This is a genomic window from Nocardia stercoris (assembly GCF_003696265.1).
Classification (GTDB): Bacteria; Actinomycetota; Actinomycetes; order Mycobacteriales; family Mycobacteriaceae; genus Nocardia; species Nocardia stercoris.
Window position 1 is genome coordinate 1 of sequence record NZ_RFFH01000011.1, and the last position, 57,190, is coordinate 57,190.

Below are 57,190 nucleotides of genomic sequence, written 5' to 3' on the forward strand. Positions count from 1 at the left end.
GCAAGATCGGTGACCGGCTCATCGCCTACCTCGACCCCGACGGCACACTCTCCAGCGACACCGACCGCAACCGCCGACGCGGCATCACCATCGGCAAACAAGGCACCGACGGACTCTCCCCGATCTCGGGCCTGATCACCCCGCAACTGCGGGCATTCCTGGATCCGTTGCTGGGCAAATACTCCCGGCCCGGCGTCGCCAACCCCGACGACGCCGCCTCATCATTCACCGACCCCGACACGGTCGACCCCGAAACCTTGCGTGCCGCAGCCGAACGCGACGACCGCACCGCACCCCAGCGCACCCACGACGCCATCCGGGCCCTGCTGGAATGGGGAATCGTCACCGACCGGCTCGGCTCACACCGCGGCCTGCCCGTCACCTGCATCCTCACCATCAACGTCGAGGACGTGGAGAACGAGACCGGAGTCGCGACCACCGCCACCGGCGGGACCGTCCCGATCAAAGACGCACTGGCACTAGCCGAGCGATCCCGCCCGTTCCTCGCGGTCTTCGACCATAGCGGCCTCCCACTGCATATGGGACGCACCAAACGCCTCGCCTCACCCGCACAACGCTTGGCGTTGACCGCATCCCTACGCGGCTGCACCCGCCCGGGCTGCGACGCGCCCGCCAGCATGTGCGCGGTCCACCACGTGAGCGAGTGGGCCGACGGCGGCTCGACCGACATCGAGAACCTGGTACTCGCCTGCGATCACTGCCACGCCCGAGTCGATGGCACCGAACAGGGATGGCGGACAGTCACTCTCGGCCCCGAAACTCGCTACCCGGGCCGGGTCGGCTGGATCGCTCCGCCGGCGTGGGATCCCGCCCAGACTCCGAGAGTTAACCACCGCCACCACCCCGACCGACTACTCGCCGAAATCCTGTGCCGCCAAAGGAGTCCGGTCGGCTCGCTCCGTCTCCGGACCCCGGCGGACGGTGGTGCGCCGACTCCATCGATCGCCCCTCCCCCGCGGCCACAGCCGGCGAGGGCACTTCACCGACACCTGTTCTGCGCCACTCGCTCCGCGACGCCCCGCGGAATGTTGTACCGGGGTGGGGATGACGCGCGAGAGTTCTGTAGCGCCCACAGGTAGCGATGCGGCCGAGGTCGCGGAGCAGTCACACGAGGTTGGACACCAGCCGCGTGAAGGTGGTGCCGTCGCCGAGGCGGGGGCCGCGGTTTCGCCGGGCGAGTCGGGTGCGGGTCCGGTGTGGATGCGGCGGCAATGGGTTTGGGTGGCGCTCGGTGTCGTTGCGCTGCCGGGTATTTCCGCCGCCACCGGGTGGTGGGTCTTCGCGCATCGTAAGTCGCCCGAGCAGGCGGCTCGCGAGCAGTTGCAGCGTGCGCAGCTGGCGCTGGTCAATGCGCCCGGTGAGCACTACATCGGCCGTGTCGCCGGGCCGGACGGGAAGAACGCGAATATCGACGTGCGGGTGACCGCGGCCGGTGACCTGTCGGGAACCATGGATGTCGGTGGGGGAACACGATTTCTCTGCTGGAGATCGGCGGCAAGGCCTTCGAGCGTGGGAGCCAGGAAGCCTGGATGGCCGGTGGCGCATCGCCGAATTACGCGGCGCGCCAGGCGAACCGGCAGGTCAGCGAGCCGAGATTCACGATGGCGGACGCGCTGAATCCGGCGACGCTCGCCCGGAGCCTGGACCCTGAGGCCGACGGTCGCCGGCCGGTTCGGGTCGGGGAGACCGTCATGTCGACGATCACCGGTCCGCGGCGGTCGTCAGCGGGGCGGTGACGACATATGTCAGCGGAAACCGGGTCGATCGGGTCGCCGAGGCGGACTTCGATGTTCGGCTCTCCCCGATGAGCGGCGACGAGGTGGCGGCGTTCTATCGAGACCTGCGGCCGGTGGTCGGTGCGCTCGACGACGCCACCGACTCCGAGATCGAGGTCGACAGCACCTTCAGCCAGCGGCCCGCGGTGTGCTCGTCGGCGTGCGATGCGATCACGACGGTGAAGGTCACGCCGCACCCGTTCGTGACGATCACGCTCCCGCCGGGAGCCGTGCCGGTGCAGCCGGACGCCTTCGTCTCGTACACGCAGGACGGCCTGGCCGAGCCCGTGCACGAGTGTTCCGGTGTGGCGCAGTCGGCGGTGCCGGCAGCACGGATGTGGATTGCCGGTTCGTCACCGGACCGGGTCCGGATCTGCGTGTTCGGACGAATCTGCGGCCGGTGCTGGGCCGGGCCCGCGCGGATGTGTTGGTGGCGGCCGTCGACTCCGGTCTCGCCCGGAGCGGCGCTGCGCTCAGGTGCCCGGTGCGGTGGGTCGACGGGTCTGCGGTCGGGATCGGGCACGGCTGTTGAGCTGGCGAGTCCCATTGAGCTGGCCAGTCCCACTGATCGGGCGAATGACCAGCTAATTGTCCGTTCCGGCCGCACCGGCCCATCGGCGACGGTATTCATGTTCGGTGAGCTGCTGAGCTGATCGGAGATTCGGATAATGGAACGCGCTGCCGTGACGAACCGGCGGACTGTCCTGGGCGGGATGCTGGCGGCCGGGCTGGCCGGGGTGACCGGAATGCCCGACGGGATGGCGGAGGCCCTGCGACAGCCTCGGGAGCAGGGCAGCCTCTCCCAGGTCGAGCATGTGGTCGTGCTGATGCAGGAGAACCGCTCGTTCGACCACTACTACGGCACCATGGCCGGAGTGCGCGGTTTCGGGGACCGGCGCGCGCTGCGGCTGCCGCCGGGCGGATCGAACGCGGTGTTGCAGGCGGTCACCGACGGTATGAGCACCGGAGGCGTCGGCGCCGACCTGGGCAGCGGATCCGCGGGGACCGGTTCGGCCGGTGGCAGCGCCACCGGATCGGGCACGGGCAGCGCCGGCAGTTCGGCGACCGGCAGCGGGGCCGGCGGGCCGAGCCGGAATGTGTTCCATCAGCCGGACGCGTTCAGCAGCACCGGTTTCCTGCTGCCCTGGCACGTGGACACCCTGCAGGTCGACGGCCAGGACCTGGGCGATCTGCCACACGACTGGAACACCACCCACGTCGCCTGGAACGGTGGCGCCTACAACTCCTGGCTCGCCGCCAAATCCAAGATGTCGATGGGCTATCTGACGGCGACCGACATCCCGTTCCATCGGGCGCTGGCCTCCGCGTTCACCGTGTGCGACCACTACTTCAGTTCCATCCAGGGCCCGACCACACCGAACCGGCTCTACCACTGGACCGGAACCATCGACCCGGCCGGCGCCGCGGGCGGCCCGGCGACCAGCAACCCGGCCGACTACAAGCCCGTCTACAACTGGACCACCTACCCGGAACGCCTGCAGCAGGCCGGCGTCAGCTGGCAGGTGTACTCGAACAACCAGAGCGGCGGCGACTTCCTCGGCGACTACGGCGACAACCCGCTGTGGCTGTTCCAGGCCTATCACGACGCGTTCAATTCCACGGATCCGGCGGTGAAGCAGCTGGCCGACCGCGCCAACCTCACCGGCACCGGGATGACACCGGCCCCGGCGGGAGTGACCGGCACCGACGTCGACTACGTGCTGGCCCAGTTCATCGGCGACTGCGCCGCGAACACGCTGCCGCAGGTGTCGTGGGTGGTCGCGCCCTACGGCTACTCCGAGCATCCGGCGGCACGGCCCGCCGACGGCGCCGCCTATGTGCAGCGAGTACTGAAAGCGTTGTGGGACAACCCGAAACTGTGGGCGTCGACGATCCTGCTGATCAACTACGACGAGAACGACGGCTTCTTCGACCACCTGGTGCCGCCCACCGCGCCGCCGGGCACACCGGGCGAGATCCTCAACGGCTCGGCCCTGGCCGGGATGCTCAATTCCGGTTCGAGCGCGACGGGTTCGGCCGCGGCGGCGTCGCTGGTGGACGCGGCGGGTCAGCTGCTGTCCGGGCCGATGCCGATCGGGCTGGGCCCCCGCGTGCCGATGACGGTGATCTCGCCGTGGAGCCGCGGCGGGTGGGTCAATTCCCAAGTGTTCGACCATACTTCGGTGCTGCGGTTCCTCGAACAGTGGACCGGGGTGGCGGAGCCGAATATCTCGCCGTGGCGACGCGCGGTGTGCGGCGACCTGACCAGCTGCTTCGACTTCGGATCGAGCGACACCACCATTCCGCTGCTCCCGGACGCGAATTCGCTGCGCGCCCAAGCGGCCGGGGACGCGGCCAAGCCGAAGCCGGCGCCGCCCGCGCCCGGCACCCAGCAGCCCCCGGTGCAGGAACCCGGCACCGCCAAGGCCCGCCCGCTGCCGTACCAGCCCACGGCCTGGGTCGAGACCGCGACCGGTTCCACGACAGTGCGTTTCGGCAATCAGGGCAACGCCGCGATGTCGTTCCAGACCTACGCCTACCACGCGAACGAGATCCGCCAGACGCTGGTGCTGCCGGGCGCGACCGGGCAGGAGCAGTTCAGCGCGGGCGGGCCCTACGATGTCGCGGTGCACGGGCCCAACGGCTTCCTCGTCGAGGCGGCCGGTGCGGCCGGCGAGGGGCCGGCGGTATCGGCGGCCGTCACCGGGACGACGCAGCCGGCGTTCGTGGTCACCGTGCAGGGTTCGGTCCCGGTGACGGTGTCGGGTGGGACGGCGGGTCCGGTCTCGGGCAACCAACAGCAGATCACCGCCACCGCCGACAACGGCTGGTACGACCTGACACTCACGCTGCCCGGCAGCGCGGGGTGGATCCGGCACTTCGCCGGGCACCTGGAGAACGGGCTGCCGAGCGTCACCGGCTGAGGGTCGGGCGGCTCGGGTAGGCGCTACCCGAGCCGCCGGCGTCATCCGTGCAGTGGTCCCGGCTCCGGATCCGATGGCATCGGCACGATCTGGGCTTCGTGGTGCAACCGCAGGGTCGGGCACCGGGCGGGCCCGACCAGCCGCCACATGCCGTAGCCGAGGTAGTGCCGGTTCAGGCCGGGCAGGAAGGCCCGATCGACGACGTCGTAGTCGCCCTCGATCACGATCTCGGGCGGAAACGGGCCGCCCGGCTCGAACGGCTCGGGGTAGGTCGAGCGATATCCCTCGGTGGGCTGGTCGCCCGAGGGCAGCGCGCGGCCCAGCACCGCACCGCCGGTGCGCGGCCGGAACATCACCGCGACCGGATGCCGCAGCAGCGGGCCGTGGTGTTCGAGCCGGCGGCGCAGGATCTGGATTCGTTGCGGGACATAGAGAAAATCGGTCCACTCGACCTGGTCCCCCGACCCGGGCACACGCCATTCGGTGTACGGGTCGATGCGGTGGTCGAGGTAGTGCGTCACCAGGGCCGCGATCCGCGCCGCCGAATCGAGCAGTCCGGGTAGCTGTTCGGCCACCACACGCACCCCGGCGCCGATATCGACGTGAGTTTCCTTGTGCGCGAAGCCTTCCGGCGTGTGATCAGCCGAATCGCCCCGCACGAGAATCGCGTCCGCCGCCTGCTGCAGCGCCCGAACGCGCTCGTCCACGTCGAACAGGCACTCCGGCCGATGATCGTGCTTCTGCTTGCGCCGGAAGTGCGCCCGGTGCACGCCCTGGGTCTCGGTGCGATACGACGGCACCGCCACCACGGGTATGTCGCAGTACCGGCAGATCAGCTCGTTCCGGGGCCACCGCTCGTGCGCCTCGTCGATGTCCTCGGCCCGGACGACGACCGGCGGGTCGTAGTCGAGGCGGGCCTCCAGCATCGACACCGCCGAACGGTGTTCCGTCACCTCTCCCACACGCCAACTATGCCCGCCGCGATCGGCGCGGGGAGCCCGATCGACCGGATCAATCAGACAATTCGGTACGGCCGCAACGATTTCCAGCCGTTCCGGTCACACTCGCTGGAGCAGGCGCAGCGAACCGGTGACCGACAGTTCGCGGAAGTCGCCGGAATCCAGTGCACGACAATAGATGTGGTAGGGAGCCTGACCACCGTCGGCGGGGTCGGGAAAGACGTCGTGGATGGCGAGGATGCCACCCGATTCGACCCAGTGCGCCCAGTTGTCGTAGTCGCGCTGGGCGGCCAGCTCGGTGTGGCCGCCGTCGATGAACAGCAGTCGCAGTGGCGTACGCCAGATCCGGGCTACGGTGGCGGAGGCGCCGACGATCCCGACGACGGTGTCGGCGAGGCCGGCGCGCACGATATTGCGACGGAAGGTGGTCACAGTGTCGAAGGCGCCGGTCACCGGGTCGACCAGGGACGTGTCGTGGTACTCCCAGCCGGGCTGGTGCTCCTCCGAGCCGCTGTGGTGGTCGACGGTGAACACCGTGGCACCGGTCTCGCGGGCGGCGGCACCGAGGTAGATGGCGGATTTGCCACAGTAGGTGCCGATTTCGAGCACGGTTCCCGCACCGGCGTGGGCGCGGACGGCCTCGTAGAGGGCACGACCTTCCTCGGGCGGCATGAAGCCGGTGACCTGCTCGGCCAGCGCGAGCAGATCCGCACCGGACGCGTCGCCGGCCGGACGCAGGCCGACGGCGTTGTCCCGGTTCGGCTGTGCCGTCTTGTCGTCTACCCGCTCCATGCGGCCACGCTAACACACGGTTTGGAATACAGTCCGGACAACTGTCCGGGCTACACTATTTGCCGGGCAGCGTGTTCTGCAGCCCACCCACGTCGGTGATCTTCCAGCCCGAATTGCGGTCGATCGTCAGCGAATACGTCACCGTGGTGCGGGCGCCGTCCGGGGTCTGGGCGCTCGTCGAGGTGACGTCGAGATAGGCATTCACCTTGTAGACGCCGGCGGACTCCGAGGTGACCGTGGCCGACAGCGGGGACGCCTTGGACGTCCACTGCAATGGCACCAGGATCTGCTCCAGCTGCGGGCCGGTGGCGTCGAACTTCGCCGACAGCTGCGGAGTCGTACCGGCCTTCAACCGCTCGGACCAGGACTTCACGTCGTGGTAGTCGATGGTCGAGGCGCCCAGCGCGTAGTCGGTGGCGACCCGCTCGGCGTGCCGATCGTCGGCCGCACGCGAATCACGGTCGGACAGTTCGGATTCGGCCGCGAAGTACAGCCACGCGAACACGGCCGCCACGACCAGCAGGATCGCCACGGCGGCGGCGGTGAGCACGGTGGACAGGCGGATCTGGATACTGCGGGGCTGCGGATCGCGTACACCACGAGCGGGCCGGGCAGTAGGGGCATCGGCGCGGGATTCTCGTTCCACCGCACCCTGATCGGACGCGGCTTGCTCGGCATCCGCGACGGGATCGGACTCACTCTCGTTGCGCGGCAAGCCCTCCGGCTCGGCGGGGCTACCGCCTTCCGTAGCGGGCTCGGTCTCGACGCCTTCCGCGTCCGACTCGGTGCCGCTGATACCTGGTGTCGCTATGGTTCCCATCTTCTGTCCTACCTACTTCAGGGCGATGTGGACATGCACGGTGCCGTCCGGGTCGACGGTCTGCAGTGCCTGCTTGAGCAGAGTGCCGATATCGAGAGCGGGCGCCGAATGCTCGGCGTCGGCGATCGCGGGTGCGATCGCGGGAGTCACCGGGACGGCGTCGGGTCCCAGCTGCCGCACCAGGTCGGTGAGTTTCGTCAGGAACGGGACCAGGCCGTCACCGGTGAAATAGCCCTCCACCGGCCGGCTCTCGACGAGCGTCGCACCGCCCTCGACGATCTGACTGAGGGTGGCGCCGAAGTAACCGAAGGGCGGGCCGGCGGTGGTGAGCGCGGGGCCCAGCCAGTCCATGTTCGCGCCCATTGCCTGCAGGTCGGCGAACAATCGGCGGAGCTCGGGGGTCCGGCTCAGCAGGGTGGCGGCCAGCAGCGAGGTCGAGCGCTGCAGGGTCTGCACCGCCGCGTCGGTGCCGGAGAGCGCGTGATCGAAGGTGCTCACCAGCGCGGCGACCGTCTCTGGGTGGACCTGTTCCAGCAGTTCGACCACCTTCGCGGACAGCGCCGTGATCGTCATCGGCATTCGGATCCGGTTCGTCGAAATCGTCTGTCCGTCACGGAGGTACGGCCCGTCGGCGGATTCCGGCGCGAATTCCACGTACGGTTCCCCGAGCGCCGACAGCTGCTCGACCCGCACCGCGCTCGACAGCGGAATGTGGTACCGGTCGTCGATCCGCAGCCGGACCAGGGCGCCGGACGCCTGCTTGCTGACCGATTCGATCCGCCCGACCTGTACCCCGACCAACAGCACCGGCGAATTCACGGCCAGCCCGCCCGAATTGTCCAGGCGCATATCGGCGGTGAGGTACGAGCGCCGCGGATCCAGGTGCAGCACACCGACCGACATGTAGCCGATCCCCACCACCAATACCGTCGCGATCGCCGAAAGAGACACGGCCCCACGCAGATTCATCGCACTGCTCCGATCATGCGCAGGGTGTCCACGATGCGACCGGTCTGCTCCTCGGCCGACACCGCGGAGGTTCCGGCGGGCGGATCGACCGTGATACCACGCAGATTCACCTTCGGCGCCTGCGCGAACGGGATGATCCGATGCTGCAGCAGATCGACGAGCTTGTTCAGGTTCGACGGCGAGCCGGTGTCGAAAACGCTGCTGCCGAACAACATCGGCACCACCGCCCGGGTCGCGTCGTCCAGCGACTGCACCAGGGGCGCCAGCCACCGGGTAGCGGGGGCGACCGGGCCGAGCGCGGTGAGCACGAAGACGACCCCGATCTCCGCGTTCACCACGTCGGTGGTGTGCTGTACGCCGTAGGGCGTCAGCAGTTCGTCCAAGAACGAGGTGTTGGCCCGCAGGCCGTCGTCCACGGTGGCCTGCAGGCCATCGAGCAGGTGGTCGACCGAATCCAGGTGGTCGCCCAGGTCGGTGAGATCTGAGCCGACCAGCCCGGACAGGTGCGCGGTGTCGCGCGGATCGGCGGGCAGGACGCCGTTCACGTCGCGCACGATGTGCTGCATATCGGTGATCGCCCCACTGCCCACGAAGGTCGACAGCCCGGCGAGGACGTCCTCGATCGGGGGTGACTTGCTGGTGTCGGCCAGTGGGATGGTCGCGTCGGGCGGCAGGTCGGGTGCGGTCGCGCCCACCGGCGGGGTCAGCGCGATGTGCACGTCGCCCAGCGGTGTCTCCTGCCGCAGTGCGGCGGTGGTGCCGACCGGCAGGTGGACCGAGCTGCGGATCGCCACGTCGGCGACGACGTACCCGCTGTGCGCCCGGTCGGCGCCTGGCGCCTGGTCGACGACGGTCATCCCGGTGAGGCGGCCGATCCGCACCCCGTTGGAGATCACGGTCGCGCCTTGCGGCAGGTTGAGGACGTCGGCGAATTCGACCCGCAGGTGGTAGCTCGGACCGCTCGTCGTGGTGCCGGGCAGCGGCAGGCCACCGGAGCCGAGATCGCAACCGGCGGTCAGGACGGCGAGCGCCGTGACGGCGAACGCTTTTCGCTTCATCGTCCACTCACCGCCCCGAGCAGTGCCGGAAGCGCCGGAACCGCCACCGCGCCATCGGCGGCGCTGCGGCACCCTTCGCCCGTCACCGACTGCAGCACAGCGCATATCCCGTCTGCTTGCGGCTGCGGCAGGGCGACCCGGGGCGGCGCGTAGCCGATCGACGGCTGCCCGGTGCCCGGATCGATGGACGCGGTGAAGCCGGCGGCGATCGCCGGCGCCAAGGCGACGATCTCCGACAGCGAGCCGATATCGGCGGCGATCAGGTGCGCCAGGTTCCGCGTCGAGTCGAGGCCCCGCAGCGCGGGCGAGCCGAACATGACCATGAGGTCGTTGGCCGCGGGCAGCAGCCCGTCCAGGTTCGCGACCAGCCGGATGATCGGCGGGAAGGCGATGTAGTCGATATCGGCGAACGCCTGCGTCAGCCCGGTCACCGTGTCCTCGATATTCGACCAGCCGCCGCGGGCGCGGTGCGCGAGTTCGGCCAGGGCATCGAGCAATTCGCCCAGGTGGCCGATGCCGGCGTCGGGGGCCGCCAGGGCGCGGCTCAGCTGGTTGACGACGGCGTTGATCGAATCGCCGGTGCCGGTGGTGGCGCGATCGAGGGCGTCGAGCCCGTCGCCGAGGGCGGTGCGCTGGGCGCTGTCCCCCGCGCCGTCGAGCCGGTCGGCGAGCGCGGCCAGGGCGGCGAAGGTCTCCGACATGCTCTTCGGAGTCAGGGTTTTGGTGATGCAGTGGCCGGGATCCCAACCGGGACCCGATGGTTCGTCACCGACAAGCGCGAGGTTGCGGTCCGCGATCAGCGTGTCGCTGACGGTCACCGCCCCCACATCGGCGGGCAGCTTACGGTCGGCGCGCACGGTGAACCGGACCAGGGCGGTGGCACCGTCGGGCCGGATGTCGGTGACCCGGCCGACCTGTACACCCATGACGGTGACCGCGCTGCCGCGGTAAAGACCTATGCTGTCCGGCATTTCGGCACAGTAGGCGCGCGTCGGCGGATCCGGCCGGCCGAGCTTCAGCCCAGCCGCGCCCGCCAGGACGAGAGTGACGATCACCGTCGCCGACATGGCGCCGCGCGATCGCAGGACACGTTCCAGCATCAACAGCCTCCCCCCGGGACCGGTACACAGATATCCGGCAACGTCACCGTGGCCGCCGACTGGTCGACCGCCGGCCCCGCACCGGGCGGCGCCAGCGTCAGCAGTCGTTGTTCGAAGGCCTGCAGCGAATCCAGCAGCGCGCCGAGGCGGTCGCCGAGTTCCCGCAGCTGCGGGACGGTGTCGGCCAGAGGCTGCGCCCGTTGCTTCAGCGACGCGTCCCAGGCGTGGCCGAGCGGCGAGAGCTCCTGCACGATGTCGGCCAGATCGTTGAGCGCCTGCGCCACCACCACCTTGTCGTTCTTGATGATCGTCTCCATGCCGGCGAGGTTGGTCAGCAGCCGGGACAGGACATCGGCGTTCGCGCGCAAGGCGCTCAGGTATTCGTCGGTCATCGACAGCGTGCGCGAGATGTCGGAGTTCTGTTTGTCCAGCACACCCACCAGGTCTCCGGCGGCCCGCACCGCGGCGCGCACGGCGTCGGGGCTCTTGCCGATCGAGGCCGACACCGCCGCCAGATCCCGGCGCAGGGTGTCGCCGTCGATCCCGCGCACCGGTGCCACCGCGTCCTGGAAGGTCTGGGCCAGGTTGTAGGGCAGGGTGACCCGGTCCTCGGGAATCACGTTGGCGCCCAATGGTTTCGTACCCGAGGGCTGTACGGCCACGTAGTAGCCGCCGACCACGGTGAGCATCCGGATGTCGACCGCGGTCCGGTCGCCGAGGAACACCGAGCCGGCGACCGTGAACGTCATCCGCACCCGGTCGGGCAGCAGGGTCAGCGCGGTCACCTTTCCCACCGGTATGCCCGCGACGCGGACGTCGTCACCCGCGCGCACCGCACCGGCGGAGGCCAGTTCCGCGGAATAGGTTCGGCCGGAGTCGGTTTCGGCGACATACACCATGCCGATGCCGACGACCAGCAGGATCGCGCCGATGAGTCCGCCTATCCCCCAGCGCAAGTCGGCGGCGGTCTCGCGGCCGGCGGTGCGGGTCCGCCGGACCCGGTGCCGAATCCGGCTCGCGCCCATACTCAGCGATGGCATACGACGATCCTCTGCCCGGCGATCAACAGTTGCAGTGGCGCCGGCGCCGCGGTGGGGCCGTGCGCGCAGGTCAGGTCCACGTCCGGGCCGGTCACCGGAATCGCTTGGGTCAGTGCCTGGATCAGGCCCGGCAGCCGGTCGAACACCGACACCGCGTCGGCCGGATCGGGAAAAGCCTTGCGCAGCGCGGCATCCAGGTCTCGGTCGCGGTGCCCGGTGACCCCGAGCACCGACAGCATGTCCTGCAGCGGGCGCAGCACCGGCGGGATCTGCTCGGCGAATTCGACCAGGCCGGGCAGTTTTTCGGTGATGGTGACGAACAGGTTCGTGAGGTTGGTGAGCAGTTTCATCGCCTCGCCGGACTTCCCGCCGAGATGGTCGGCGACCTGCCCGAGGTTGGTGACCAGGGTGCCGATCACGGCCTGCCGGTCGGTGGCGTAGCGGCTCAGGGTGTCGATGGCGCCGAGCGCCGGGCCCAATCCCGTTCCGTCGCCTTGGATCACGGCGAGCATGCTGGTCGCGAACCGGTTCAGGTCCGCGGGCGACAGTTCCGCCAGGACCGGTTGCAGGCCGCGGAACAGGGTCGTGATGTCGAAGGACGGCACGGTCTCCGCGGGCTGGAACACCTGCTTCGGATCGCGGCGGTCACCGGGCCGATCGGGCGGCTGGATCTCCAGATACCGGTAGCCGGTGAGGTTCTGGTATTTGATCGCGATATGGCTGCCGTCGAACAGTGGATGGTTCGTGGTGACGGTGAACCGTACCTTCGCCAGATCGCCGTCCAGCGCGACGTCACCGACCTTGCCGACGCGCACGCCGTAGAGCCGCACGTCGTCGCCGAGCCGCAGCCCGTTGGCGTCGGTGAACAGGGCGGTGAAGGTGGATGAGTCGCCGCTGACCGGTGATTCGATCAGCCGGAACACACCGATCAGCACCACGACCATCGAGACGACCGCCGCGGCCACCCGGATCGCCAGGGAACGTGTGGACATCAGCGCTCACCCGCCTGCGGTTGCGAGCCCGCCGCGGGCTGTGTGCCTGTCGCCGCTTCCGGCTGTGCGCCCGCCGCCGCTCCCGGCTGTGTGCCTGTCGCCGCTTCCGGCTGTGTGCCCAGCGCCGGACCGGGCGCCGAGCCCAGTAAAGCCGCGAGCGGTCCGGCCAACCCGGGGACCACGTCGAGATTCACGTCGGCGTCCACCACCGGACCGTCGGGTGTGTCGTGGAACGAGCGACCCACCCGGTCGAGCAGCTCGCTCAATTGCCCCGCCGAGCGTTGCGGTGTGCTCACCGCCGCCGCCACCTGCCGCAAGGGCGCGGCGGCAACGGGAACCAGATCGCCGAACTCGGGCTGGGCGGCGTCGAGCAGCTGTTTCAGTACCGGCAACAGCTGGTCCTGCACGCCCACCCACAGCCCGCCGTAGTCCCGGATGTGGTCGGGTGAGGCCAGATATTTGTTCTCGTAGTCCGACTTCAGGATGGTCAGGCCACCGGTGAGGATCGAGGGCAGGCCCGTGAGCGCCGACCCGAAGCGGTCGAGCAGGTACGACGGCGGCAGCTGCTGGGTCTCGACCGCCGCGCGGACCGTGGCGCCGATCGCCTGCAGCAGCGGCGTGAACGCCGTGACATCGTGCGACACCTGCCGCAGCACCTCGGTGAGCTGCGGGGTCAGTACGTCGTCGGTGAGCTTGCCGGTCGAGGTCAGCAGGGCCGACAGGGTGGCGTCGGCGACCCGGTTCGCGGCCGCGCCGGTCAGATCCACCGCCGTGCCCTCGCGCAGTTCGGTGCCACCGGGATTGGCGTGCAGGTCGAGGGTGCTGATCCCGAACAGGTTGCCGGGCGCGTAGTCGGCGGTCACCGCGTCGGTCAGCCCGAACAGTTGAGATCGCCGCAGCGCCAGCTCGATTCGCCGGGTGCCGCGGGCGGCGAGGTCGACGGCACTGACCGTGCCGACCCGCACGCCGTCCAGGCGGACGTCGGTGCCGGCCGCGATCCCCTCGCCGACATGGTCGACGACCAGCGCGATATCGATCCGGTCGGCCGGTGCCGAGTGCGGCATCGCCTTCCAGCCGGCACCGGCGGCCACGGCGAGCACGATCGCGCAGGTCCCGAGGATGCGGGAACCGCGGGGGCCGATCGCGGTTCCGGGCAGGGCGTAGACGGGCACGGCGTCACCCTCCGAACGAGATCGGGGACCGGAATCCCCACAGGACGATGGTGGCGACCATGTCGAGTGCGATGATCGCGACCAGACTGGCCCGGATGGCGCGACCGGATCCCACGCCCACTCCTTCGGGCCCGCCGGTCGCGAAATATCCCTGATAGCAATGGATCAGCACGATCGCGATGGCGAAGATCACGACCTTGAGGGTTGCCGCGATCACGTCCCAGCCGACCACGAACTGATCGAAGTAGTGGTTGTAGGTGCCCGACGGGGTGCCGTGCACACTGGTCACCACCAGCGCGCAGGAGAAGTAGGAGAGCACCAGCGCGACCACGAATGCCGGTGCGACAGCGACGATTCCGGCGATGACTCGGGTCGTCACCACGAACGGCACGGATCGGATCCCCAGCGATTCGAGCGCGTCGATCTCCTCGGAGATGCGCATGGAACCGATCTCGGCGGTCATCCGGCAGCCGGCCTGGGAGGCGAACCCGACTCCCGCGGCGATCGGCGCCAGCTCCCGGGTGACGCCGAAGGCGGAGATCAGCCCGGTGAGCTGGCCCAGCGACAGCAGATTCAGCGCGCTGAACGCTTCGATGCCGATCGAGGCGCCCATGGCGCCGCCCAGCAACAGCATCAGCGGCACCACCCCGCCGCCGACGATGATCGAGCCACGCCCCCAGGTCATGTCGGTGATCGTCTCGACGGTCTGGCGGCGGTAGTGGATCAGCGTGTACGGCACCGAGGACAGGACCTGCCAGCAAAAGCCGAGGACGAATCCGATCGATTCGATCGGTGCCAGCGGTTGCGCCCGTTCCAGGCGCCAACGCAGCGCCATCACGCGATCCGCAACGGGACGAACATCGTGACCACCTGGGTGATCGCGGTATTGAGCACCGCGACCGCGGCCACCGACATGACGACCGCGGCATTGACGCCGTCGGCGACGCCGCGCGGTCCGCCCTTGGCCTCCAGCCCGCGCTGGCAGGCGATGACGACCACAATGAAGCCGAAGATCATGGACTTGACCAGGGAGACCCAGACGTCGATCGGGGCGGCGAACGCGCCGAAGGAGTCCCAGTAGCTGCCCGGTGTGACACCGAGCGCGGTGACCGCGACGGTGAATCCGGAGACGACGCCGATGAAGATGATCGCGATATTGAGCAGCGGCGCGACCAGCATCATGGCCGCGATGCGCGGAACGACCAGGCGCTGTACGGGATCCACGCCCATCACGCGCATGGCGTCGACTTCTTCGCGGATGGTCCGGGCGCCGAGGTCGGCGGCGATGGCCGCGGCACCGGCGCCGCCGAGGAGCATGGCGGTGGCCATCGGGGCGCCCTGTTTGATGACGCCCATGCCGCCGGCCGCGCCGATCATCGAGTCGGCACCGAGCTGGGACACGATATTGCCGACCTGCGCGGAGACGATGACCCCGAAGGGAATCGCCATCAGCACGCTCGGCAGTGCGGTGACCCGGATCAGGAACCAGGCCTGGGTGAGTGTCTCGTGCACCTGGAAGCGCAGGCCGACCGCGTCGCGTACACCGAGCACCACGGCCTCGGTCCCCATCCGCAGCGCGCGGCCCAGCGTGGCCGTACTGGACAGTACGGTGCCGGCGAAGTTCTGCCTGAGCGCTTGCGTCGCAGTCGATTTCACTGTCAGCGGCGGGCCCGCGCCCTCTGTTTCGTCCGAATCCACGGTAGCCTCCCCATTGATACCGAAGGGGACGCTACATGACGTGGACCACATTCCGGACATAAATCTGGAACTCTGTCCAGTGAGTTACCGGTCGTTACGGCAAGCGGTCTACCCCGCCGGGTACGAGTGCGGATCGGTAGTGAACTCGGCGACGCCGTAGGTGGTCAGCCGCTTGCGGATCACGCGAGTGGCGTAGCGGTCGGCCACTCCCCGCAGCGCCGGGCGGGTGGCCGCGACACTCATCAGCAGGAACCGGCCGAGCACGAACGGCGCGGTGATCGCGATCCGCAGCGCGTCGCCGGCGCCGAAGGGCGCGCCCATGCGGGCGGCCGCACTCCGACTGCCGCCGCAGAAGCCGAGGAAGAACACCCGGCTCCAACTGCGTTCGACGGCATCGGCGGCGCGGTCGAACCACGACCGCTCCGGCCGCAGGTACGCGGCCATGGTGGAGCGCACCAGTTCGCCGCAGGTGGCGTCGTCGGCTGCCCGACCCCGAATACACGGCCCGGATCCTGCACGCGTCGGGGCGCGAACTACTGCAACTGCGCCTCACCGATCCCGAGCACGCCACCACCGAGCGGATCCTCGCCCTGATCCAGCACCTGCGCCGCACCATGCTGACCACGGAAAAGCCGGTGGCCTGACCTGATTCGCGGCTATCCGCGCTGCGCGAGCCGAACCGCGACCCCTGCGACGAGGTCGTAGGGCACCGGCCGGTCCAGCGGGAACTTCAGTGTGCCGCGGCCGGACCGATAGGGCGCGACCGCCGCCTCGAACTCCGCGTCCCCCTCCGGCACCGGATACACGCTGAGATGGTCCTTCCAGCCGGCGAAGAACACCACATTGCGGCCGTCGAGCCGGAACACCGGAATCTTGTAGCTGATCGCCTCGGTCGCCGCCGGGATCGCCCGGTGGATGACCTCGCGGATCTCGGTGAGCCGATCCCGCACGGCCGGTGGGAAACCGGCGATGTAGGCGTCGACGGTCGCGGGTTCCTCGGCCATGGATCCTCCTGCTGTCGGGCGCGGGCGGAGCGGGGACCAGTCTAGGACCGACCCGGCACGAATCAGCGCTGCCGGGGGTGCCGCACCCTGAACCGGGCTGCGGATCACTGAACGGCGATGTCGTACAACGCGTTCGCGAGCACGGCGTCACCCTGGACCGAGGGATGGAACGGCAGGCCGGACGCGTCGGCGCGCGGGTCCACCACCCCGTTGAGCCACGGCCGATCCGAGCACAGGCCGTGGCCGGCGGTCAGGGCGCGCGCGTCCAGGAACTCGACGCCGAGCAGGCCCGCCGCTTCGCGCTGGGCGCGGTCGACGGCGTCGAAGTACTCGAGTGCCGCGCCGGCCCGGGACTGCACGATCGGCGCGACACCGAACAGGTTCAGGCACACGGTATTCGATCCGGGCGCGGCGATCTCGGGGTAGCCCACGAACACGATGCGGGCATTCGGCGCGTAGTACCGGATGTAGTCGACCACGTTCCGGATCCGGTCGGCGTAGGCCGGACCGGTGACGGCTCGGTGGTCGGGAATGCGGCCCTGATCGACGGCGTCCTCGGCGCAGCCGTCGACCACGTTCAGGACACACTGGCCGATGGCCTTCCACATGGTCTGCCGCGTGCCACCCCAGGTGTCGTTCATCCCGAATTGCAGTGTGACCAATCGGGTTCCGGGGCCGAAGGCGCCGTCCTGCGCGGCGTCGCGGGCCTCGAGCGCGGCGGTGTATCCCGGGCCGGTGTCCACCGAGGCGCCCGCGCAGGCGTGGTTCGCGGTGTCCGCGGCGGTCAGGCCCATGCGGTCGCGCAGCTGGACCGGCCAGGAGGTGTCGCTCTGGACGCAGTGCGCGGTACCGAAGATCTCGCCCTGCACCCAGTCGTAGGCATTGGCGGAATAGGAGTCGCCGAGTGCCACCAGCGCGGCGCCGTCCGTGGCGGGATCCGCGGTCGCGGTGCCGGCGGCCACCACCCCCGCGGCCAGGCAGACCGCGACCGTCGGCCCGGTGATCCGGTGTGCCCAGCTCTTCATCGAACTTCCCATCCAGCAGCATGTTTCGCGTGTCCGTAGGAAGATAGGCGACACGGCGCCGCTCCGACAGCCCCCGTTTCCGGGGGCACCGCTCAGCCGCGGCTGAACACTCGGGTGCGGGTGCTCGAGTAGCCGTACCCCAGCACGGCGGCCAGATACAGCACCAGCGCGAGCACCGGCACCAGCAGGCCGATCGCCGCGATGGCGTCGAAGGCCACGAATCCGATGATCGCCTGCATGGCCTCGCGGCGCGCGTACTCGGCGTCGAACCCGGGCTCGAGCAGGTCGGGGTTGCGGCGCAGCGCGACCCACATGACGAACCAGGTCGCCGCCTGCAGGGCGCCGATCACGCCGTAGAAGGCGGTGGCCACGCGCGCGTTCCAGCCGCCGTCCTCGAGGTGGTGGGCCAGCACCGCGGTCGGGAACGGTAGGAACGCGACGGCCAGGAGCAGCAGCAGGTTGCCGGTGTGCAGCAGTCCGTCCATTCGTCGGATGCGGCCGAAGAAGCGGTGGTGGCACAGCCAGAGCACGCCGATGGTGAGGAACGAGCCGGCGTAGGCGAGGTAACTCGGCCACAGCGCCACGAGCTGGTGGAACAGGTCGCCGGTCCCGGTGTCGGGCAGGCGGATCTCGAGCACGAGCAGGGTGATGGCGATGGCCATGACACCGTCGCTGAAGGTTTCCACGCGGGTGGTGTCGGCCGGCCGCGCCTCGAGGTCGGCGGTGACGGAGTCCGGATACTGCATGGGTGCATTATCCGGTGCCCGCTGGCATTGCACCGGGGACCGCACGGCCCGCCTCGCGAGCGCAAACGTGGTACTAAATGCGCGAGCAAGGCGAACTCTGCCTTTCTCCGGACATGTGACCGCCACTGCGCTAACTTGGACGAGCGACCAAGACAGCGGGTGAGTCGGCACCGCGGCAGCACACGAGGAACACAAGGTGATCGAACCCATCGGCGCGACAGCTGCCACCACTGCCCCGCTACCACCCGTCTCCCGCCGTTGGATCAGCGGATTCGCCCTGGCGTGGCTCGGTATCTGGCTGGCCCAGCTCACCCCGTTCCAGCTGCTGGTCCCACTGCAGGTGAACCACCTGCTCGGCATCGGCGACACCGCCGACGAGAGCACCTGGCAGCGCTCGGTCGTCGACTTCGGGCTGGTATCGGGGGTGTCGGCGATCTGCGCACTGATCGCTTTCCCCGTCGCGGGCGCCCTCAGCGACCGGACCACCGGCCGCTTCGGACGCCGGCGCCCGTGGACAGTCGCCGGCAGTGCCCTGTTCGCCGTGGCACTGCTGGCACTGGGCGTGCAGCACACCTTCGCCGGCATCACCGTCTGCTGGAGCCTGGCCATCATCGGGTTCTGCGTGGTGTCGGCGGCGGTGACCGCCATGATCAGCGACCAGGTGCCGCACGAGCAGCGCGGTGTGGTGTCCAGCTGGATCTCCACCCCGCAGGCGCTGGGCATCATCACCGGTGTGGCCGTGGTCAGCGTGGCGGGACTCGGGATCGTCGCCGGCTACGTCTTCCTGGCGATAGCGCTGCTGGTGCTGGTGACCCCGCTGGTGCTCACCCGCGGCGACACCCCGGTCACGGTCGCGCCGCGCAGCACCGAGAGCGTCCTGGACCTGTTGCGGCACCGGGACTTCCGCTGGACCCTGTCGGGCCGCGTGCTGGTCAACATCGGCAACGCGCTGGGCACCTCGCTGCTGCTGTTCTTCCTCCAGTTCGGCCTGCGCGCGAGCGACCCCGACACCGCACTGCTGCTGATGACGGCCATCTACATGGCGGGCGTGATCATTGCGTCGCCGCTGGCGGGGTGGCTGTCGGACAGGATCGGCCGGCGCAAGCCGTTCATCCTGGGTTCCGGTCTGCTGCAGGCGCTCTCGGCCGTCCTGCTGACCACCATGGTCAACCTGCCGGCGGCCTACGTGGCGGCGGCGCTGATGGGCGCCGGCTTCGGCTGCTTCATGGCCATCGACCAGGCCGTGGCCACCGAGGTGCTCCCCGACGCCGAGCACAACGGCAAAGACCTGGGCGTGATGAATATCGCGATGGCGGTTCCCCAGGCCCTCGCACCGCTGATCGGCGCCGGAATCGTCCATGCCAGCGGTGGTTTCGGCGCCCTGTTCGTCGTGGCCGGACTCTTCGCGCTCGGCGGCGGCGTGGTCATCCTGCAGGTCCGCGGCGTGCGCTGACCGCCGCCTCGCCCCTGTATACCCTCTGGGGGTAGGGTGGACGCCGTCGCACCCGACGACCGGACAGGAGGGCCCGTGCGAGACAGCATGCCGTTGCGCCTGCGCGCCCGCCTGGTCCTGGTGCTGGCCGTCGTGTTCGGCGCGCTGGCGATGCACGGCCTGACCAGCGGCTGCGCCGGCGGCGCGACGACGGCGGCGCACACCATGGGCGCGACCACGATCCAGGCCGCGGCGATGCCCATGCACAGCGTCGAACCGGCGGTCTCGGCCGCCCGGGTCGCAGAACACGCGACCGTGAGCACGCTCGCGCGGTCCGCGCACCGCGCCGCGCACGAGATCTGCGTCCCGAACCTGCCGCCGCGCGACGCGGGCCTGCTGCTGCTGGCGGCGCTGATCACCCTGTTCGCGCTGCCGATGGCATTCCGCATCCCGGGCCGGGTGGCGATACCCGGCTATCGCGGCCCGCCACCCCGCGGTGGTGCGCGAACACTCATCGATCTCTGCGTGTCGCGGAGGTGATCGAACCGGCCGTGCCGCTCCCGTCTCCGGGACCGGCGCGGTGCCGAGCCGAACCCACCTCCACCCTCGAGCGCGCCCCGAGTCGCGCTCGGAAAGGCACACCGACATGTTCCGCACCCGAACCCTGGTTTTCGCCGCCGTCGCCACCACTGCCGCAATCCTGTTGGCGGCCTGCGGTTCCGACCACTCCGAGATGCCCGGCATGAGCTCGCCGACCTCCGCGTTGCACGCGTCCGGCATGCCCGGCATGGATATGCCCACCGGCAACGGCCTTTCGGCCACGTCCGCGGGCTTCACCTTCGTTCCCGCCGCGACCACCGCGAATGCCGGTGCGCCGGTGGACTTCCGGTTCACCATCACCGGCCCCGACGGCAAACCGGTCACCGCTTTCCAGCCGGACCAGACCCAGCTGATGCACTTCTACCTGATCCGCGACGACCTGAGCGGGTTCCAGCACGTGCACGGCACCATGGCCGCCGACGGCACCTGGACCGCGCCACTGGCCGCCTTGCAGCCGGGCAGCTACCGCACCTACGCCTCCTTCATCACCACGGACGCGGCCGGAAAGGCCGTTCCGCTGGTGCTGAGCGCGCCGGTCACGGTTGCCGGCGACGCCACCCCGGTCACCCTGCCCGAGCCGGCCACCACCACCGAGGTGGAGGGCTACACCGTCACCCTCGACACCGCGCAGCTGATGTCGGGCATGAGTCATCCGCTGACGGTGACGATCAGCCGCGACGGCAAGCCGGTCACCGACCTGCAGCCTTACCTCGACACCTACGCTCACCTCACCGCGTTCCGCCGCGACGACCTCGCGTTCGCGCACCTGCACCCCGGCGACGCGGTGAACGGTGACCACGGCGGGCCGACCCTGAAGTTCGAGGCCGAACTGCCGCAGCCGGGTCAGTGGCGGCTGTTCCTGCAGTTCCGGACCGGCGGTGTGCTGCACACCGCCGCGATCACGGTGGCGGCGAGCTGATCTCGCGCGTGGTGCCGGGCGCGTCCCGGCACCACGCCCACCGAACCTGTTCGGGGCGAAGCGGTGTCAGCTCGGGACGGAGGTGACCGCGACGGCGGTTTCGTGCAGGCTGCCCAGGATCAGCGTGCCGTCGTGTTCCACGACGCCGGTGACCGCCGCGTAGTCGGTGCCCGGCCGTTGCAGGTCGTGCACGATCGTCCCGTCCGGGTCGACGCCGAGCACCCAGGCGGTCCGCTCGGGTGCGGGCATCAAGCGATCTGGTATGTGCCACAACAGTTTCCGCAGTACGCCCGGTAGCGGCAACAGGGTGTCGAGCAGCCGGTCCCGGGGCGCGAACAGCGTCACCCAGATCAGCCCGTCGCTGCCCAGCGCGATGTTGTCGGGGAAACCGGGCAGGTTGTCGCGCACGATCTCGTGGGTCCCGGCGCCCGGACCGTGCAGGCGGTAGCGGCTGAGCCGGTAGGCGGCGGTCTCGGCGAAGATCAGCGACTGCCGGTCGGGCGTGAACGCGACCCCGTTGGCGAACTGCAGGCCTTCGACGAGGATGTCGACGGTCCCGTCGGGTGTGCGGCGCAGCAGCCGGCCGGTACCGGAGTGCTCGATCACGTCGCCCAGGTACCGGTCCAGCGGCCAGCGCCGCGAGGAGGTCGTGAAGTAGATCGTCCCGTCGTCGTCGGCGACGACGTTGCTGGCGAAGTTCAGGGCCTGCCCGTCGACGCTGCCGACCAGCACCTCGACCGAGTCACCCGTCCCGTCCCAGCGCAGCAGCCCGCGGTACGCGTCGCAGATCAGCAGCGAACCGTCTTGTCCCGCATGCAGACCCAGTGGCCGGCCCCCGGTGCCGAGTACCCGTTCGACGGTCCCGGCGAGGTGGTCGATCCGCAGGATGTCGCCGTTCTCGATGCCCGCGTAGACGAACCCGTCGGCGCCCAAAACCACGTCCTCGGGGCCGGCGGCGGGCAACTCGATCCGCCGGATCGGTGGCAGCGGTGGCACGCTGGCCTTCTGCCGGGCGCGCGCGGGGGCGGCCGGCGGTTGCCAGCGCACGGGTTCCATCCGAGAGCCGAGTTCGGCGGTGTCGGTCACGACATAAAGTATGGATCGCCGCTCGCGCGCGCAGATCCGGTTCCGCAGCCGGACCCCCACCGCGGTGGATTCCCACCGGCCGATCTCACCGCCCGGTAGCCGCCCGCAGTGATATCCCGCAGGTCTCTAATCTGGACATACCGACGAAACCCCACGACCGCGAGGATCCAAAGTTGACAACCGAGCAACTCGACCGCTGGAACGCTCAAGAAGCCGCTGCGGAAGCAATGATCCCGATCATCGGCACGCTGTACCGCGACAAGGGTGTGACGATCCTGCTGCACAGCCGCTCGCTGGTCAACAAGTCGGTCATCTCGATCCTGCGCACCCACCGGTTCGCGCGGCAGATCGAGGGCGACGAGCTGTCGGTCGACGAGACCCTGCCCTTCCTGCGGGCGCTCAGCGAACTGGATCTGGGCCCGTGCAAGGTCGACCTGGGCCGGCTGGTCATGGCGTACACCGCCGACGAGCGCGGGCTGTCGGTGCGCGACTTCACCGCCGCCGTACTGGCCGATGTGATCGGCACGCAGGCGGCGCCCCAGGGTCCGCGTGATGTGGTGCTCTACGGGTTCGGCCGGATCGGCCGGCTGGTCACCCGCCTGCTGATCGAGAAGGTCGGCTCGGGGAACGGCTTGAACCTGCGGGCCGTGGTGGTCCGGCGGGGCAGCGCGGACGACCTGGTCAAGCGCGCGTCGCTGCTGCGCCGCGACTCGGTGCACGGCCACTTCAACGGCACCATCAAGGTCGACACCGAGAACGACACGATCACCGCCAACGGCAACGTGATCAAGTTCATCTACAGCAACGACCCGGCCTCGATCGACTACACCGAGTACGGGATCGACGACGCGATCCTGATCGACAACACCGGCAAGTGGCGCGACCGCACCGGCCTGGAACAGCACCTGCGGCCGGGCATCGCCAAGGTCGTGCTCACCGCCCCCGGCAAAGGCGACGTGCCGAACATCGTGCACGGTGTCAACCACCGCGCGCAGGACCTGACGCAACGGATCTTCTCCTGTGCCTCCTGCACCACCAACGCCATCGTCCCGCCGCTGAAGGCGATGGACGACGAGTACGGCATCGTGCGCGGTCACGTCGAAACGGTGCACTCGTTCACCAACGACCAGAACCTGCTGGACAACTTCCATTCCGCGGACCGGCGCGGCCGGTCGGCGCCGTTCAACCTGGTGCTCACCGAGACCGGTGCGGCGTCGGCGGTGGCGAAGGCGATGCCGGACTTCAAGGCCAAGATCACCGGGAACTCGATCCGGGTCCCCACCCCGGACGTGTCGGTGGCGATCCTGAACCTGCAGCTGGAGCGACCGGCCACCAAGTCCGAGGTGCTGGCGTATCTGCGTGAGGTCTCGCTGTCGGGCCCGTTGAGCCGCAATCTGGACTACACGGCCGCCACCGACGTGGTGTCCAGCGACTTCATCGGTTCGCGCGCGGCGTCGATCATCGACGCCAATGCCACCATCGTCGACGGCGACACCGCGATCCTCTACGTCTGGTACGACAACGAATTCGGCTATTCGTGCCAGGTGGTGCGGACGGTGCAGTACATCTCGGGGATCGAGTACCCGACCTACCCGCAGCTCTCCGCGGCGGACGCGGCGCTGGTGCCGGCCGGCGGCGACGCGCGGTAACCGGCCCGGTCAGATGGTGTCGACGATGGCGAAGTCGACACCATCGGCCGTGGCCATCGCCATGGACTGCCGGGGGCGCCGGCCCACGAACTCGACCGTGCCGCGGGGGCTGGTGAAGCCGATGCCCTCGGCGGTGGGCGGCAGGTCGGTGAGACTGCCGTGCTTGCCGATCATCGCCGAGAGTAGTTGCAGCCCTTCGTAACACGACACCGCCCAGCGGGTGGGCAGCGGCGCGAAGCTGCCGTGCAGTTCGGCGTAGCGGCGGCGGAAGTCCGCGCTGTCGGCGCCTGGGCTGGTGCGGAAATACGAACCGGCACTGAGCAAGCCGCGGGTATTGGCGACGCCGGAGGCGAGCAGGACGGTCTCCTCCATCAGCGGCGCGAACCGCAGCATGGTGGTGTGCAGGCCGATGCGGCCGAAGCACCGGTTGAAGGCCACCGCGTCCTGTCCCAGCAGCACCAGCAGCACCGCGTCGGCTCCGGAGGTGGCGGCCGCGGTGACGGTCTCCTCGGTGACCGTGCCGTAGTCGACGAGCGTGCTACCGCGCAGCTCGAGTCCGAGCTCGCCCATGTAGCGCTGCACCGCGGGCATGACGCCGCGCGGCCAGCCGAAGTTCGAGCCGACGAAATGCCAGCTCCGCACCCCGGCGTTCTCGTGCATCCACTGCAGGCCGGGGCGCAACTGCCGGTCGGGGGTCGCGCCGACGCAGTAGACGCCCGGGCGGCCGCGGGCGCCCTCGCATACGGCGGTGAAGACGTAGGGCAGCCGGCCGGCGACGACCGGGGCGATGGCCTTGCGCACCTCGGTGACGTGCGGCCCGACTACCGCGTCGATCATTCCGGCGTCGAGCAGCTCGCGTACCGCGGCGGCCACCACGGCCGGCTCGGCGCCGCCGTCGACCAGCTCGATATCGGCCATCCGGCCGAGGACGCCGCCGTCGGCGTTGAGGTCGTGGACGGCCAGTTCGGCGACGGCCTGGCAGGACGGCCCGTAGAACCCGCCCGGACCGCTCATCGGTGCGACGAGCGCGACCCGCCACAGGTCGCTGCGCGCAGCGAGCAGGGTGGCACCGGTCCCGACCGACATGTATCGACTCCGTCACTGCCGGCATCTCGTCAGCGGGGGTCAGGTCCGTCCTGCCCTCGGATGGCGGCACTAACGACAGTAAACAAACCGGTCACTCGCTCAAGGAGTTTTGAGCAACGATTCAGTTACCGTCACAATCGGCCGGTAAACATATCTGTGATACTTACCTCGACATCGAGTAGCCGTGGCTCACGACACAGCCGACATCCCACGACGACCGTCACCGCAGGTCGGGCGAGAAACCGGCGCAGCCGAAGGCCGGCACAAGATCGCCTACCGGACGCACACAGTGCCGGTGGCATTCACCATGATCAGCAGCATCTCCGGCGAATACACCCATCGGTACGGCACATTCGAGACCTATTCTCGGCCACCCACCTATTTCCCACCCGCATCGCGACCTGGAAACTGCCCGGCAGTGCAACAATTTCGCGTACCGCCTTCCTGCGACCGCCTTCCTGCGACCGCAGGAATGACCCACACCGGAATGACCACGAATATGAACAGCGCGTTCGTCTCACATCCGAGCGCCCGTGACCACGGCACGGACGCCGACCCCAAGGGCCGCATCCCACAGTGGATGCTCGCCTCCTGGACGCCGCGGCCACAGAACCGGGCACTCAGACCATTACATGCCTCCCGACCTGGCATTTGTCAAGTACCTGGCCGTCCCCCACGCACCACGCGGTGCAGCAGGGGACGCCCGGATTCCACCCCGTCCGGGCAGATCGAAACCGGACGTCCCGTTTTTTGCAGTCGGACAAAACCGACCGATACGGAACGGCGGCGACTACCCAGTTCCGGTTACCGCGAAACCCATTGGCGGGCCGACAATGATCCCCAACTGGGATCCGCAATTACCGGCCCGACCGGCTCGAATGCCGATCTGCGCACATCACGAGTACGGCACGATCCGATTCTTCGCCGCCAACGCAGCCCATACCGGGCATAATTAGCGCCGCGGTACAGACGAGTGACAACAGCACGTGCCAACCATTGAGTGCTTTCCGTTATGTCCCAGGAGAGGGAACATGTACGAACAGTTCTCGGCGCAAATTGGTTCATTCGATCTATCCGATCCCGTGCGCGACAGTCTGCGCATCGCAATGGTCGTCCCACCGTATTTCGATATTCCGCCCAAGGCGTACGGCGGCGTCGAAGCCGTGGTCGCGGACGTGGTCGACGCACTGGTCGAACGCGGTCACCGCGTGACCCTGCTAGGTGCCGGCGAACCGGGTACGAAGGCACGGTTCGTCCCACTCTGGGACGAGATCCAGGCCGAACGGCTCGGTGATCCGTTCCCGGAGGTGGTGCACGCGTTGAAGGTTCGCCGGGCCTTGGAAAATCTCATCGCCACCGAGGGGCTCGACCTGGTCCACGACCACACCTTCGCCGGCCCGGTCAACGCGCCGTTCTACCGGCAGCTGGGCCTGCCCACCGTGGTGACGGTGCACGGACCGGTCGACGGCGACTGCGAGGTCTACTACCGCGAGCTGCACCAGGACACATCCCTGGTGGCGATCAGCGACCGGCAGCGCGAACTCGCCGCGGACCTCAATTGGGCCGGGCGGGTACACAATTCGCTGCGCGTCGCGGATTGGCCGTTCCAGCCCGTCAAGCAGGATTACGCCCTGTTCCTGGGCCGGTTCACCGAGACCAAGGCACCGCACCTGGCGCTGGAGGCCGCGCACACCGTGGGCATTCCGTTGATCCTGGCCGGAAAATGCGCAGAACCCCCGGAAAAGGCGTATTTCGAGAAAGCCGTGCGCCCGAGGCTCACCGAGCGGGACCATGTTTTCGGCATGGCCGACGCGGTGGCGAAGCGACTCCTGCTGTCGGAGGCCAGGTGCCTGCTGTTCCCGGTCCGGTGGGAGGAACCGTTCGGCATGGTGATGATCGAGGCGATGGTGTGCGGGACCCCGGTCGTGGCACTGCGCGGCGGCGCGGTGTCCGAGGTGATCGTCGACGGGGTGACCGGCCGGATCTGTGACGATCCGAGCGAACTGCCGACGGCGATCGAGGAGGTGCGCGGCTACGACCCGGCTGCCTGCCGGGCGCACGTGCTCGAGCACTTCGACGCCGCCGCGGCCGGCCGCGGCTACGAAGAGGTCTACCGCGACGTGTTGCGGGCCCACCGGGAACACACGGTGCCGCCGGCCACGGTGGAGATCACGGTGCCCGACAGCCTGGACCTGCCCGCCGCCGCGCGCGTCATGGCCGGAGACCGGTCTTGACGATCCCGTCCGCGCTCAACGCCGGGGAACCCGCCGCACTCGGCGGGCCCGGCGGCATGGTCACACTGGTGGACGGCAGCACCTTCTGCCTGTGTGACCATGCCGGCGACGTCGAGCCCGGTACCCCGCAGGGCCTGTTCTTCCGCGACGCCCGGGTGCTGTCGCGCTGGGAACTGCGGGTCGACGGGCAACGACCGGAACCGCTGTCGGTGCTGAGCCCGGAGGCCTTCACCGCGCAGTTCGTGCTGCGCCGGCCACCGCGCGCCGGCGCCGCCGACAGCACCGTGCTGATCGTGCGGGACCGCCTGGTCGCCGACGGCATCAAGGAAACGATCACGCTGGAGAACCTGGGCCGCGAAGCCACCGCGGTGGCATTGGAACTGCAGGTCGACGCCGACTTCGTCGACCTGTTCGCGGTCAAGGAGGGCCGGGCCGGCTCCGGCCGGGCCGAGGTCCTGGTCAACGGCAACGAACTGCTGCTCAACGACCGATCCGACCGGGCCCGCGGCATGGCGGTGTCGTCGTCGGAGAGCGCGACGGCGCTTCCGGGCAAACTGTCCTGGCGGGTGGTGGTACCGCCCGGCGGGCGCTGGCAGACCGAGGTCCTGGCCCAGCCGACCGTGGCCAATCAGCGGGTGCAGCTCCCGCTGCGGCGCGGCGAGAACTACGAATGCAGCGAGCCGGGCATCAAGATCCGGTCCTGGCGCGACACCACCACCAAGCTCACCACCGGCAACCCGATCCTGCGTAGCATCCTGCAGCGCACCGAGAGCGACCTGGGCGCCCTGCTCATCCGCGACCAGGGCCGCGACGGCCGCGCGTTCGTGGCGGCGGGCGCGCCCTGGTTCATGACCCTGTTCGGGCGCGACAGCCTGCTCACCGCGTGGATGGCGCTGCCGCTGGACACCGGCCTGGCCCTGGGCACGCTGCAGCAGCTGGCCGAGATGCAGGGCCAGCGGGTGGATCCGCTCACCGAGGAGGAACCCGGGCGGATCATGCACGAGATCCGGCGCGGCCCTTCCGGCGGCCTGGCCCTGGGCGGCGAGACCTACTACGGAACCGTCGACGCCACACCGCTGTTCGTCATGTTGTTGGAGCAGGCGCGGCGCTGGGGCGCGGACACCACCGTGGTGCGGGCGTTGCTGCCGGCGGCGGACGCGGCGCTGGACTGGATCATCCACTTCGGCGACCGCGACGACGACGGGTTCGTGGAGTACCAGCGGGCCACCGACCGCGGCCTGATCAACCAGGGCTGGAAGGACAGTTTCGACGGAATCAACGACGCCGCGGGCACATTGGGGCAGGGTCCGATCGCGCTCTGCGAGGTGCAGGGGTACGCGTACGCGGCACTGCGGGCGCGCGCGGAACTGGCCGCGGAGTTCGGCGACGACGACCGCGCGGAACGGTTGCGCGACCACGCCGCCGAACTGAAGACCAAGTTCAACGAGGCCTTCTGGCTGCCCGAGCGGGGCTGGTACGCGGTCGCGCTCGACGGACACAAGCGGCCGTTGGACGCCCTGACCAGCAATGTGGGGCAATGCCTGTGGACCGGGATCGTGCCCGACGAGCAGGCGGAGCAGCTGATCGAGCGGATGGCCTCGCCCGAGATGGATTCCGGATTCGGTTTGCGCACACTGGCAACCAGCATGGGCGCCTTCAATCCGATGAGCTACCACAATGGTTCGATCTGGCCGCACGACACCGCGCTCGCGGTCGCCGGATTGCTGCGCTACCACCACATTCCGGGTGCCATCGAGCTGGCGACCAGTCTGGCGAGCGGATTGCTCGACGCCGCAGCGGCTTTCGGCGGCCGACTGCCGGAGTTGTTCTGCGGCTTCCCCCGGACCCGGTTCCGCACGCCGGTCCCCTACCCCACCTCGTGCTCGCCGCAGGCCTGGGCCAGTGCCGCACCGCTGCTGCTGGTCCGCTCGTTCCTGGGGCTGGAACCCGACGTGCCGCGCCGCACGCTGACCGTGCTGCCGCACGTGCCCGCCCAGTGGGGGCGGGTCGCGCTGACCGATATGCGGCTCGGCGGCAGCGTTTTCGACCTGGCCGTCGAGGAGGACCGGGTGGTGGCCAAGAACCTCCCCGACGACTGGCAGCTGATCACGCCGTGAGCGCCGGCTCGATCAGGGTTCGCGAGGGCCCTGATCGAGCCGGAACGGCGGGTAGTCGTCGCGCAGCAGGCCCGCGTAGACGTGTACCCGCACGATCCAGCGGTTCAAGCCCATCGCGAAGTCGAACAGGCCACGCGGGTAGACCGCGGTGAACAGCAACGCGACGCCGGCGACGATCGACAGGGCGCCGAGCAGCGACAGGCCACCGGCCGAATGCCCGTCCGACCCCATGCGGGCGGCCGTGGACAGCACCGCGCCGACGATCAGGTAGTGCGGGATGGCCAGCAGCCACCACTTCACCAGCACCAGACCGCGACTGAGCTGTTCGGGATAGTCGACCTCGAGGTCGGCCGGATAGCCCGGGTCGGAGTTCAGGCTGAACGGCGGATACCGGTCGGTGCCCAGCGGACTCAGCGCGTAGAACGCGACGCGCCAGCCCCACCGCATGACCCCGACCGAGTAGTCGAACAGCGGGCGCGGGTAGCGGCCGGTGAACAGGATCGCGAAGAACGCCACGACGGTGGCGAGCACCCAGCCGATGCCGAGCACGATCAGCACCACGAAATGTGGTATCGCCAGTAGCCATTTCACCAGCCACTGCCAGCGGGACAGGTTCGGGTCGAGGTCGCCCCGGACTCGAACGGGTGAGCTCGGTGCGGGTTCGGGGACGGACGGCTGTGGCTCCATGGTCCGGCACTCCTTCGTCACGGGCGCCGTGGTGCGGCGCATCGCATCAGGAGTTCCATTGTCCCGCGCGGAGAGTCCGTGGGGCCCGGGTGCGGGGGTCACCGAAGGGGCACGAAATGGGCAACTTTCGCCATGTCGGGCCCGGGGCCCGGCGGGCCCGTGCCGCTCAGCTGAGCGGCACGCCGAACAGGGTCAGCGGATTCGGGAAATACGCGGTGCCGGAGATGCCGACACCGGACATGGTGGCGGGCAGCAAGGGGTTGAGCTTGCCGATGTTCGACACCAGGACAGCGCCGAGGGCGCCCGAACCGACTGCGACGGAACCCCCGCCGAGCACGGCCGCGACCTGGCCCACGATCGAGTTGTCGGCCGGGGCGGGAGCTGCCGGGGCGGGCTGCGGGTTGTCGGCCGGGGCGGGCGCGGGGGCGGAAGCGGCGACCTCCGGCGAGTCCGCCGGCTGCGGGGTGGCCTGGATCAGGCCGGGGTCGGGAGCCGGGTCGCTCTGCGGTTCAGTGCTGACCCCGGGCTGCACCGGGCTCTCCTCGACACCGTGAACCGGCGCCGCCTGCGCGGTTCCGGCGCTCAGCATCGCGATCGTGACCGCGACCGGGAGTGCGCCCATGGCGGCGAGCCGGCCGGCGATGACGGTAGTGTGACGGCGACTGGTCACCGAATCGTCCCCCTCTTCAGGTATTTCTCGAATCGTCGGTCACCTTACCGCCAATGTCGGCGATCCCGGCACCGACAGCGGGGCCGATCGACCGGAATCTGTGCGTGAATGCCACCGGCACAACACATTTCAGCGCGCCGAGCAGCGCGCGCCGGAGCCGGATGCACGGTCGCCGAGCAGCCCGGATGTCCGGATTACCCAGCGGGATCGGCACACTCGCCAGGCCCGAACCCAGATCCGTTGCGGCGGTAAGGTTCGCAGCTGCGCCGGTGACACCATCTATCACCCCCTAGAAGAGTTGTGACACAGATCACAATCTGATACCGTCTGACCACGCAGTGCTGAAAAGACTTTTCAACTACTTGGGGCACTCTTTACACTCATCCCGGCTCTCGCACTTCCGGCCCCGCAGCACCGCGGGCGGCCGCCCGCCGGGCAGCCGCCGCAGCTCCGCCCGCCCTCGATGCCAGTACATGTTCGACCGATGAACCGCGCCGCGAAACCGGCGCGGCGAAGGAGAATAATGTCGACCGACACCGAACCGGCCCGACGGACGTCGCTCCCCGGTCTTCCCGCCCTCGACCTGCGTGCTGTGCGCCGGCACGACCTACCCGCGTCCATCGTGGTGTTCCTGGTGGCGCTACCCCTGTCCATCGGCGTCGCGGTGGCCTCCGGCGCCCCGATCGCGGCCGGGCTGCTCGCCGCGGTGGTCGGCGGCCTGGTCGCCGGCGCCCTCGGTGGCTCCGGGCTCCAGGTCAGCGGCCCCACCGCCAGCCTCACCGTGGTGGTCATCCAGAGCATCCAGCAATTCGGCTGGGCCACCACCTGTTTCATCACCATCGGCGCCGGCGCGCTGCAGATCCTGTTCGGGCTCAGTCGGATCGCACGCGCAGCACTCGCCATCGCACCGGTCGTGGTGCACGCCATGCTCGCCGGGATCGGCGTCGTCATCGCCCTGCAGCAACTGCATGTGCTGCTCGGCGGGCGGTCGCTGAGCTCGTCGTGGCAGTCGATCGTGCAGCTGCCGCATCAGCTCGGCTCGGTCCACCCCGGCGACGCCTTCGTCGGCTGCGCGGTGATCGCGATCCTGCTCGGCTGGCGCTACCTGCCGCCGGCGCTGCGGCGGATCCCGGCGCCGCTGGCCGCGGTCGTCACGGCGACCGGACTGTCCATGGCGGTGCCGACCAGTGTCGAACGGATCACGTTGTCCGGCTCGCTGTTCCAGGACATGGCGCTGCCCGCCCTGCCCCGCGGCGGCTGGGGCACGGTGGCCCTGACCATGATCACGATCGCCCTCATCGCCAGCATCGAGACCCTGCTGTCGGCCGTCGCGGTCGACCGATTGCGGCCCGGCACCCGGACCGACTTCGACCGCGAACTGCTCGGGCACGGCGTGGCCAACGTGGTCAGCGGCCTGATCGGCGGCCTGCCGATCGCCGCGGTCATCGTGCGCAGCGTCACCAACGTCAAGGCCGGCGCCCGGACCCGGGCGTCGTCGATGCTGTCCGGGTTGTGGGTGCTGATCTTCGCGGTGGCGCTGGTGGATGTCGTACACCGCATCCCGGTCGCCGCGCTGGCCGGGCTCCTCATCGTGATCGGCCTCGGCCTGGTGAAACTCGCGCACATCAAGCTCGCGCACCGCACCGGCGACCTCGTCGTCTACACGGCGACGGTGCTGGTGGTGGTATTCGTCAACCTGCTGGCCGGAATGCTGACCGGGCTGGCGCTGGCCTTCGCCATGCTGCTGTGGCGGGTGGTCCGGGTGCACATCACCGCAGCCCAGGCCGGCGACCGCTGGGTGGTCACCGTCGACGGCACCTGCACCTTCCTGGCGCTGCCCCGGCTGACCTCGGTCCTGAACCGGGTACCGGCCGGCGCCGAGGTCACCCTCGAGCTGGCGGTCGACTTCGTCGACCACGCCGCCTCCGACGCGCTCGCCGATTGGGCAGCCCGCCACGAAAATACCGGCGGCAGTGTCGAATTCGTCGAGGTGGGGACCGCCCGCATCGCCGACCTGGCCAGTGCGGGTCCGCCCGCCCGCGGCCACGCGCGCCGCATGCTCGACGAGGCGCTCGGGCCGTGGCGCCGCGCCGCGCACACCGACCCGGTCGTCGCCGGTGTGCGGGCCTACCACCGCGGGCACGCGCACATCGTGCGGCCGCACCTGGGCCTGCTGCGCGAGAGCCAGGCGCCGGACGCCCTGTTCCTCACCTGCTCCGATTCCCGGATCGTGCCGAACGTCATCACCTCCAGCGGACCGGGCGACCTGTTCACCGTGCGCAATATCGGCAATCTCGTCCCCGCCGACGGGAACGACTCCTCGGTGGAGGCGGCGATCGTCTACGCACTCGACAAGCTGACCGTGCGCTCGGTGGTGGTGTGCGGTCACTCCGGCTGCGGCGCCATGGGCGCACTGCACCACGGGCGGCCGGACGGTTCGGGTCTCGACGACTGGCTCGCGCACGGGCGGCCCAGCCTGGACCGGTACCGGAGCGGGCATCCGGTCGCGGTGGCCGCGGCCGCCGCCGGATTCGGCCCGGTCGACCAGCTCGGCATGGTGAATGTGGCTGTGCAACTGGAGATCCTGGGCCGACACCCCCTGGTGCGGCAGGCGGTGCAGGACCGCGGGCTGGTGCTGTCGGGACTGTTCTTCGACATCCACACCGCCCGGGTCCTCGAGATCACGGCCACCGGTGTCGCCGAGATCGGCGACGCGGCAGGGCGGTTGGACGCCGCGCAGATCGACGTGCTCACCGCCTGATCCGTCCGGGCCGGAGGCGGCAGCGGAGCGTCACCACGCAGGCCCCTCCACCAGACCTCGACCGCCGGCCGGGCGGGATCCCCGGCCGTGGGCGACGGCCGGATATTCGGCGGTCGAGCGGCGCCCCGGGTGAAACTCCCCGGGGCGCTGTCGTTTTCCCGTCGTGTCGCCCGGTTCCGGCGCCACCGTCGGGTTAGGCTGCTCGAACTCATGATCGAGAGCGGGTGGACGTGACGACGAGCCGGGAACACCACATCGGGGCCGAACAGCTCGACGATGTCGCGGCCGTCCTGTCGTTCGCGCTCGAGGAGATCGACGAGGCGCTCGCGGTGATGGTCGCCGACCAGGCCGAGGACCGCCCCCGCGACGGCGCGCTGCTCACCGCCCGGCTCGGTCTCGACGGGGAACGGCCGTCCACCCTGACGCTGCTCGGCGCCCAGTACGAGCTCTCCCGGGACCGGGTGCGCCAGATCTACACGCGCGCCGCCGGCCAGGTGTACCGGCGGGTGCGGGCCACCGCACACCCCGATACCGCGGTGTTCGCGGCCCGCTACCCGGTCGGCTGGAGTGACGAACGCCTGGTCCGGCTGCTGCTCGCCGAGATCTACGCCACCGACTGCGATCTCGCCGCCCAGGACCTGGCCTACCTGAAGCTGCGGCTGGCCGGCCATCCGCTGCAGGACGCGAAACGCTTGGCCGGCTTCGTCTTCCAGCGCATCGCGGGCTGGCAACAGCGCGGCCGCAATCATCCGGCCGGACCGGAATCCGGCGCCGGTGCGCTGCTACCGCTGCTGCGCCGCGCCGAGTGGGCGCGTCACGGTACTCCGGAACCGTTGCCGGACAACCCGATCCACACGGTGGATACCGCCGACGAGGCGCGTGGCAGCATGGCCGCCACCAAACCCGGCCGGACCGTGACCTTCGATACCGCACTCGAAGCCCGGCTGCTGCGACTACTGGACGAATCCGAACAGGTCCGCACCTTCACCGAGCGGCCGATCGCCGTGGAATACACCGTCGACGACGAACCGCGCCTGCACCATCCGACCGTCGCCGCGCACCTGACCGACGGCCGCACGGTCCTCGTCGACGTGGTCCCGCTGGGCCGGCTGGCCTGCTATCCGAACCTCGTCCGGCTCGCCGCCACCGGCGCCCGCGCCCGCGAACTCGGCTGGGGGCGGCTGGTTTTCACCGGCAGCGCGATCGGCGAACCCGATCTGCGGGAACTGCCCGTCCCCGCGAGCAGTGAGCACCCGCTGCGCAACCGGCTGGCCCGCGGACCGCTGCTGTGGCCCGAATTCCGTGCCCTGACAGCCGAAACCGGCCTGGAACCGACGCAGTTCAACGCCCTCGTGCTGCGGCACGGCTGGCGCTGGGAGCGCGGGCCGTTCCGCCTCGCCCGCGGCTGAGCCACGCCCGGCCGCACCGAGCCTCAGTGCAGCAGCACCGAAGCCATCAGCAGCGCGACCAGCAGGAACATGGCGAAGAAGGTCATCAGCTGCCAGTTCCGGTTGGCGCGCTGTAACAGCTCGATCTTCAGCCGCAGGTTGTTGTCGACCCGATGATGGTCGGCCAGTTCCCGTTTGGTGTCGTCGAGTTCGTCGTTGACGGCCTGCGCCCGGGCCAAACGGTGGTTGGCCCGGTCCACCTGGCGCGCCTTGTCGCGAGTCGCGGTGCGCGCCATGGCCAGTGCCACCCGCTGGTTCACGATCTCCTGCTTCTGCTCGGCGATCGTCGCCGCCTGCGCGCGGGTAAAGCGCTCCCAGTCGGTCACCATGGCCCACCCTCCACTGTTCTCGTCGCGATAACCCCAGGCGCACTCGCCCCGGACCCACATGTCGATGAATTCCCGCAGCCGCCACGGGTCGCGCCCGCCGGCGGCACCGCTGACCGGGTCGACCTTCAGCGCGCCCTCGATCGCGGTGTAATCGGTTCCCGCCGGGGCGAAATCGTCGATCCCGAGGGCGGGCAACACGTCGACCCACGTACCGGGCGCGCACAACCACAGCACCTCGCTGCATCCCACCGCCCGCAACCGCGCGGTTCGCTCCGCGGCCTGGCCCGCCGTCACGGCCGCGGTGCGGATCTCGATCGCGCACATGCGCGAACCCTGGCGCCAGAGCAGGCCCGGAGTCTGCGCGCCGAGCGGTTTGTCCACTACCGCCTCGTCGGCGCCGGCGGCCAGCAACTGTCCGCGCAACCAATACTTCAGCCGCTGAGCATCCCACCGGCAACTTTTGCATCGGGGCTGGCGGCAGCGCTCGCCGGGCTCGTGCCCACGCGGATTGGGCGGCACCACCGGCAATACGAGTGGCTCATCCACCGCCGTCACGGCTGGTGTTTCGGTCTTCACCACTGACGCGTCACCGTTGCGATGCCTCGTCTTCACGTCCACCACCTCTACCCCGCTGCCCCGGCGGACCCTGCTGCCCGCTGGTAACCAGAGTGGGTGCTGCGCAGCGAGCTTCACAGAGGGTCACGGGTTTCGTTATATAAACGCGAGCCGGATGTGACACCGGGTCACGGCATCGCGCCCATAGCGACGGCGAATAGACGCACGTCCGGCGGCCCGGGCCCGGCGGTGACCACACCGGTATGCTTTCGTTGCTGTTCGGCTCGGTTTCCCCACCGTTGGGAGTGCGCATGAACCATCCGTCGATCACCGTGGACCGGGCCGGGCTGTGGGACGCCGAGGCACTCGGCGACGTCGCCGCGGCCACCTTCCCGCTGGCCGTCCCGCCGCAGATCTCCGAGGCCGCCGTCGCCGCCCACATCGACGAGGCGCTGTCGGATTCGCACTTCGCCGACTACCTCTCGCGTCCCGGCTACACCATCTTCAAAGCCGTCTCCGGGGGCGACATCGTCGGATACACGCTGCTGATCGACCGCCTGCCCGCCGACCCCGAGGTGGCGCGCGTGATCACCCCGCGGCCGGCGCTCGAGGTCAACCGAATGTACGTGCTGCCCGGCCATCACGGCACCGGCGTCTCGACCGCGCTCATGGCGGCCGCCGTGACGACCGCCCGGGAGGCCGGGTTCGCGACGCTGTGGCTCGGGGTCAACCAGGAGAACGAGCGCGCGCGACGCTTCTACGCCAAACACGGCTTCCACACCGTCGGCACCCGCTCGTTCACCGTCGGCGGCGAATTGTGCCGCGACGACGTGATGCTCGCCCGCCTGTAGCCGGTTACGCGGTGGCCGCGTGCTTCACCTCGAAGCGCGACAGCGCCAGCAGGCGGGAAATCGCGCGCAGGTACTTCTTGCGGTAACCACCCTCCAGCATCTCCGCCGAGAAGATCTGGTCCAGCTTGGCGCCCGAGACCGTGACCGGGATGCCCGCGTCGTAGAGCCGGTCGGCGAGCACCACCACGCGCAGCGCGACCGCCTGATCGGTCGCGGGCCGCACGTCGGACAGGAACACCGCGGACACGCCGTGGATCAGCGCGCCGTAGCGCGACGGGTGCAGGGTGCTCAGGTGGTCGAGCAACTCGCTGAAGTCGTCGAGCGTGGAACCCGGTGTGGCCGCGGCCCGTTCGGCCAGCACCTCGGGCGCCGTCGGGTCCGGGGCGGGCGGCAGGTCGCGGTGCCGGTAGTCGGGGCCGTCGACCCGGACCGTCTCGAACAGCGCGCCCAGCTTCTTGATCTCGCGCAGGAAGTCCTGGGCCGCGAACCGGCCCTCGCCGAGCTGCTGCGGCAGCGTGTTCGACGTGGCCGCGATGGACACACCGCGCGCGGCGAGTTCGGTGAGCAGCCGCGACACCAGCGTGGTGTCGCCCGGGTCGTCGAGCTCGAACTCGTCGATGCACAGCACGCTGTTGGCGGACAGCCGCTCGACGGCGTTGACGAACCCGAGCGCACCCACCAGGTTGGTCAGTTCACCGAAGGTGCCGAACGACTTCGGCTCCGGGGCCGCGTGGAAGGTCGAGGCCAGCAGGTGGGTCTTACCGACACCGAATCCGCCGTCGAGGTAGATCCCGGCGCCGCTGACCGGCTTCTTCTTCCCGAACAGCGACTTCTTGCCCGCGGCCTTGTGCAGCGCGTTCACCTTGGCGGCGAACTGCTCGGCCTTGGCGACCGCGGCGGCCTGGCTCGGCTCGGCCGGGTCCGGAATGTAGGACGCGAAGCTCACCTCGTCGAAGGTGGGCGGCGGCACCATCTGCGCGATGAGCTGATCGGCCGGAACTTCCGGATGGCGGTCGACGAGGCGTTGTTGCACCCATCCAGCGTACTGACGTGGTGAGATCGAGCGTTATGCAGCATGTCCCCACTGCGATGCAGTTCACAACGCTCACCCCCGACGATCTGCTGCGGTTGTACTCCTATCCGTCCCGGCTCGGCGCACCCTGGTTCCGCGTCAACTTCATCGCGACGGTGGACGGCGCGGTCAGTCTCGACGGTGTCTCGGGCCCGCTGGGCACACCCGCCGACCACGCCCTCTTCGACATCCAGCGCGATCTGGCCGACGTCGTGCTGGTCGGCGGCGGTACCGCGCGGGCGGAGAACTACGGCGGCGCGCACACCGACGCTCATCGCCGGATCCGGCTGCACCATCACGGTCTCGGTGGCGCGCCGGACGGGTCGCCGCCGCCGATCGCGGTGGTGACCGCGCGCGCCGACCTGGACCCGGCGGGCCGGCTGTTCACCGACACCGTCACGCCGCCGATCGTCCTGACCACCGCGGCGGCGCCGATGGAGCGGCGCGAACGTCTGACCGCCGCGGGCGCGGAGGTGATCGTCGCCGGGCCGGACGGGATGACCCCCACCGCGATCCGGGACGCGCTCACCGCGCGCGGGCTGTTGCGGGTGCTGTGCGAGGGCGGACCGTCGCTGTTCGGCCGCCTGCTCGGCGCCGGACTCGTCGACGAGCTGTGCCTCACCGTGTCCCCCCTGCTCGCTGCCGGTTCGGCCGGGCGAATCGCGGTGTCGGACAATGCCACACCGACCCCGATGTCGCTGCGGCACGTCCTGCTCGACAGCGACGGCACGATGCTGACCCGCTGGGAACGCCAGCACACCCAGAGCTGAAGCCGCGGGCCCGACCTGGCAGGCTGTAACACATGCGCTGGACATCGGCCGTACGGCCAGCGAAGTCGCCCGCACGTGCCGCGTCGTCACCCGCCGACGCGGTGCCCTCGCCCGCCCGCCCGGCGTCGTCGCCGCGCGCCGTCTGGGCGACCGCGGGTGCGCTGCTGGCCGTGGCGAGCCTGACCGTCGCCTGCGGTGCCGGCCCCTCGGACCGCCCGGGTGTCGCGGTGAAGCGGGGGGACGAGCAGCAGGCCGCGCCGACCACCACCACCACGGCTCCGAAGGCACCGGCGGCACCGCAGCGGCCGAAGTCGGATCTGGCCTGGAAGGATTGTGCCGCTTCGACATTCACGCAGTTCGCGCTGGGCGCGCCGCCGGCCGGTGTCGTCGTCGAATGCGCGGAGTTCGATACGCCGATCGACGTGTCGGGCGCCATCCAGGGCAGCTTCCGGACCGCCGCCGTGCGTGCCCGGTTGGCCACGACACCGGCCGACGCGGCACCCCTCGTGGTGACCTCCGGATCCGATCGGCCGTCCGCGGCCACCGTCGCCGGCCTGGCCGCGGGCGCGAATTCGGCTCTGCTGGCGGCACATCCGGTGGTCGGCGTGGACCGGCGCGGTATCGGCGGTTCGCAGGCCGTCGACTGCCTGCCGGCCGACACCCGGCGTGCGCTGGCCGACAACGCCCAGTTCACCACGGGCACAGCCGATCCCGTCGACACCATGGCCAGGCTCAGCCAGGAGGCCACCGTCGCCTGCCAGGACTTCCTGCAGCCGTACCAGGCCACCTTCGACGCCAAACACGCCGCCGACGACATCGAGGCGCTGCGCAAGCAGTGGAACGTGGACAGCATCGCGCTGCTCGGCACGGGCAACGGGTCGCGGGTCGCGCTGGCCTACGCCGCCAAATACGGCCGCCAGGTCGCCCGGCTGATCCTGGACTCGCCGGACGCGGCCGGCGCGGACGCGGTCACCCGGACCGAACAGCGGGTCAAGGGTGCCGAAGCGGCGGTGACCGCCTTCGCCACGCGCTGCACCGGCGCGCACTGTTCACTGGGCGCCGACCCGCGCGCCGCGATCGTCGACCTGGTGCACCGGGCCGGCTCCGGGCAGCTGGGCGACCTGTCGGCCGGCGCGCTGCTCACCGCCATCTCCGGGGTGCTGGCCGATCCCCGCGCGGACCAGTCCGGCCGGGTCACCGAACTCGCCGACGCGCTGTCGGCGGCCGGGCGCGGCGACCGCGGCCCGATCGGCGCCCTGGTCCAGCAGCAGGCGGCGGTCACCGGCAGCGACGGCCAGTTCGTCGCCCGGTGTTCGGACAACCAGGAACCGGCCACCCTCACCCGGGCCAAGGACCTGGAGGGTTCCTGGGACACCAGCTATCCGGTGTTCGGCCGGGCCGCCGCGATCGCGCTCATGCGCTGCTCCGCGTGGCCGGTTCCGGACAAGGCGCAGCTGCCCGATTCGTTCACGGTGCCCACGCTGGTGCTGGGCGCCGCGGCCGACCCGGTCGTCGGCGGTGACGGACGCGCGAGCATCACCGGCGCCCTGACCACCGCGGGCGCGACCACCGCCACCATGAACTGGCAGGGCTACGGGCATCCGGTCGTCACACACTCGCCGTGCGCCCAGCAGGCCGCGGTCGACTATCTCAAAGACGCCACTCTGCCGGCCGACGGGACGGCTTGTCCTGCTTGAGCAGGCCGGACAAACCACACGATCAGCGGGTCCCGGCAACCGGCCGTCACTTTCCCGGTGTAAGTTTCCGGAGTGTTCCTTCGTCAGCTCGAGCCGCGCACCGCACGCACGACCGCCGAGGCCATGAACTTCGCGTTGTGGCCCTTCGCGGTCCTCACCGTGCTGCATCAGGTCTTCGTCAAGGCCACGAACTTCACCATCACCGACGACTTCGCGCCCGTCTACAAGGCGTCGCTGGCGTTCCTCAACGGCCGCGCGGTGTACGGCGAGAACTTCGACCTCACCGATCCGCACTACCTGTACCCGCCGAGCGGCACCCTGCTCATCGCGCCGCTGGCGATCATCGACCCCGAACGGTCGAAGTGGTGTTTCATCGCGCTCAACGCGGTGGCGATCATCCTGGCCTGGTACTTCCTGCTGAAGCTGTTCAAGTTCAGCCTGCGCTCCCCCGCCGCGCCGCTGTTCCTGCTGGCGATGTTCGCGTCCGAAACGGTCATCAACACACTGACCTTCGGCAACGTGAACGGCTGCGTGCTGCTGGCCGAGGTGCTGTTCATCATGCTGCTGCTCAAGCGGCGGGATCTGTGGGCCGGTGCGGTGATGGGCCTGGCGATCGCGATCAAACCGACGATCGCGCCCATGCTGGTGGTGCCGCTGCTGCGCGGGCAGTGGAAGGTGTTCTGGACGGCGCTGGGTATTCCGGTGGCATTGACCGCGATCGCCTGGCCACTGATCAAGGACCCGATGAACTTCGTCCACCGGACTTGGCCGTACGCCATGACCGCGCGGGACTACTTCAACAGCTCGATCCCGGGGCTGGGCCTGTACTACGGCCTGCCCGGCTGGATGATCCTGGCGCTGCGTGCCGTGATGGCGGTGCTGGTCCTGGCGACCCTGTGGCTGCTGTGGCGTTACTACCGCCACGACGATCTGTTCTTCATCTGCACCGCGTCGGGTGTGGTGTTGGCAGCGGAGTTCCTGATCACGGCGCTGGGCCAGCAGTACTACTCGATGCTGCTGTTCCCGTTCCTGATGACGGTGGTGCTGCGGAATTCGGTGCTGCGCAACTGGCCGGCCTGGGTGGCCATCTTCGGGTTCATGACCTACGACAAGTGGCTGCTCGACAGCTGGCAGAGCATCGGCCGCGACCTGGAGTACCTGCGGGTCACGCTCGGCTGGGGACTGCTGCTGGTGGTCACCTTCTGCGTGCTGGGCGACCGGTATCTCACGGCCCGGCGCAAGGGCCGGCTCGACGCCGGACTCGACCCCGACTTCCTGCTGGATCCCGCCGCACCGGGCACGGTCCCGATGGCGACCGCCCTCTCCGGCCGGCACGAGGTGGCCGACAGCCTGCCGGCCTGAGGTTCACGGCCGGTTCGGGCCGGAGTTCCGCGCGAAACTGCGGGCGATCAGCCCGGACCGCAGCTGCCACAGCCCGGTGGTGCGGCTCGGATCGAAGCCGGTGAGCTGGCCGATCCGCTTCAGCCGGTAGTCCACGGTGTTGGTGTGGATGTGCAGGACGTGGGCGGTGCGCTGCCGGTTCAGGTTGTGGCTGATGTGGCAGCGCAGAGTTTCCAGTAGTTCCGGGTGCGCGTCGAGCGGATCGAGGACCGAACCGAGGGTGTCCCGGCCTGGGCCGGGACGGGTGAGCTGGTATTCCAGGGCCATATCGGTGAACCGGTAGAGACCGGGTTCGCACTCCAGGCGCTGCGCCATGTCCAGGACTTCGTGGGCGCGGTCGGCGGCGGCCGGGATGTCCCACGGCTCCGCGGTCGCCACGGCGGCGGTGATCCGCACCTGCGCGGCGGCCGACAGGCCCTCGATCAGGCCGTCGAGTTGCCCGCCGGCCGGTGAATCCGACGGCACCAGAACGGTTCCGCCGTCCACGCTGAGCAGGGCGAGAGCGACGCCGCCGCAGCGGGCGGCCAGTTCCGCCTGCACCCGGCGCAGCTTGCGGCGGGCCACGATCTTCGGGTCGACACCGGGCCGCCGTTCGTCGGGATGCGCCGGGATGTCCAGTGCCACTACGCAATACTCGGCGGCGATCTCGACGCCGCATTCCCGCGCCATGGTCGAGCTCGCGTTGCCGCCGAGCAACGCCGAGGTGAGGGTGTGGACCGCCGAATGATGTTCGGAGGCCAGGGCTTTGTGCTCGCGGACGTAGGCCCGGGCGACGGTGGTGGTGATCAGGTCCAGCATCCGGATCACCAGGCCGGCGCCGTCGACGAGCTGATCGAAGTCCCGCGCGGTGGCCGGGGACATGATCCGCCGCAGGCCGACGGTGAAGCCCTCGTGCACGGCGTGCAGGATCGTGTCGATCGGGATGCCCTCGCGGGCCCAGCCGGCCGCGGTGGCGGCGAGCCGGTCGGTCTTGGCGGGCAGGTCCTTGCCGTCGAGCATGTCGACGGCCAGTTCCAGACACACCTCGGTGACCGCGGTGACGTCTCCGCCGACCACGTCACCGGGCAGGGTGCCGCAGGGGATCACCGTGTTCACGAAGTGCCCCACCAGCTGCCGCGACACCGACCGCACATCCCGCAGCGGTGTGGACATGGGCCGGCCGGAGACGACGAGTCCGGTTCGGGCGGTGGGGTTCGTCGTGTTGCTGTCGGTCATCGTTGACGTCCTTCCACGTTCTCCCGCGCGCCGGCCGAGCAGGCGCGACGGAGTCGGCGAATCCCTGCCGCGCAATGACATTCACCACACCGGACAGGGTGAGCGAAACTCTAGTTCCGCCGCGCGCTCACGTTCTACTCCGCTCCGGCTCGATCGTGGACCCACCGCCGACACCGGCTTTCACCTGCCCGAACACCACTGACAAGATCAGTTTTTCGATCCTCGGCGATGATCATCGGGCGCGACCGCTCAGCTTTTCACCGTCTCGTCACTGTGCGCTCACACACTCCGCCGCCAGCCGCTGCCGCGCCTCCATCAAGGCGAACCCGAGCAGGTTGCTCCCCCGCCACTGCCCCGGATCGGTGGCCGCCGGATCGGTCGCGCTCAGCCCGATGCCCCAGATTCGATCCCGCGGACTGGCTTCCACGAGCACCCGCTGCCCGGTACCGAGCAGGTAGTCCCGCAGGGCACTGTCCTGACCGAACTTCGCCACATTGCCCCGCACGACCAACTCGAAACATTCAGCCGCCCACCGGTTCTCGTCGAAGCCGCGCACCTTCCGGCCCAGCGCCTTGGCCTCGGCAGGGGTGCGGGCCGCGAGAATCGGTGCGACGGCGGCCTCGTCACCGAACAGCCGCGCCTTGGCTGCCATCATCCACTGCTCGGCGCTCGCATACTCGACGCCGTCGAGCTCGAACCGGCACGGCCACCACTGGCTCAGCGCACCCGAGCCGATGCTGCCGTCGCGCTGCGGCTGATGACCCCAGAACATCAGCCACTTCGGCCGGGCGCCGGCCGCCGTCACCGCCTCGAGCTGCTCACGGGTACGGGTATCGGCGGGATGGGTGGAGGTGTCGAAATCGTGCGCGTTCACCCCGGGATGCTGTCACGCGCGCGCGGGAGACCGCCACCGGATTCCCGCCCGGCGGAAGAGCCTGGGCGGCAGAATATTTCCTGGGCCGGGAGCGCCCGGCGGTTATAGTGGCGCCACAGCTCACGTTCGGCATCGCCGGGAATCATCAGGATCGTCATGGGGAAAACCGTTACCGGCCAGCGCCGACAGCCGAAACAGGATCGGGCGACGGAGTCGCGGCGCCGGCTGCTGGACGCGGCCACTCAGCTTTTCGCCGAACGCGGTATCTCCGGTACATCGACCAATCGGATCGCCGCCGCGGCGGGCATGAGCATCGGCACGCTGTACCGGTACTTCGCCGACCGCGAGGAGATCGTGTCGGTGCTGCGCAACAAGGTGATCGGCGAGATCGAACACCAGGTGGTCAGCAATGTGATCGCGCATTTCAACGAACCGCCGCAGGAGACGCTGACCATCGCCATGCGCGGGGTGCTCACCGTCCTCGTCGACAACGCCGGGCTGCTGCGGGCGCTGATCGCCGAATCTAACCTGGCGGGCAGCGGATTCGCCGAGTTCAACCGGACGCTGCGGCTGGTCTGCCACGGCTATCTGAGCGGGCGGCTGCCACCCGACACCGGCGCCGACCTCGACGTCATGGCCTACGTGGTGGCCCACACCTGCATGATGACCTGCTACGGGATCGCCGGTGGCGACGCCGCCGACCAGGATCCGGAGACGATCATCACCGCGACCGCCACGATGGTCGGGAACTGGGTCGAGGCGGCGATGGCCGGTGCGGTTGTCATGGCGCCCAGTCCGGCCCCGCCGGGACTGTGACTACCTCCAGACCCGGCCGAACCCCACTCCCGGCAGACGATGCGCCACCTAGATTGGCGTGCACCCGGTGCGCATGAGCCGGGCGAGTGATCCCAACCTCACTCGAGCGCGTGCCCGAGGCCGACACCGCCTCTTGTCCGGTCCCGGGCACCCATTCCCATCGCCGGTGGACGAGCGATCGGCAGCGCCTGCTCCGCACTGACCGACCACTTTCCCAGGGGAGTCCACCGGCGATGGGCGCATCCCGCTCAGGGCGTCACGGCAGCTCCTTCAGCCCGGCGGCGCCGAGCAGATAGGCGGGCGCCACGCTCGCCGGATCCGCTCGGACCAGTTGGACGACGGCTGATCCGGCCGTCTCGGGCGTCAGCAGGTCGCCCAGGCCGGCGACGAACTGCTCCTCGGTCTTGCCGCCGCGGGCGGCATAGGCCCGGATGCCGGACCGGCCGACGGCGCCGTGCGGGGTCATCGTCGGCAGCACCGTCGTGACGATCAGGCCCAGGCCGGCCCGGCGTGACTCTTCGCGGGTGTAGTCCGCGAGGAAGCGCTGGGTGGCCTTGGCGCCGGCGTAACCGCCGCTGGCGGGCGAACCGTGCAGGGCGGCACCGCTGCTGACCACCACGATCCGGCTGCCCGGCCGCAACGGCCGCCGCAGCGCCGCGCCCAGCCAAGTGAACGCGATCCGCACGTCGCTGTGCCAGTTGGTCGAGAACGACTCCCAGGTGTGTTCGTGCAGCGGGGCGATCACCGGGTCGGCCCCGGCGACCAGCACCAGCACCTCGGGGTCGTATCGGTCCAGCAGATCAGCCGCGACCTGGGTCTCGGTCGCGTCCGCGACCTCCGCCCGGACAGTGGGTTCCGTGGCGGCCAGCTCGGCCAGGTCCGTGGCGGTCCGGGCGACCGCGACCACCGGGGCACCGGTCGCGGCGAGCGCGGCCGCCGTCCCGCGCCCGAGACCGCGACCCGCACCGACCACCAGCATTGTGCGCGTGGACGATTCGCTCATGACCGGACACCCGCCGGGTCGAGGAGTGCGGCATTGACCTTTTCCATGGCCTTGGTCGCGCTCGAATTCCAGTCCGCGGCCAGGGTTTCCGACAGCGGGTCGGGGAAGATCTCCTCCGCGCCCGCCTCGACACCGGCGAAGACGGCCTGGGCCACCGCATTCGGGACCGCCTTGGGAATGTCCAAGCCGCGGTTCATGTCCGTGTCCACCGGGCCGGTGAGCACCGCGTGCACGCGCACGCCGTGTGCGGCCAGCAGAGCCCGCTGCGACTGGGTCAGCGAGAACGCCGCCGCCTTCGAGATCGAGTAGGACGGGATCACGGGGACCGCGGCCCACCCGGCGATGGACAGTATGTTGACGATGGCACCCCGCGCCTCGATCAGCCGCGACACCAGCGCCTGGGTCACGGCGAGCGGGCCGTAGAGGTTGACCGCCAGGGACTCGTCGAGTGCGGCACGGTCGCTCAGGTCGTCGTAAGGGGAGACACCGGCATTGTTGATCAGCACGTCGAGCGTGTCGATACGCTCGGCCACGGCCCGGATCTGCGCCGGGTCGGTCACGTCCAGCACGACGGGTGTGACCCGCTCGTCGGGGTGGGTAAGGGGGCCGCGGGTACCGGCGTACACCCGGGCCGCGCCCCGATTCAGGGCTTCCGCGACCAATGCCGCGCCGATGCCGCGGTTGGCTCCGGTGACGAGCACTGTCTTACCTGCGATGGTCATCGAACTCTCCTCCTGGGTAACGAGAAACACTCGGAGATGCCGACGGCGGGCCGGTCGCGAACTGGGCGCGCCCGGACCGCCCAGTTCGGGGCGCGGCCGACGTCGGTACCGGTGCAGGCTGGACTGCATCCAGGTGACGCGAGGGCGGAGTGATGAACGATGACGGCAGAGCTGATCGGGCGGGCGCGAGCCGGGGACGGCGAGGCGTTCCGGGAGCTGACCGAGCCGTACCGGCGGGAACTGCTGACGCACTGCTACCGGATGCTGGGCTCGTTCCAGGACGCCGAGGACGCGGTGCAGGACACGCTGGTGTCGGCGTGGCAGAGCCTGAGCGGTTTCGAGGAGCGCGCGTCGGTGCGCACCTGGCTGTACCGGATCGCCACCAATCGGTGCCTGGACATGTTGCGGGCGCACAAACGCCGGCCCGCGCAGACCACCGTGCCCGGGTTTGATCCGCCCGCGCCGTCGCGGATCGGCGAGGTGGTCTGGCTCGAGCCGTATCCCGACGACGCGCTGCCCGAGGGCGCGATCGCGCCGCCGCTGGGTCCCGAAGCGCGGTACGAGCAGCGCGAGGCGATCTCGCTGGCCTTCGTCACCGCGCTGCAGCTGCTGCCGCCCCGGCAGCGGGCGGTGCTGATCCTGCGCGAGGTGCTCGGCTATCACGCCACCGAGGTGGCCGCCATGCTGGACACCACCACCGAATCGGTCACCAGCGCGCTCAAACGCGCGCGGGCCGCGGTGCAGCGGGTGGCGGCGCAGCACGCGGCGGCACCGGCACCGAATTCGCCGGCCGAGCGCGCGCTGGTGGCCCGGTTCGTCCGTGCGTACGAGGCCGGGGACGTCGACGCCCTGGTCGAGCTGCTCACCGCGGACGTGGTGGTGTCCATGCCACCGATCCCGCTGGAATACCACGGCCTGGCCGATGTGGCGGCCTTCTACACCGCGGTCTTCGGGCCGGGCCGCCGCTACGACCTGGTGCCGACCCGGGCGAACGGCCAGCCGGCGTTCGGCGCCTACGTGCGCACCAGCTGCGGTATCCGCCGCGCGGGCGGGCTGCTGGTCGTCACCCTCGACGGGGACCGGATCGCCGCGCTGACCCGCTTCGACAACAGCGTGCTGTCCCGGTTCGGTCTACCGCAGTCGCTGCCCGAACGGTGCTGACCTGCACGGACGATGGCGGCGGCCGACCGGTAACTAGACTGTCGGCCATGAGTTCACAGGGATCCGCGGGCCTGCCGACGCCGAAGATTCAGCTCTCCCCGCAGGAGTGGCGAGCCAAGCTGAACCCGACGGAATACGCGGTCTTACGCGAAGCCGGCACCGAACGCGCCTTCACCGGCGAGTACACCGACACCGAGACCGAGGGGGTGTACGCCTGCCGGGCCTGCGGCGCCGAATTGTTCCGCAGTACCGAGAAATTCCATTCGCACTGCGGGTGGCCGTCGTTCTTCGACCCGGCCGACTCCGACGCCGTGCTGCTGCGCTCCGACGATTCGCTCGGTATGCGACGCGTCGAGGTGCTGTGCGCGTCCTGCCACAGCCACCTCGGCCACGTCTTCGAGGGCGAAGGCTATGCCACACCCACTGACAAGCGGTACTGCATCAACTCGATCTCCCTGCGGCTGCACCCCTCGGCCGAAGCAGCCGAGCCGGGCACCGAGCAGCAGCAGTAACCGTACTCGAGCGATCGCTCGCGTTACGGCAAGGCGGCGACGAGGGTCGCCACATCCACGCGCGGACCGGTGAAGAACGGGATTTCCTCCCGGACGTGTCGGCGTGCCTCGGTGGCGCGCAGATCGCGCATGAGGTCGACGATGCGGTGCAGTTCCGGCGCCTCGAACGCCAGGATCCACTCGTAGTCGCCGAGGGCGAACGAGGCCACCGTGTTGGCCCGCACGTCCGGGTAGCCGCGCGCCGCCTTGCCGTGGTCGGCCAGCATGGTGCGGCGTTCGGCGTCGGGCAGCAGGTACCAGTCGTAGGAGCGGACGAACGGGTACACGCAGATGTAGGCGCCCGGCTCCTCACCGGCGATGAAGGCCGGCACGTGGCTCTTGTTGAATTCGGCCGGGCGGTGCAGTGCGGCGTTGCTCCACACCGGCGTGCACGCCTGCCCCAGTTCGGTGGTGCGGCGGAAGTCGGCGTAGGCGGCCTGCAGGTCCTCGATCCGCTCGGCGTGGGTCCAGACCATGAAGTCGGCGTCGGCGCGCAGCCCGGCCACGTCGTACAGTCCGCGCACCACGACCCCGCGCTGCTCGAGGCCCGCGAAGAATTCCTGTGCCTCCGCGATGATCTCGTCCCGGTCGTCGCCGAGCACGCCCGGTTCCACCTGGTACACCGAGAACATCAGGTATCGGATCTGCGAGTTGAGGGCCTGGTAATCGAGTCGCGCCATAGGATCCATGGTGCCACCACGCCGTTTTCGCGCCGGAGCGGGCCCGCCCGGGCTCAGGTCAGCCGGTTCACCGCGGCGGTGGCGGTGGCGATGCAGGCGGGCACGCCGACGCCGTGCAGATAGGCGCCGGCCAGGGCCAGGCCGGGCGCCTGGGCGACGGCGGCCTCCAGGTCGGCGATGCGGCGGTCGTGGCCGGGCGCGTATTGCGGCAGGCCACCGGGCCAGCGCTGCACGCGGGCGTCCAGCGGCTCGATGTGGTGGCCGGTGACCGTGGCCAGGTCGGCGGTGGCGGCGGCGATCAGGTCGGCGTCGGACCAGGACAGCGGGCTGCTGTCACCGAAGCGGCCGAACGAGGCGCGCAGCAGCAGCGCGTCGCGGCCGGCCAGATGCGGCCACTTCCGGCTCGACAGCGTGAAGGCCTTGGCGCGCAATGGTTCTCCGGTCGCGACCAGGATTCCGGAATTGTCCGGGAGCGGGGCGTCGGGTGCCACGGCGAGCGCGACCAGCGCCGAGGAGGACAGCTCGATCCCCGCGGCCAGCTCCGCGGCGGCGGGCAGGTCGGCGCCCAGCAGGCCGGCGGTCACGGGGGCCGGGGTGGCCAGCAGCACCGCGTCGAACTCCCCGGCGGCACCCAACCGCCAGCCGGTCGCCGTGCGCGCGAGATCGGTTACCGCCGTACGTATTTCGACCTTCGGCGCGGCGGCGGCGAGCAGTGCCCGCAACAGCACCCGGTAGCCGTCGCGCAGGCCGCCGAACACCGGAGCGGTCGACGGCGGCGGCAGCGCCCGCGCCACCGCCGCACCCAGACTCCGGGCACCGGCGTCCAGCGCGGCCGCCAGCGGCGGCAGCGCACTGCGCAGCCCGATCGAATTCGCCAGTCCCGCATACACTCCGCCGAGCAGCGGATCCACACTGCGCGCGACGACCTGCGGCCCGAACCGATCCGCGACCAGCGTCGCGACCGCGATATCGGATCCCGGGACCCAGTGCAACGGCCGGTCGGCCTCGGCATCGATGGTGGCGAGGGTGGCGGCGTCCACCAGCCCGTGCATGACCATGGAGGTGGCGGGAATCCCCATCAGGGTGCCGCCGGGCAGCGGGTGCGTGGCGCCGTCGGCCCAGATCAGCGGCCGCCGCCCGGCCGGGTGCACCAGCTGCTCCTCGAGCCCGAGCTCCCGTAGCAGGGCCGGCACCTCGGGGCGGCGGCCGACGAACGCCTCCGCGCCCAGATCCAGTGGGCCGCCTCCGAGTTCGCCGGTGTGCAGCACGCCGCCCACCCGGTCGCCGCGCTCGAACAGCACGATCTCGGCCGTCGGTCCCAGCCGCTGCCGCAGCCGGTAGGCGGCCACCAGCCCGCTGATCCCGCCGCCGACAACCGCTGTCCTGGAACCGTTTCCACTCACCATGTGCCGGGACCGATCCACGCCGGCGGTCAGAGCGGTGCGGGCAGGCTGTGGATCAGCGCCACCGTGTCGGTGATCACCGTCGGATCGGTGTCGGGCATGACGCCGTGGCCCAGGTTGAAGATGTGCCCGGTGGCGCCCAGCGCGATCGCCTCGTCGGCCTCGCGGGCGATCCGGCGCACCTCACGCTCGATCACCTCCGATCCGGCGAACAACACCGCCGGATCGAGGTTGCCCTGCAGGCCCTTGCCGGGGCCGACCCGGCGCACGGCCTGGTTCAGCGGGGTCCGCCAGTCGACACCCACGATGTCGGCGCCCGCCTCGCCCATCGCGCCGAGCAGCTCGCCGGTCCCGACGCCGAAGTGGATTCGCGGCACCCCCGCGGCCGCCACCTCGGCGAACACCCGCTCCGAATGCGGTAGCACGAACTCGCGGTACTGGGCCAGCGACAGCGCGCCCGCCCACGAGTCGAACAGCTGGATCGCGTCGACTCCGGCGGCCAGCTGGGCACGCAGGAATTCGACGGTGATGTCGGTGAGCACACCCATCAGGTCGTGCCAGACGGCGGGCTCGCCGAGCATGAGCGCCTTGGTGCGCTCGTGATGCCGGCTGGGCCCGCCCTCAACCAGATAGGAGGCCAGGGTGAAGGGGGCGCCCGCGAAGCCGATCAGCGGCGTCTCGCTCAGCTCGCGGACAAGCAGCCGCACACCCTCGGCCACCGCGCCGACCTCCTCGGCCCGCAGCCGGGGCAGCGCGCGCACCGCGTCGGCGGTACGGACCGGTTGCGCCACCACCGGGCCGACCCCGGCCACGATGTCGAGGTCGATCCCGGCCGCCTTGAGCGGAACCACGATGTCGGAGAACAGGATCGCGGCGTCCACGTCGTGCCGGCGGACCGGCTGCATGGTGATCTCGCAGACCAGTTCCGGGTCGAAGCAGGAGGCCAGCATGCCGACCCCGGCGCGCAGTTCCCGGTACTCGGGCAGCGACCGCCCGGCCTGGCGCATGAACCACACGGGCCGCCGGCTCGGCGTACCGCCGGTGGCGGCGACGAGGAACGGCGCTTCGGACAACCGGCGGCGGGTTGGAGTACTCATCACCGTCATCCTAGGCGGTGCCGTAGGCCGCTCCGCACCGTGCCGACGGCCGCATCCGATACACAGCTCCCTCTCAGCGGCGCGCCTGCGCGACTGATCGACCCGACAGGTTTACGGTTGGCAGTTGTGACACCGCTCGACTTCCGCGACGGCGCCGCACCGACCTCGGGCCCCGCCGGCGAACCTCCGCAGTTTCGCGCCGCGGTCGAGGCGATGGGCACCGCATCCGTGCACCCTCGAATCGAGCTGGCGCCGATCCGGCCGCCGCAACGGCTCGCCCCCTTTTCCTACGCCGTCGGCGCCGAGGTCAAACATGCCGACACCGGCGCGGTGCCGACCGATTCCGAAGGCGACGCCTTCGGCCGGCTGATCCTGCTGCACGACCCGAACGGTCACGAGGCGTGGAACGGGGTGTTCCGCTTGGTGGCCTACATCCAGGCCGACGTGGATGCCGCGCTGGCCGCCGATCCGCTGCTACCGGAGGTGGCGTGGAGCTGGCTGGTCGACGCCCTGGAATCGCGGCACGAGCCGTTCACCGCGCTCGGCGGGACCGTGACGTCGACCAGTTCGGTCCGCTACGGCGATATCGCCGGGCCACCGCACGCGTACCAGCTGGAGCTGCGCGCGTCCTGGACGGTGGAGTCGCTGGAGCTGGGGCCGCACATGGAGGCGTTCTGCGAAGTGCTCGCCTACGCCGCGGGACTCCCGCCCGCGGGTATCACCGATTTGCGCCCGCGTCCCCGGATTGCTGACGACCGGTTCTAACTGCAACGTAAAGTTCTGTTCTATGTCCGTTCTCGACGATTCCGATGACTCGGCAGCTGTCGCGGTTCCGCTGCTGGCGCCCGCCGAAGGGGTGCCACCGGTGCTGGACGCCGCCGACCGGGTCGCCGAGGCCGCCGCCCGCCTGGCTGCCGGGACCGGACCGCTCGCGGTCGACGCCGAACGCGCCTCGGGTTTCCGCTACTCCAATCGCGCGTATCTGATTCAGTTGCGGCGCAAGGGATCCGGCAGTTTTCTGATCGACCCGACCACCACAGACCACGCGCTGGGCCCGCTCGCGGACGCGATCAACGGACTGGAGTGGGTACTGCACTCCGCCGACCAGGATCTGCCCGGGCTGGCCGAACTCGGACTGTTCCCGGCGCGGCTGTTCGACACCGAATTGGGTGGCCGGCTGGCGGGTTTCGAGCGCGTGGGCCTGGCCGCCATGGTCGAACGACTACTGGGCCGCGAACTGCGCAAGGGCCACGGCGCCGCGGACTGGTCGACCCGCCCGCTGCCCGACGACTGGCTCAATTACGCCGCCCTGGATGTGGAGCTGTTACTCGAACTGCGCGACGCGGTCGCCGTCGAACTCGAAGCGCAGGGCAAATCCGATTGGGCCGCACAGGAATTCGAGCACGTACGGACCGCCGAACCGGCGCCGCCGAAAACCGACCGCTGGCGGCGCACCTCCGGTATCCACGCCCTGCGCCGACCCCGCCAGCTGGCCATCGTGCGCGAATTGTGGTCCGCGCGTGACCATCTCGCCGCGACCAGGGACGTCGCACCGGCCCGGATCCTGCCCGACTCGGCCATCGTCGCGGCCGCGACCGCCGACCCCCGCACCGTTGCCCAACTGCGCGCACTGCCGGTGTTCGGTGGTCCGCGCCAGCGCCGGTACTCGCGCGAATGGCTGACCGCGATCGACCGGGCCCGCGCCCTGCCCGACGACGAACTACCGGCCATGACCCAGCCCTACGACGGTCCCCCGCCGATCAACCGGTGGGAACGCCGAGACGCGGACGCGGCCGCACGGCTCGCCCGGGCCCGGGCGGTGATGTCGGATCTGTCGGGCACCCACCACATTCCGGTGGAGAACCTGCTCACCCCCGACCTGCTGCGCCGGCTGTGCTGGGACGGGCTGCCCGAGTTCAAGACCGGTGGGCGGCCCGCCGACCCGGCCGCCGCGATCGAGGCGTTCCTGCGGACCGGTGGCGCCCGCCCCTGGCAGTGCGAGCTGGCCGTCACCGGGCTGGCCGACGCCCTGTTCGTGGCCGACCAGCCCGAGCCGTAACGGGCTTACGCGCCGCCGGCCAGCCAGACCGCGATCCGGCGGGCGATCCGCCCGGAGGTCAGCCCCAGCTCGTTGTGCACCTGCGCGCGGGACGCGTGGTCCAGGAAGTGTTGCGGCACACCGAGATCGCGAGTGGGCACGTCCAGTCCCGCGGCCCGCAGCCGGGCCGACAGGGTCGAGCCGACACCGCCGTGCAGGCCGCCGTCCTCGACGGTCACCACGAGCCGGTAGTTCTCCGCGAGCTTGACCAGGGTGTCCGACACCGGGAGCACCCAGCGCGGGTCCACGACGGTGACCGAGATGCCTTCCGCCGCAAGCTGTTCTGCGGCCTCGACGGCGACGGCCGCCATGGCGCCGACCGCGACCAGCAGCACGTCGCCGTGCACCGACTGCACCGGGCCCTTCTCGGCCGACCGCAGCACGTCCACCCCGTCGAGCCGCTCGAACGCCGAGATGTCTTCGACAACAGCGCCTTTCGGGAACCGCAGGGCGGTCGGGCCGTCGGCCACGGCCAGCGCCTCGGCCAGCTCCTCGCGCAGCGTGGCCGCGTCGCGCGGGGCCGCCACCCGGATACCCGGCACGATCCCCAGCACGGACAGATCCCACATGCCGTTGTGGCTGGCGCCGTCGTCGCCGGTGATCCCGGCCCGGTCCAGCACCAGGGTCACCGGCAGCTTCAACAGCGCCACATCCATCAGCAGCTGATCGAACGCGCGGTTGAGGAAGGTGGAGTAGATCGCCACCACCGGGTGCATGCCGCCCAGCGCGAGGCCGGCGGCCGAGGTCATCGCGTGCTGCTCGGCGATACCGACATCGAAGAGCCGGTCCGGGAACCGCTCGCCGAACGGGCTCAGCCCGGTGGGGCCGGGCATGGCGGCGGTGATCGCGACGATGTCGTCACGCTGTTCGGCCTGAGCGATCAGCTCGTCGCTGAACACCGAGGTCCACCCGACCGCGCTGCTGCCCGTGGGGCGGCCCGTCTCCGGGTCGATCGCGCCGATCGAGTGCATCTGGTCGGCCTCGTGGTCCTCGGCGTGCCGGTAGCCGCGGCCCTTCTGCGTGACCACGTGCACCACGACCGGGCCGCCGAAGTCCTTGGCCCGCCGCAGCGCCGCCTCGAGCGCGGGCAGGTCGTGGCCGTCGACCGGGCCGACGTACTTCAGGCCCAGATCGCTGAACAGCTCCTGCGGGGCGAGCGCGTCCTTCACGCCCGCCTTGAGCGCGTGCAGCATCGAGTACGCCGAACCACCGACGCGCGGGATGCCCTGCAGGAAGTGCTTGGTGGCGTCCATGGCTCGCTCGTAGGCGGGCTGCATGCGCAGCGCGGTGAGCCGGTCGGCCAGGCCGCCGATGGTCGGTGAGTAGGAGCGGCCGTTGTCGTTGACCACCACAATCAGCGAGCGGTCGGGGCCGGCGGCGATGTTGTTGAGCGCCTCCCAGCACATGCCGCCGGTGAGCGCGCCGTCACCGACGACGGCGACCACGTGCCGGTCCCGGCCGGTCAGCGCGAACGCCTTGGCCAAACCGTCGGCGTAGGACAGCGAAGCCGAGGCGTGCGACGACTCGACCCAGTCGTGCTCGCTCTCGGCACGGCTCGGATAGCCGGACAGCCCGCCCTGCTTGCGCAGGGTGTCGAACTTGTCCTTGCGGCCGGTGAGGATCTTGTGCACGTAGGCCTGATGGCCGGTGTCGAAGATCAGTGGATCGGCCGGCGAGTCGAAGATGCGGTGCAGCGCGATCGTCAGCTCCACCACACCCAGATTCGGGCCGAGGTGCCCACCCGTAGCCGCCACCTTCCGGACCAGGAACTCGCGGATCTCCTCGGCAAGTTCGAGCAGCTCCGGCTCCGTCAGCCGGCGCAAGTCCTCGGGCGTGTCCACCCGGGAAAGCACTCCCACCGCTATCGCTCCCTCCACAAGGCCTCGTTCGTGTGGGACAAGTCTACGGAGCCCGCCGGGGCACTTTCGACGGCATCTACCGGCCGGCTGCGGACATCGGCTCCGCCTGTGAGCCGGGTCATGATCCCGGCCGCAGGCCGCGCACCCACCACCGAACCCGCAGTTCCGCTGTGCCGCAACACATCTCACGGCGGCGAGCGGGGCCCGGAGAGCTCAGCGGGACGGCTCCAGAAGTGCCAGACATTCCACATGATGGGTGGCCGGAAACGCATCGAAAGCGCGCAATCGGCTGGCGGTATAGCCGGCCGCGCGGTACAGCCCGAGGTCACGGGCGAACGCGGCCGGATCGCAGCCGATGTGCACGATGCGCGCCGGCCGGCGCGCGGTGATCCCGGCCACCACGTCCCGCCCGGCACCGGCGCGCGGCGGATCCAGCACCACCACGTCCGGAGCCGGTTCGGTACGCCGCTCCCCCAGCCAGCGCTCCACCCGTTCGGCGTCCAGCCGGGCCTGCGGCAGATCACGCAGCGCGGCATTGCCGTCGGCGACCGCCGCCCGCGCCGACTCGACCCCGGCCACCGACCCCTCGGCACCGACCTGTTCGGCCAGACGGGCCGCGAAAACGCCCGCGCCGCAATACAGATCCCAGGCCCGGTCCCCCGGCGCGACCTCGGCCCACTCCGCGACCACATCGGAATAGCGTTGCGCCGCATCCTGATGCGGCTGCCAGAAGCCGGTAGCGGACACCTCCCACCGGCGTCCGGCCACATACTGCACGGCCCGTCCGCTGCCGTCGGCCACCCGTTCCACGTGGCGGGCGTGCGCCGCCGCCCGGCGGGCCGCGGTACTGCGCCGGTCGCCACCGGAGCGGCCGCGCCGCGGCGAGCCCGCGGGCACCGATTCGACGATGTGCCGCAACCCGTCACCGTCGACCGCGACGATCAGATCCGCGCCGGGCGTCCAGGACCGTTCCGCAATCCCGGCCACCGCACCCGGAATTGGCTGCGGGCAGCGCAGATCGGTGAGCACCTCGGTGCTACGGAAGCGGTGCACGCCCGCGCGGCCCTCGTCGTCGACGACCAGCCGCAACCGGGTACGCCAGCCGCCGGTCCCCGCGATATCGGCGTCGCGCAGCGCCTCCACCTCGACCTCGGTCTCCCACCCGGCCACTCGCCGCAGTTGCTCGGCCACCACGGCGGCCTTCAGGGCCCGCTGCGCGGCCGGGGTGGCGAAGGAGAAATCACAGCAGCCCGCGCCCCCGGGACCCGACACCGGGCAGCTCGCCGGCACCCGGTCCGCCGACGGTTCCAGAATCTCGAACGCGTCGGCGCGGCAGAACGATCCGCCGCGATCCTCGGTGACCCGCGCCCGCACCAGCTCCCCCGGCAGCCCGTGCCGCACGAACAACACCCGGCCCTCGTGCCGGGCCACACAGAAGCCCCCGTGGCCGGGAGCGCCGAGCCGGACCTCCACCTCGAGACCCACCCACGGCGCCTCACTCGACGAACTCACGCCGCCACCACCGCACACCCGACAACCGACATTCGCATCAGCATAGGGCGGCCGGCCGCGCCCGGGCCGGGCAGGCCGCAGGTCAGGCCGCCAGCTCGGCGCGCAGCCGGGTGAGCGCCCGATGCTGCATCACCCGGACCACACCGGGACTCGTGCCCAGCGCGGCGGCGGTCTCGGCGGCCGACCAACCCAGCACGATCCGCATCACCAGCACCTCGCGGTGGTTCGGCGACAGCAGCTTCATCAGTTCACCGGCGGTGCGGCCGGACTCCGACAGCAGCGCGATCTCCTCCGGCCCGGCACCCGTGCCGGCCTGCTCGGGGAACTCGGCTACCGGGTAGACCGGGTGCGTGGTGGCCCGGCGGAACGCGTCGGCGACCTTGTTGGCCGAGATGCCGTACACGAAGGCCAGGAACGACTTGCCCTGGTCCTGGTAGCGCGGAATCGCGGCGACGGTCGCGATGCACACCTCCTGCACCACATCGTCGGCGCTGACCGGCAGATGGCTGCCGTTGCCGATGCGGGCCAGGCAGTAGCGCCGCACCAGCGGGTAGACGATCTCCAGGATCCGGCTGGTCGCCGCCCGGTCGCCGTTCGCGGCCGGGCCGATCAGGCTGTCGAGCTCGGCGGCCGCCAGCCGACTCTCCGAGTACTGGGGATGGGTGGAGCTGGAGCGGGTGCCCAGGCCCCTGGTACGAGCCTTGCCCAGCATGCTGCGGTCTTCGATAGCCACCTCGGGT

General features: G+C 70.2%; 52 protein-coding genes. 20 read left to right on the top strand and 32 right to left on the bottom strand.

Going from position 1 to position 57,190, the window contains the following annotated elements; genetic code table 11:
* On the top strand, nucleotides 1–1,100 hold a 1,100-nt coding region (locus EBN03_RS22570; protein WP_147471671.1), incomplete at its 5' end, for an HNH endonuclease signature motif containing protein.
* Nucleotides 1,101–1,125: 25 nt separating this feature from the next.
* Here EBN03_RS22570 and EBN03_RS22575 read toward each other — a convergent pair.
* Nucleotides 1,126–1,386, bottom strand: coding sequence for a hypothetical protein (locus EBN03_RS22575; protein WP_122190108.1), 261 nt, complete (start codon nucleotides 1,384–1,386; stop codon nucleotides 1,126–1,128).
* A 439-nt stretch (nucleotides 1,387–1,825) separates the two neighbouring features.
* Here EBN03_RS22575 and EBN03_RS22585 point away from each other — a divergent pair, with 439 nt between their 5' ends.
* Both EBN03_RS22585 and EBN03_RS22590 read left to right on the top strand, forming a co-directional pair.
* Nucleotides 1,826–2,449: a hypothetical protein gene (locus EBN03_RS22585; protein ID WP_147471672.1), complete on the top strand. Its 624-nt coding sequence runs from the start codon at nucleotides 1,826–1,828 to the stop codon at nucleotides 2,447–2,449.
* Nucleotides 2,450–2,554: 105 nt separating this feature from the next.
* Nucleotides 2,555–4,720 (top strand): phosphocholine-specific phospholipase C, encoded by a 2,166-nt coding sequence (locus EBN03_RS22590; protein WP_122190269.1) that lies wholly within the window; start codon nucleotides 2,555–2,557, stop codon nucleotides 4,718–4,720.
* Between the two features lie 41 nt (nucleotides 4,721–4,761).
* Here the strand turns inward: EBN03_RS22590 and EBN03_RS22595 are convergent, their stop codons facing one another.
* The 15 genes from EBN03_RS22595 to EBN03_RS34285 form a co-directional block, all read right to left on the bottom strand.
* Nucleotides 4,762–5,682, bottom strand: a complete 921-nt coding sequence (locus tag EBN03_RS22595; protein ID WP_147471673.1) for a hypothetical protein — start codon at nucleotides 5,680–5,682, stop codon at nucleotides 4,762–4,764.
* Nucleotides 5,683–5,778: 96 nt separating this feature from the next.
* Entirely contained in the window at nucleotides 5,779–6,351 is a 573-nt protein-coding gene (locus EBN03_RS22600; RefSeq protein ID WP_233608574.1) for a class I SAM-dependent methyltransferase, read from the bottom strand.
* Between the two features lie 175 nt (nucleotides 6,352–6,526).
* Complete coding sequence (locus tag EBN03_RS34645) at nucleotides 6,527–7,291, bottom strand: hypothetical protein (protein ID WP_199742925.1); 765 nt, start codon at nucleotides 7,289–7,291, stop codon at nucleotides 6,527–6,529.
* A gap of 12 nt (nucleotides 7,292–7,303) precedes the next feature.
* Entirely contained in the window at nucleotides 7,304–8,260 is a 957-nt protein-coding gene (locus EBN03_RS22610; protein WP_122190113.1) for an MlaD family protein, read from the bottom strand.
* The gene (locus EBN03_RS22615) at nucleotides 8,257–9,318 is read right to left on the bottom strand and encodes an MlaD family protein (protein WP_122190114.1); all 1,062 of its coding nucleotides are present in this window, start codon (nucleotides 9,316–9,318) and stop codon (nucleotides 8,257–8,259) included. The genes EBN03_RS22610 and EBN03_RS22615 overlap by 4 nt, the downstream gene beginning before the upstream one ends.
* A complete protein-coding gene (locus EBN03_RS22620; protein WP_122190115.1) occupies nucleotides 9,315–10,418 on the bottom strand; it encodes an MlaD family protein in 1,104 nt (367 codons plus the stop codon). Before EBN03_RS22620 ends, EBN03_RS22615 begins: the two co-directional genes overlap by 4 nt.
* The gene (locus EBN03_RS22625; RefSeq protein ID WP_233608548.1) at nucleotides 10,418–11,458 is read right to left on the bottom strand and encodes an MlaD family protein; all 1,041 of its coding nucleotides are present in this window, start codon (nucleotides 11,456–11,458) and stop codon (nucleotides 10,418–10,420) included. The genes EBN03_RS22620 and EBN03_RS22625 overlap by 1 nt, the downstream gene beginning before the upstream one ends.
* The gene (locus tag EBN03_RS22630) at nucleotides 11,446–12,450 is read right to left on the bottom strand and encodes an MlaD family protein (RefSeq protein WP_122190117.1); all 1,005 of its coding nucleotides are present in this window, start codon (nucleotides 12,448–12,450) and stop codon (nucleotides 11,446–11,448) included. Before EBN03_RS22630 ends, EBN03_RS22625 begins: the two co-directional genes overlap by 13 nt.
* Complete coding sequence (locus tag EBN03_RS22635) at nucleotides 12,450–13,622, bottom strand: MlaD family protein (protein ID WP_122190118.1); 1,173 nt, start codon at nucleotides 13,620–13,622, stop codon at nucleotides 12,450–12,452. The genes EBN03_RS22630 and EBN03_RS22635 overlap by 1 nt, the downstream gene beginning before the upstream one ends.
* A 4-nt stretch (nucleotides 13,623–13,626) precedes the next feature.
* Nucleotides 13,627–14,457 carry an ABC transporter permease gene (locus tag EBN03_RS22640; RefSeq protein ID WP_122190119.1) on the bottom strand — a complete coding sequence of 277 codons (831 nt, stop codon included), beginning with the start codon at nucleotides 14,455–14,457 and terminating at the stop codon, nucleotides 13,627–13,629.
* Entirely contained in the window at nucleotides 14,457–15,380 is a 924-nt protein-coding gene (locus tag EBN03_RS22645) for an MlaE family ABC transporter permease (protein WP_407671216.1), read from the bottom strand. Before EBN03_RS22645 ends, EBN03_RS22640 begins: the two co-directional genes overlap by 1 nt.
* A gap of 48 nt (nucleotides 15,381–15,428) precedes the next feature.
* Nucleotides 15,429–15,776, bottom strand: a complete 348-nt coding sequence (locus EBN03_RS22650; protein ID WP_147471674.1) for a hypothetical protein — start codon at nucleotides 15,774–15,776, stop codon at nucleotides 15,429–15,431.
* Between the two features lie 200 nt (nucleotides 15,777–15,976).
* Complete coding sequence (locus tag EBN03_RS22660) at nucleotides 15,977–16,324, bottom strand: iron chaperone (RefSeq protein WP_122190121.1); 348 nt, start codon at nucleotides 16,322–16,324, stop codon at nucleotides 15,977–15,979.
* Nucleotides 16,325–16,428: 104 nt separating this feature from the next.
* On the bottom strand, nucleotides 16,429–17,361 hold the full coding sequence (locus EBN03_RS22665) for an SGNH/GDSL hydrolase family protein (protein ID WP_122190122.1): 933 nt from the start codon (nucleotides 17,359–17,361) through the stop codon (nucleotides 16,429–16,431).
* An 80-nt stretch (nucleotides 17,362–17,441) separates the two neighbouring features.
* On the bottom strand, nucleotides 17,442–18,095 hold the full coding sequence (locus EBN03_RS34285; protein ID WP_158675712.1) for a TMEM175 family protein: 654 nt from the start codon (nucleotides 18,093–18,095) through the stop codon (nucleotides 17,442–17,444).
* 196 nt (nucleotides 18,096–18,291) lie between these two features.
* Here EBN03_RS34285 and EBN03_RS22675 point away from each other — a divergent pair, with 196 nt between their 5' ends.
* From EBN03_RS22675 to EBN03_RS22685, 3 genes are all read left to right on the top strand, one after another.
* Nucleotides 18,292–19,548 (top strand): MFS transporter, encoded by a 1,257-nt coding sequence (locus tag EBN03_RS22675; RefSeq protein WP_233608550.1) that lies wholly within the window; start codon nucleotides 18,292–18,294, stop codon nucleotides 19,546–19,548.
* Nucleotides 19,549–19,623: 75 nt separating this feature from the next.
* Nucleotides 19,624–20,067, top strand: coding sequence for a hypothetical protein (locus EBN03_RS22680; RefSeq protein WP_147471675.1), 444 nt, complete (start codon nucleotides 19,624–19,626; stop codon nucleotides 20,065–20,067).
* Nucleotides 20,068–20,173: 106 nt separating this feature from the next.
* Nucleotides 20,174–21,046 (top strand): hypothetical protein, encoded by an 873-nt coding sequence (locus EBN03_RS22685; RefSeq protein WP_199742926.1) that lies wholly within the window; start codon nucleotides 20,174–20,176, stop codon nucleotides 21,044–21,046.
* Nucleotides 21,047–21,112: 66 nt separating this feature from the next.
* Here the strand turns inward: EBN03_RS22685 and EBN03_RS22690 are convergent, their stop codons facing one another.
* Complete coding sequence (locus EBN03_RS22690) at nucleotides 21,113–22,132, bottom strand: SMP-30/gluconolactonase/LRE family protein (RefSeq protein WP_233608551.1); 1,020 nt, start codon at nucleotides 22,130–22,132, stop codon at nucleotides 21,113–21,115.
* Between the two features lie 227 nt (nucleotides 22,133–22,359).
* On the opposite strand from EBN03_RS22690, the gene EBN03_RS22695 reads away from it, so the two are divergent.
* Nucleotides 22,360–23,781, top strand: a complete 1,422-nt coding sequence (locus EBN03_RS22695; protein ID WP_407671220.1) for a glyceraldehyde-3-phosphate dehydrogenase — start codon at nucleotides 22,360–22,362, stop codon at nucleotides 23,779–23,781.
* Between the two features lie 9 nt (nucleotides 23,782–23,790).
* On the opposite strand, the gene EBN03_RS22700 is transcribed toward EBN03_RS22695, so the two are convergent.
* A complete protein-coding gene (locus tag EBN03_RS22700) occupies nucleotides 23,791–24,867 on the bottom strand; it encodes a substrate-binding domain-containing protein (protein ID WP_122190125.1) in 1,077 nt (358 codons plus the stop codon).
* Between the two features lie 1,106 nt (nucleotides 24,868–25,973).
* Here EBN03_RS22700 and EBN03_RS22705 point away from each other — a divergent pair.
* Together EBN03_RS22705 and EBN03_RS22710 are read left to right on the top strand one after the other, a co-directional pair.
* The gene (locus EBN03_RS22705) at nucleotides 25,974–27,101 is read left to right on the top strand and encodes a glycosyltransferase family 4 protein (RefSeq protein ID WP_122190276.1); all 1,128 of its coding nucleotides are present in this window, start codon (nucleotides 25,974–25,976) and stop codon (nucleotides 27,099–27,101) included.
* On the top strand, nucleotides 27,098–29,218 hold the full coding sequence (locus EBN03_RS22710) for an amylo-alpha-1,6-glucosidase (protein ID WP_199742927.1): 2,121 nt from the start codon (nucleotides 27,098–27,100) through the stop codon (nucleotides 29,216–29,218). The genes EBN03_RS22705 and EBN03_RS22710 overlap by 4 nt, the downstream gene beginning before the upstream one ends.
* A gap of 12 nt (nucleotides 29,219–29,230) precedes the next feature.
* Here the strand turns inward: EBN03_RS22710 and EBN03_RS22715 are convergent, their stop codons facing one another.
* A complete protein-coding gene (locus EBN03_RS22715) occupies nucleotides 29,231–29,905 on the bottom strand; it encodes a DUF4389 domain-containing protein (protein WP_122190126.1) in 675 nt (224 codons plus the stop codon).
* 166 nt (nucleotides 29,906–30,071) lie between these two features.
* The gene (locus EBN03_RS22720) at nucleotides 30,072–30,575 is read right to left on the bottom strand and encodes a hypothetical protein (protein ID WP_122190127.1); all 504 of its coding nucleotides are present in this window, start codon (nucleotides 30,573–30,575) and stop codon (nucleotides 30,072–30,074) included.
* A 523-nt stretch (nucleotides 30,576–31,098) separates the two neighbouring features.
* Here EBN03_RS22720 and EBN03_RS22730 point away from each other — a divergent pair.
* Complete coding sequence (locus tag EBN03_RS22730; protein WP_122190129.1) at nucleotides 31,099–33,336, top strand: SulP family inorganic anion transporter; 2,238 nt, start codon at nucleotides 31,099–31,101, stop codon at nucleotides 33,334–33,336.
* A gap of 224 nt (nucleotides 33,337–33,560) precedes the next feature.
* On the top strand, nucleotides 33,561–34,745 hold the full coding sequence (locus tag EBN03_RS22735; protein ID WP_233608552.1) for a hypothetical protein: 1,185 nt from the start codon (nucleotides 33,561–33,563) through the stop codon (nucleotides 34,743–34,745).
* Between the two features lie 23 nt (nucleotides 34,746–34,768).
* Here EBN03_RS22735 and EBN03_RS22740 read toward each other — a convergent pair whose 3' ends face one another.
* Nucleotides 34,769–35,536 (bottom strand): hypothetical protein, encoded by a 768-nt coding sequence (locus EBN03_RS22740; protein WP_122190130.1) that lies wholly within the window; start codon nucleotides 35,534–35,536, stop codon nucleotides 34,769–34,771.
* 443 nt (nucleotides 35,537–35,979) lie between these two features.
* Between EBN03_RS22740 and EBN03_RS22745 the strand changes: the two genes are divergently transcribed.
* Entirely contained in the window at nucleotides 35,980–36,519 is a 540-nt protein-coding gene (locus EBN03_RS22745; protein ID WP_122190131.1) for a GNAT family N-acetyltransferase, read from the top strand.
* A 4-nt stretch (nucleotides 36,520–36,523) separates the two neighbouring features.
* Here EBN03_RS22745 and zapE read toward each other — a convergent pair whose 3' ends face one another.
* On the bottom strand, nucleotides 36,524–37,552 hold the full coding sequence (zapE, locus tag EBN03_RS22750) for a cell division protein ZapE (protein WP_122190132.1): 1,029 nt from the start codon (nucleotides 37,550–37,552) through the stop codon (nucleotides 36,524–36,526).
* A 56-nt stretch (nucleotides 37,553–37,608) separates the two neighbouring features.
* On the opposite strand from zapE, the gene EBN03_RS22755 reads away from it, so the two are divergent.
* The 3 genes from EBN03_RS22755 to EBN03_RS22765 all read left to right on the top strand — a co-directional run bounded on the left by EBN03_RS22755 (nucleotide 37,609) and on the right by EBN03_RS22765 (nucleotide 41,420).
* Nucleotides 37,609–38,361 (top strand): pyrimidine reductase family protein, encoded by a 753-nt coding sequence (locus EBN03_RS22755; protein WP_233608553.1) that lies wholly within the window; start codon nucleotides 37,609–37,611, stop codon nucleotides 38,359–38,361.
* Nucleotides 38,362–38,393: 32 nt separating this feature from the next.
* Nucleotides 38,394–40,058, top strand: coding sequence for an alpha/beta hydrolase (locus EBN03_RS22760; protein WP_122190134.1), 1,665 nt, complete (start codon nucleotides 38,394–38,396; stop codon nucleotides 40,056–40,058).
* Nucleotides 40,059–40,181: 123 nt separating this feature from the next.
* Complete coding sequence (locus EBN03_RS22765; protein ID WP_407671221.1) at nucleotides 40,182–41,420, top strand: glycosyltransferase family 87 protein; 1,239 nt, start codon at nucleotides 40,182–40,184, stop codon at nucleotides 41,418–41,420.
* A 3-nt stretch (nucleotides 41,421–41,423) separates the two neighbouring features.
* Here the strand turns inward: EBN03_RS22765 and EBN03_RS22770 are convergent, their stop codons facing one another.
* Both EBN03_RS22770 and EBN03_RS22775 read right to left on the bottom strand, forming a co-directional pair.
* On the bottom strand, nucleotides 41,424–42,674 hold the full coding sequence (locus EBN03_RS22770) for a PucR family transcriptional regulator (protein ID WP_122190136.1): 1,251 nt from the start codon (nucleotides 42,672–42,674) through the stop codon (nucleotides 41,424–41,426).
* Between the two features lie 268 nt (nucleotides 42,675–42,942).
* The gene (locus EBN03_RS22775; protein WP_233608554.1) at nucleotides 42,943–43,548 is read right to left on the bottom strand and encodes an NADAR family protein; all 606 of its coding nucleotides are present in this window, start codon (nucleotides 43,546–43,548) and stop codon (nucleotides 42,943–42,945) included.
* Nucleotides 43,549–43,704: 156 nt separating this feature from the next.
* Here EBN03_RS22775 and EBN03_RS22780 point away from each other — a divergent pair, with 156 nt between their 5' ends.
* The gene (locus EBN03_RS22780) at nucleotides 43,705–44,364 is read left to right on the top strand and encodes a TetR/AcrR family transcriptional regulator (protein ID WP_122190137.1); all 660 of its coding nucleotides are present in this window, start codon (nucleotides 43,705–43,707) and stop codon (nucleotides 44,362–44,364) included.
* A 256-nt stretch (nucleotides 44,365–44,620) separates the two neighbouring features.
* Here the strand turns inward: EBN03_RS22780 and EBN03_RS22785 are convergent, their stop codons facing one another.
* Both EBN03_RS22785 and EBN03_RS22790 read right to left on the bottom strand, forming a co-directional pair.
* The gene (locus tag EBN03_RS22785) at nucleotides 44,621–45,367 is read right to left on the bottom strand and encodes an SDR family oxidoreductase (RefSeq protein WP_122190138.1); all 747 of its coding nucleotides are present in this window, start codon (nucleotides 45,365–45,367) and stop codon (nucleotides 44,621–44,623) included.
* Nucleotides 45,364–46,089: an SDR family NAD(P)-dependent oxidoreductase gene (locus tag EBN03_RS22790; RefSeq protein ID WP_122190139.1), complete on the bottom strand. Its 726-nt coding sequence runs from the start codon at nucleotides 46,087–46,089 to the stop codon at nucleotides 45,364–45,366. Before EBN03_RS22790 ends, EBN03_RS22785 begins: the two co-directional genes overlap by 4 nt.
* A gap of 159 nt (nucleotides 46,090–46,248) precedes the next feature.
* Here EBN03_RS22790 and EBN03_RS22795 point away from each other — a divergent pair, with 159 nt between their 5' ends.
* The gene (locus EBN03_RS22795; protein WP_122190140.1) at nucleotides 46,249–47,250 is read left to right on the top strand and encodes a sigma-70 family RNA polymerase sigma factor; all 1,002 of its coding nucleotides are present in this window, start codon (nucleotides 46,249–46,251) and stop codon (nucleotides 47,248–47,250) included.
* Nucleotides 47,251–47,297: 47 nt separating this feature from the next.
* The gene (msrB, locus tag EBN03_RS22800) at nucleotides 47,298–47,762 is read left to right on the top strand and encodes a peptide-methionine (R)-S-oxide reductase MsrB (protein WP_122190141.1); all 465 of its coding nucleotides are present in this window, start codon (nucleotides 47,298–47,300) and stop codon (nucleotides 47,760–47,762) included.
* 23 nt (nucleotides 47,763–47,785) lie between these two features.
* On the opposite strand, the gene hemQ is transcribed toward msrB, so the two are convergent.
* From hemQ to hemE, 3 genes are read right to left on the bottom strand one after another with little or no spacing between them, the layout of a single operon-like run.
* Complete coding sequence (gene hemQ / locus EBN03_RS22805) at nucleotides 47,786–48,481, bottom strand: hydrogen peroxide-dependent heme synthase (RefSeq protein ID WP_122190142.1); 696 nt, start codon at nucleotides 48,479–48,481, stop codon at nucleotides 47,786–47,788.
* A 53-nt stretch (nucleotides 48,482–48,534) separates the two neighbouring features.
* Nucleotides 48,535–49,884, bottom strand: a complete 1,350-nt coding sequence (locus tag EBN03_RS22810; protein WP_407671222.1) for a protoporphyrinogen oxidase — start codon at nucleotides 49,882–49,884, stop codon at nucleotides 48,535–48,537.
* Between the two features lie 29 nt (nucleotides 49,885–49,913).
* Nucleotides 49,914–50,990, bottom strand: coding sequence for a uroporphyrinogen decarboxylase (hemE, locus tag EBN03_RS22815; protein WP_122190144.1), 1,077 nt, complete (start codon nucleotides 50,988–50,990; stop codon nucleotides 49,914–49,916).
* A 117-nt stretch (nucleotides 50,991–51,107) separates the two neighbouring features.
* On the opposite strand from hemE, the gene EBN03_RS22820 reads away from it, so the two are divergent.
* The gene (locus EBN03_RS22820; protein WP_122190145.1) at nucleotides 51,108–51,746 is read left to right on the top strand and encodes a DUF3000 domain-containing protein; all 639 of its coding nucleotides are present in this window, start codon (nucleotides 51,108–51,110) and stop codon (nucleotides 51,744–51,746) included.
* Nucleotides 51,747–51,768: 22 nt separating this feature from the next.
* Entirely contained in the window at nucleotides 51,769–53,040 is a 1,272-nt protein-coding gene (locus EBN03_RS22825) for a ribonuclease D (RefSeq protein ID WP_122190146.1), read from the top strand.
* Nucleotides 53,041–53,045: 5 nt separating this feature from the next.
* Here EBN03_RS22825 and dxs read toward each other — a convergent pair whose 3' ends face one another.
* The 3 genes from dxs to EBN03_RS22840 form a co-directional block, all read right to left on the bottom strand.
* Nucleotides 53,046–54,938, bottom strand: coding sequence for a 1-deoxy-D-xylulose-5-phosphate synthase (dxs, locus tag EBN03_RS22830; RefSeq protein ID WP_122190147.1), 1,893 nt, complete (start codon nucleotides 54,936–54,938; stop codon nucleotides 53,046–53,048).
* Nucleotides 54,939–55,151: 213 nt separating this feature from the next.
* Nucleotides 55,152–56,450: a class I SAM-dependent RNA methyltransferase gene (locus tag EBN03_RS22835; protein ID WP_233608555.1), complete on the bottom strand. Its 1,299-nt coding sequence runs from the start codon at nucleotides 56,448–56,450 to the stop codon at nucleotides 55,152–55,154.
* A gap of 82 nt (nucleotides 56,451–56,532) precedes the next feature.
* Nucleotides 56,533–57,162: a sigma-70 family RNA polymerase sigma factor gene (locus tag EBN03_RS22840; RefSeq protein WP_122190148.1), complete on the bottom strand. Its 630-nt coding sequence runs from the start codon at nucleotides 57,160–57,162 to the stop codon at nucleotides 56,533–56,535.
* Between the last annotated feature and the right edge of the window lie 28 nt (nucleotides 57,163–57,190).

Excerpts from the sequence above, each read along its gene's own strand:
- EBN03_RS34645 (WP_199742925.1), bottom strand. The coding sequence starts at position 7,291 with ATGGGAACCATAGCGACACCAGGTATCAGCGGCACCGAGTCGGACGCG.
- EBN03_RS22780 (WP_122190137.1), top strand. The coding sequence starts at position 43,705 with ATGGGGAAAACCGTTACCGGCCAGCGCCGACAGCCGAAACAGGATCGG.
- EBN03_RS22620 (WP_122190115.1), bottom strand. The coding sequence starts at position 10,418 with ATGCTGGAACGTGTCCTGCGATCGCGCGGCGCCATGTCGGCGACGGTG.
- msrB (WP_122190141.1), top strand. The coding sequence starts at position 47,298 with ATGAGTTCACAGGGATCCGCGGGCCTGCCGACGCCGAAGATTCAGCTC.
- EBN03_RS22660 (WP_122190121.1), bottom strand. The coding sequence starts at position 16,324 with ATGGCCGAGGAACCCGCGACCGTCGACGCCTACATCGCCGGTTTCCCA.
- EBN03_RS22610 (WP_122190113.1), bottom strand. The coding sequence starts at position 8,260 with ATGAATCTGCGTGGGGCCGTGTCTCTTTCGGCGATCGCGACGGTATTG.
- hemQ (WP_122190142.1), bottom strand. The coding sequence starts at position 48,481 with ATGGCGCGACTCGATTACCAGGCCCTCAACTCGCAGATCCGATACCTG.
- EBN03_RS22615 (WP_122190114.1), bottom strand. The coding sequence starts at position 9,318 with ATGAAGCGAAAAGCGTTCGCCGTCACGGCGCTCGCCGTCCTGACCGCC.
- EBN03_RS22705 (WP_122190276.1), top strand. The coding sequence starts at position 25,974 with ATGGTCGTCCCACCGTATTTCGATATTCCGCCCAAGGCGTACGGCGGC.
- EBN03_RS22770 (WP_122190136.1), bottom strand. The coding sequence starts at position 42,674 with ATGACCGACAGCAACACGACGAACCCCACCGCCCGAACCGGACTCGTC.
- EBN03_RS22600 (WP_233608574.1), bottom strand. The coding sequence starts at position 6,351 with ATGCCGCCCGAGGAAGGTCGTGCCCTCTACGAGGCCGTCCGCGCCCAC.
- EBN03_RS22695 (WP_407671220.1), top strand. The coding sequence starts at position 22,360 with ATGATCCCGATCATCGGCACGCTGTACCGCGACAAGGGTGTGACGATC.
- EBN03_RS22765 (WP_407671221.1), top strand. The coding sequence starts at position 40,182 with ATGAACTTCGCGTTGTGGCCCTTCGCGGTCCTCACCGTGCTGCATCAG.
- EBN03_RS22630 (WP_122190117.1), bottom strand. The coding sequence starts at position 12,450 with ATGTCCACACGTTCCCTGGCGATCCGGGTGGCCGCGGCGGTCGTCTCG.
- EBN03_RS22665 (WP_122190122.1), bottom strand. The coding sequence starts at position 17,361 with ATGGGAAGTTCGATGAAGAGCTGGGCACACCGGATCACCGGGCCGACG.
- EBN03_RS22795 (WP_122190140.1), top strand. The coding sequence starts at position 46,249 with ATGACGGCAGAGCTGATCGGGCGGGCGCGAGCCGGGGACGGCGAGGCG.
- EBN03_RS22645 (WP_407671216.1), bottom strand. The coding sequence starts at position 15,380 with ATGTCCGGAATGTGGTCCACGTCATGTAGCGTCCCCTTCGGTATCAAT.
- EBN03_RS22840 (WP_122190148.1), bottom strand. The coding sequence starts at position 57,162 with ATGCTGGGCAAGGCTCGTACCAGGGGCCTGGGCACCCGCTCCAGCTCC.
- EBN03_RS22825 (WP_122190146.1), top strand. The coding sequence starts at position 51,769 with ATGTCCGTTCTCGACGATTCCGATGACTCGGCAGCTGTCGCGGTTCCG.
- EBN03_RS22625 (WP_233608548.1), bottom strand. The coding sequence starts at position 11,458 with ATGCCATCGCTGAGTATGGGCGCGAGCCGGATTCGGCACCGGGTCCGG.
- EBN03_RS22640 (WP_122190119.1), bottom strand. The coding sequence starts at position 14,457 with ATGGCGCTGCGTTGGCGCCTGGAACGGGCGCAACCGCTGGCACCGATC.
- EBN03_RS34285 (WP_158675712.1), bottom strand. The coding sequence starts at position 18,095 with ATGCAGTATCCGGACTCCGTCACCGCCGACCTCGAGGCGCGGCCGGCC.
- EBN03_RS22590 (WP_122190269.1), top strand. The coding sequence starts at position 2,555 with ATGGCGGAGGCCCTGCGACAGCCTCGGGAGCAGGGCAGCCTCTCCCAG.
- hemE (WP_122190144.1), bottom strand. The coding sequence starts at position 50,990 with ATGACGGTGATGAGTACTCCAACCCGCCGCCGGTTGTCCGAAGCGCCG.
- EBN03_RS22730 (WP_122190129.1), top strand. The coding sequence starts at position 31,099 with ATGTCGACCGACACCGAACCGGCCCGACGGACGTCGCTCCCCGGTCTT.
- EBN03_RS22745 (WP_122190131.1), top strand. The coding sequence starts at position 35,980 with ATGAACCATCCGTCGATCACCGTGGACCGGGCCGGGCTGTGGGACGCC.
- EBN03_RS22785 (WP_122190138.1), bottom strand. The coding sequence starts at position 45,367 with ATGAGCGAATCGTCCACGCGCACAATGCTGGTGGTCGGTGCGGGTCGC.
- EBN03_RS22685 (WP_199742926.1), top strand. The coding sequence starts at position 20,174 with ATGTTCCGCACCCGAACCCTGGTTTTCGCCGCCGTCGCCACCACTGCC.
- EBN03_RS22715 (WP_122190126.1), bottom strand. The coding sequence starts at position 29,905 with ATGGAGCCACAGCCGTCCGTCCCCGAACCCGCACCGAGCTCACCCGTT.
- EBN03_RS22760 (WP_122190134.1), top strand. The coding sequence starts at position 38,394 with ATGCGCTGGACATCGGCCGTACGGCCAGCGAAGTCGCCCGCACGTGCC.
- EBN03_RS22700 (WP_122190125.1), bottom strand. The coding sequence starts at position 24,867 with ATGTCGGTCGGGACCGGTGCCACCCTGCTCGCTGCGCGCAGCGACCTG.
- EBN03_RS22755 (WP_233608553.1), top strand. The coding sequence starts at position 37,609 with ATGCAGTTCACAACGCTCACCCCCGACGATCTGCTGCGGTTGTACTCC.
- EBN03_RS22790 (WP_122190139.1), bottom strand. The coding sequence starts at position 46,089 with ATGACCATCGCAGGTAAGACAGTGCTCGTCACCGGAGCCAACCGCGGC.
- EBN03_RS22585 (WP_147471672.1), top strand. The coding sequence starts at position 1,826 with ATGAGCGGCGACGAGGTGGCGGCGTTCTATCGAGACCTGCGGCCGGTG.